49 protein-coding genes and 1 pseudogene (1 of these 50 running past the window's edge) are annotated in these 57671 nt (G+C 39.9%); 18 read left to right on the top strand and 32 right to left on the bottom strand.

The window, feature by feature from the left end; genetic code table 11:
* The 5 genes from arsA to J2T20_RS18065 form a co-directional block, all read left to right on the top strand.
* Nucleotides 1–552, top strand: the 3' end of a protein-coding gene (arsA, locus tag J2T20_RS18085; protein WP_307590744.1) for an arsenical pump-driving ATPase. It extends 1224 nt beyond the left edge of the window; 552 of the gene's 1776 nt are visible here — the last part of the coding sequence; its start codon lies off the left edge, out of view; its stop codon occupies nucleotides 550–552.
* A 14-nt stretch (nucleotides 553–566) separates the two neighbouring features.
* Complete coding sequence (locus J2T20_RS18080; RefSeq protein ID WP_307590742.1) at nucleotides 567–848, top strand: HesB/IscA family protein; 282 nt, start codon at nucleotides 567–569, stop codon at nucleotides 846–848.
* A 20-nt stretch (nucleotides 849–868) separates the two neighbouring features.
* On the top strand, nucleotides 869–1300 hold the full coding sequence (locus J2T20_RS18075; protein ID WP_307590740.1) for a protein-tyrosine phosphatase family protein: 432 nt from the start codon (nucleotides 869–871) through the stop codon (nucleotides 1298–1300).
* Between the two features lie 429 nt (nucleotides 1301–1729).
* Nucleotides 1730–2878: an RNA-guided endonuclease InsQ/TnpB family protein gene (locus J2T20_RS18070; RefSeq protein ID WP_307590738.1), complete on the top strand. Its 1149-nt coding sequence runs from the start codon at nucleotides 1730–1732 to the stop codon at nucleotides 2876–2878.
* 219 nt (nucleotides 2879–3097) lie between these two features.
* Complete coding sequence (locus J2T20_RS18065) at nucleotides 3098–3469, top strand: hypothetical protein (protein ID WP_307590737.1); 372 nt, start codon at nucleotides 3098–3100, stop codon at nucleotides 3467–3469.
* 481 nt (nucleotides 3470–3950) lie between these two features.
* On the opposite strand, the gene J2T20_RS18060 is transcribed toward J2T20_RS18065, so the two are convergent.
* On the bottom strand, nucleotides 3951–5621 hold the full coding sequence (locus tag J2T20_RS18060; protein ID WP_307590735.1) for an FAD-dependent oxidoreductase: 1671 nt from the start codon (nucleotides 5619–5621) through the stop codon (nucleotides 3951–3953).
* Between the two features lie 480 nt (nucleotides 5622–6101).
* On the opposite strand from J2T20_RS18060, the gene J2T20_RS18055 reads away from it, so the two are divergent.
* The gene (locus tag J2T20_RS18055; protein ID WP_307590733.1) at nucleotides 6102–7139 is read left to right on the top strand and encodes a hypothetical protein; all 1038 of its coding nucleotides are present in this window, start codon (nucleotides 6102–6104) and stop codon (nucleotides 7137–7139) included.
* Nucleotides 7140–7531: 392 nt separating this feature from the next.
* Here the strand turns inward: J2T20_RS18055 and J2T20_RS18050 are convergent, their stop codons facing one another.
* Nucleotides 7532–7924, bottom strand: coding sequence for a hypothetical protein (locus J2T20_RS18050; RefSeq protein WP_307590731.1), 393 nt, complete (start codon nucleotides 7922–7924; stop codon nucleotides 7532–7534).
* Nucleotides 7925–8026: 102 nt separating this feature from the next.
* Here J2T20_RS18050 and J2T20_RS18045 point away from each other — a divergent pair, with 102 nt between their 5' ends.
* The 7 genes from J2T20_RS18045 (at nucleotide 8027) to J2T20_RS18015 (ending at nucleotide 16736) form a co-directional block, all read left to right on the top strand.
* Complete coding sequence (locus J2T20_RS18045; protein ID WP_307590729.1) at nucleotides 8027–9247, top strand: IS256 family transposase; 1221 nt, start codon at nucleotides 8027–8029, stop codon at nucleotides 9245–9247.
* Nucleotides 9248–9583: 336 nt separating this feature from the next.
* A complete protein-coding gene (locus tag J2T20_RS18040) occupies nucleotides 9584–11227 on the top strand; it encodes a hypothetical protein (protein WP_307590727.1) in 1644 nt (547 codons plus the stop codon).
* Entirely contained in the window at nucleotides 11193–11669 is a 477-nt protein-coding gene (locus J2T20_RS18035) for a hypothetical protein (protein ID WP_307590726.1), read from the top strand. The genes J2T20_RS18040 and J2T20_RS18035 overlap by 35 nt, the downstream gene beginning before the upstream one ends.
* Before the next feature lie 83 nt (nucleotides 11670–11752).
* Entirely contained in the window at nucleotides 11753–12928 is a 1176-nt protein-coding gene (locus tag J2T20_RS18030; protein ID WP_307590724.1) for an SIR2 family protein, read from the top strand.
* On the top strand, nucleotides 12912–14726 hold the full coding sequence (locus J2T20_RS18025; protein ID WP_307590722.1) for an ATP-binding protein: 1815 nt from the start codon (nucleotides 12912–12914) through the stop codon (nucleotides 14724–14726). The genes J2T20_RS18030 and J2T20_RS18025 overlap by 17 nt, the downstream gene beginning before the upstream one ends.
* Before the next feature lie 432 nt (nucleotides 14727–15158).
* Nucleotides 15159–15929 carry a hypothetical protein gene (locus tag J2T20_RS18020; protein ID WP_307590720.1) on the top strand — a complete coding sequence of 257 codons (771 nt, stop codon included), beginning with the start codon at nucleotides 15159–15161 and terminating at the stop codon, nucleotides 15927–15929.
* Between the two features lie 6 nt (nucleotides 15930–15935).
* A complete protein-coding gene (locus J2T20_RS18015; RefSeq protein ID WP_307590718.1) occupies nucleotides 15936–16736 on the top strand; it encodes a DUF5677 domain-containing protein in 801 nt (266 codons plus the stop codon).
* A gap of 285 nt (nucleotides 16737–17021) precedes the next feature.
* Here the strand turns inward: J2T20_RS18015 and J2T20_RS25820 are convergent, their stop codons facing one another.
* From J2T20_RS25820 to J2T20_RS18005, 3 genes are all read right to left on the bottom strand, one after another.
* Nucleotides 17022–17279 carry an AMP-binding protein gene (locus tag J2T20_RS25820; RefSeq protein ID WP_373457826.1) on the bottom strand — a complete coding sequence of 86 codons (258 nt, stop codon included), beginning with the start codon at nucleotides 17277–17279 and terminating at the stop codon, nucleotides 17022–17024.
* Nucleotides 17218–17427, bottom strand: a complete 210-nt coding sequence (locus tag J2T20_RS18010) for a hypothetical protein (RefSeq protein WP_307590717.1) — start codon at nucleotides 17425–17427, stop codon at nucleotides 17218–17220. Before J2T20_RS18010 ends, J2T20_RS25820 begins: the two co-directional genes overlap by 62 nt.
* A gap of 505 nt (nucleotides 17428–17932) precedes the next feature.
* Nucleotides 17933–18109: a hypothetical protein gene (locus tag J2T20_RS18005; RefSeq protein WP_307590785.1), complete on the bottom strand. Its 177-nt coding sequence runs from the start codon at nucleotides 18107–18109 to the stop codon at nucleotides 17933–17935.
* A gap of 391 nt (nucleotides 18110–18500) precedes the next feature.
* Between J2T20_RS18005 and J2T20_RS18000 the strand changes: the two genes are divergently transcribed.
* Nucleotides 18501–18710, top strand: a complete 210-nt coding sequence (locus J2T20_RS18000; RefSeq protein ID WP_307590716.1) for a hypothetical protein — start codon at nucleotides 18501–18503, stop codon at nucleotides 18708–18710.
* 156 nt (nucleotides 18711–18866) lie between these two features.
* Here J2T20_RS18000 and J2T20_RS17995 read toward each other — a convergent pair whose 3' ends face one another.
* From J2T20_RS17995 to J2T20_RS17920, 17 genes and pseudogenes are all read right to left on the bottom strand, one after another.
* Nucleotides 18867–19196 carry an S-layer homology domain-containing protein gene (locus J2T20_RS17995; protein ID WP_307590714.1) on the bottom strand — a complete coding sequence of 110 codons (330 nt, stop codon included), beginning with the start codon at nucleotides 19194–19196 and terminating at the stop codon, nucleotides 18867–18869.
* Nucleotides 19197–19514: 318 nt separating this feature from the next.
* Nucleotides 19515–20591: an LCP family protein gene (locus J2T20_RS17990; RefSeq protein ID WP_307590711.1), complete on the bottom strand. Its 1077-nt coding sequence runs from the start codon at nucleotides 20589–20591 to the stop codon at nucleotides 19515–19517.
* 713 nt (nucleotides 20592–21304) lie between these two features.
* Complete coding sequence (locus tag J2T20_RS17985) at nucleotides 21305–21832, bottom strand: hypothetical protein (RefSeq protein WP_307590709.1); 528 nt, start codon at nucleotides 21830–21832, stop codon at nucleotides 21305–21307.
* A 388-nt stretch (nucleotides 21833–22220) separates the two neighbouring features.
* A complete protein-coding gene (locus J2T20_RS17980; RefSeq protein ID WP_307590708.1) occupies nucleotides 22221–22478 on the bottom strand; it encodes a hypothetical protein in 258 nt (85 codons plus the stop codon).
* A gap of 59 nt (nucleotides 22479–22537) precedes the next feature.
* Complete coding sequence (locus tag J2T20_RS17975) at nucleotides 22538–22921, bottom strand: hypothetical protein (protein WP_307590706.1); 384 nt, start codon at nucleotides 22919–22921, stop codon at nucleotides 22538–22540.
* Nucleotides 22922–23712: 791 nt separating this feature from the next.
* Complete coding sequence (locus J2T20_RS17970) at nucleotides 23713–24870, bottom strand: RES family NAD+ phosphorylase (RefSeq protein ID WP_307590704.1); 1158 nt, start codon at nucleotides 24868–24870, stop codon at nucleotides 23713–23715.
* 776 nt (nucleotides 24871–25646) lie between these two features.
* Nucleotides 25647–25745 (bottom strand): annotated as a pseudogene (locus J2T20_RS25815) (hypothetical protein); the annotation flags it as partial.
* A gap of 206 nt (nucleotides 25746–25951) precedes the next feature.
* Entirely contained in the window at nucleotides 25952–27211 is a 1260-nt protein-coding gene (locus J2T20_RS17965) for an MFS transporter (protein WP_307590702.1), read from the bottom strand.
* 29 nt (nucleotides 27212–27240) lie between these two features.
* Complete coding sequence (locus tag J2T20_RS17960; protein ID WP_307590700.1) at nucleotides 27241–28422, bottom strand: MFS transporter; 1182 nt, start codon at nucleotides 28420–28422, stop codon at nucleotides 27241–27243.
* 4 nt (nucleotides 28423–28426) lie between these two features.
* Entirely contained in the window at nucleotides 28427–29191 is a 765-nt protein-coding gene (locus J2T20_RS17955) for a thioesterase II family protein (RefSeq protein WP_307590697.1), read from the bottom strand.
* Nucleotides 29178–30050, bottom strand: a complete 873-nt coding sequence (locus J2T20_RS17950; protein WP_307590695.1) for a carbon-nitrogen hydrolase family protein — start codon at nucleotides 30048–30050, stop codon at nucleotides 29178–29180. The genes J2T20_RS17955 and J2T20_RS17950 overlap by 14 nt, the downstream gene beginning before the upstream one ends.
* Nucleotides 30051–30172: 122 nt before the next feature.
* Nucleotides 30173–35209: a non-ribosomal peptide synthetase gene (locus J2T20_RS17945; RefSeq protein ID WP_307590693.1), complete on the bottom strand. Its 5037-nt coding sequence runs from the start codon at nucleotides 35207–35209 to the stop codon at nucleotides 30173–30175.
* A gap of 25 nt (nucleotides 35210–35234) precedes the next feature.
* Entirely contained in the window at nucleotides 35235–38306 is a 3072-nt protein-coding gene (locus J2T20_RS17940) for an amino acid adenylation domain-containing protein (protein ID WP_307590691.1), read from the bottom strand.
* A 4-nt stretch (nucleotides 38307–38310) separates the two neighbouring features.
* Nucleotides 38311–39558 carry an ATP-grasp domain-containing protein gene (locus tag J2T20_RS17935; RefSeq protein WP_307590689.1) on the bottom strand — a complete coding sequence of 416 codons (1248 nt, stop codon included), beginning with the start codon at nucleotides 39556–39558 and terminating at the stop codon, nucleotides 38311–38313.
* A 12-nt stretch (nucleotides 39559–39570) separates the two neighbouring features.
* Nucleotides 39571–42318, bottom strand: coding sequence for a non-ribosomal peptide synthetase (locus J2T20_RS17930; RefSeq protein WP_307590687.1), 2748 nt, complete (start codon nucleotides 42316–42318; stop codon nucleotides 39571–39573).
* Between the two features lie 16 nt (nucleotides 42319–42334).
* Nucleotides 42335–43162 carry an SDR family oxidoreductase gene (locus tag J2T20_RS17925; protein WP_307590684.1) on the bottom strand — a complete coding sequence of 276 codons (828 nt, stop codon included), beginning with the start codon at nucleotides 43160–43162 and terminating at the stop codon, nucleotides 42335–42337.
* Nucleotides 43155–43901, bottom strand: coding sequence for a thioesterase II family protein (locus J2T20_RS17920; protein ID WP_307590683.1), 747 nt, complete (start codon nucleotides 43899–43901; stop codon nucleotides 43155–43157). Before J2T20_RS17920 ends, J2T20_RS17925 begins: the two co-directional genes overlap by 8 nt.
* Before the next feature lie 282 nt (nucleotides 43902–44183).
* Here J2T20_RS17920 and J2T20_RS17915 point away from each other — a divergent pair, with 282 nt between their 5' ends.
* From J2T20_RS17915 to J2T20_RS17905, 3 genes are all read left to right on the top strand, one after another.
* Nucleotides 44184–44834, top strand: coding sequence for a 4'-phosphopantetheinyl transferase family protein (locus tag J2T20_RS17915; RefSeq protein WP_307590681.1), 651 nt, complete (start codon nucleotides 44184–44186; stop codon nucleotides 44832–44834).
* Between the two features lie 153 nt (nucleotides 44835–44987).
* On the top strand, nucleotides 44988–45605 hold the full coding sequence (locus J2T20_RS17910) for a TetR family transcriptional regulator (RefSeq protein ID WP_307590678.1): 618 nt from the start codon (nucleotides 44988–44990) through the stop codon (nucleotides 45603–45605).
* 37 nt (nucleotides 45606–45642) lie between these two features.
* Complete coding sequence (locus J2T20_RS17905; RefSeq protein WP_307590676.1) at nucleotides 45643–46911, top strand: MFS transporter; 1269 nt, start codon at nucleotides 45643–45645, stop codon at nucleotides 46909–46911.
* A gap of 14 nt (nucleotides 46912–46925) precedes the next feature.
* On the opposite strand, the gene J2T20_RS17900 is transcribed toward J2T20_RS17905, so the two are convergent.
* From J2T20_RS17900 to J2T20_RS17890, 3 genes are all read right to left on the bottom strand, one after another.
* Nucleotides 46926–47420 carry a DMT family transporter gene (locus J2T20_RS17900; RefSeq protein WP_307590674.1) on the bottom strand — a complete coding sequence of 165 codons (495 nt, stop codon included), beginning with the start codon at nucleotides 47418–47420 and terminating at the stop codon, nucleotides 46926–46928.
* A gap of 32 nt (nucleotides 47421–47452) precedes the next feature.
* Entirely contained in the window at nucleotides 47453–47878 is a 426-nt protein-coding gene (locus tag J2T20_RS17895) for a DMT family transporter (RefSeq protein ID WP_307590672.1), read from the bottom strand.
* A gap of 188 nt (nucleotides 47879–48066) precedes the next feature.
* Nucleotides 48067–49188 carry a phosphodiester glycosidase family protein gene (locus J2T20_RS17890; protein WP_307590670.1) on the bottom strand — a complete coding sequence of 374 codons (1122 nt, stop codon included), beginning with the start codon at nucleotides 49186–49188 and terminating at the stop codon, nucleotides 48067–48069.
* A 408-nt stretch (nucleotides 49189–49596) separates the two neighbouring features.
* On the opposite strand from J2T20_RS17890, the gene J2T20_RS17885 reads away from it, so the two are divergent.
* Entirely contained in the window at nucleotides 49597–50472 is an 876-nt protein-coding gene (locus J2T20_RS17885) for a glycosyltransferase family 2 protein (RefSeq protein ID WP_307590668.1), read from the top strand.
* On the opposite strand, the gene J2T20_RS17880 is transcribed toward J2T20_RS17885, so the two are convergent.
* The 7 genes from J2T20_RS17880 to J2T20_RS17850 form a co-directional block, all read right to left on the bottom strand.
* Nucleotides 50456–51844: a sensor histidine kinase gene (locus tag J2T20_RS17880; protein WP_307590666.1), complete on the bottom strand. Its 1389-nt coding sequence runs from the start codon at nucleotides 51842–51844 to the stop codon at nucleotides 50456–50458. The two genes, J2T20_RS17885 and J2T20_RS17880, sit on opposite strands and share 17 nt — an antisense overlap.
* A complete protein-coding gene (locus tag J2T20_RS17875) occupies nucleotides 51844–52554 on the bottom strand; it encodes a response regulator transcription factor (protein WP_307590665.1) in 711 nt (236 codons plus the stop codon). Before J2T20_RS17875 ends, J2T20_RS17880 begins: the two co-directional genes overlap by 1 nt.
* A gap of 143 nt (nucleotides 52555–52697) precedes the next feature.
* Nucleotides 52698–53789: an RNA-guided endonuclease InsQ/TnpB family protein gene (locus J2T20_RS17870; protein WP_307590663.1), complete on the bottom strand. Its 1092-nt coding sequence runs from the start codon at nucleotides 53787–53789 to the stop codon at nucleotides 52698–52700.
* Nucleotides 53790–54191 (bottom strand): IS200/IS605 family transposase, encoded by a 402-nt coding sequence (gene tnpA, locus J2T20_RS17865; RefSeq protein WP_307590661.1) that lies wholly within the window; start codon nucleotides 54189–54191, stop codon nucleotides 53790–53792.
* A gap of 280 nt (nucleotides 54192–54471) precedes the next feature.
* On the bottom strand, nucleotides 54472–55494 hold the full coding sequence (locus J2T20_RS17860; RefSeq protein ID WP_307590659.1) for a Gfo/Idh/MocA family protein: 1023 nt from the start codon (nucleotides 55492–55494) through the stop codon (nucleotides 54472–54474).
* A 33-nt stretch (nucleotides 55495–55527) separates the two neighbouring features.
* On the bottom strand, nucleotides 55528–56613 hold the full coding sequence (locus J2T20_RS17855) for a Gfo/Idh/MocA family protein (protein WP_307590657.1): 1086 nt from the start codon (nucleotides 56611–56613) through the stop codon (nucleotides 55528–55530).
* Between the two features lies 1 nt (nucleotide 56614).
* Complete coding sequence (locus tag J2T20_RS17850) at nucleotides 56615–57391, bottom strand: sugar phosphate isomerase/epimerase family protein (protein ID WP_307590655.1); 777 nt, start codon at nucleotides 57389–57391, stop codon at nucleotides 56615–56617.
* Nucleotides 57392–57671: the final 280 nt, after the last annotated feature.

Here is a 57671-nt window from a genome sequence, read left to right as displayed (position 1 = left end):
CTCGATGATGAAGGTCTGGCCTTTTTAGAAGAGGATTTAAGATCACCATGCACCGAGGAAATTGCCGTTTTTCGTGCATTTGCCGATTTGGTAGAGCGATCTGAAGATGAGATTGTCGTTATTGATACGGCACCGACTGGACATACCTTGCTATTGCTGGATGCAACTCAGGAATATCATAAAGAAATCGCTCGTTCCTCCGGCATCGTTCCAGAATCTGTACAGCATTTATTGCCTAGACTACGGGATCAGAAAGAGACGAGCGTCGTCATTGTCACGTTAGCGGAGGCCACTCCAGTTTATGAAGCATCGCGTCTGGAAAAGGATCTGAAGCGTGCAGGGATTCCTACGAAATGGTGGGCGATCAATCAGAGTTTTGCTGCGGCAGGAACAACTGATCCTGTGCTTAGCGGGCGAGCTCATGCCGAACTAGAATGGATTCAAAAGGTACTTTACAAAGCTGAGGGGCATGCCATAATTATTCCTTGGGAGCCGGATGAAGTGACGGGATATGAACAACTCAAAGGGCTTTCGGCAAGTATTTCGAAATAGAAAGAGTGAGATCAATGATCATTACGGATGAAGCAAAGATATTCATTGAGAACATGATGAAGGAAGCGGGAGTCTCCACCTTGCGGTTTGGTTATAGTGATGCAGGCTGCTGCGGACCCAGTTACCAGTTATCGCTTGAGAAACCGCAAGCAGATGATACCGTTACCTTGATCAATGAGGTTGAGGTCGCAGTTGATTCCAGAGTGGCTGATCAGATCAGCGGACTTACACTGGATTTTGTGCAAGACGAACAAGGTGCTGGACTAACTATAAGTGGCGGAAGTAACTGCTGCTAGAGACATAGGGGAGAACTATAATGGCAAATTATCATGAACTGATTCCAGGTAAAGTATACATCGGCGGGGAGAATGCACTATTTGAAGCCCTTCAGGAGCAGGAGATATCCGATGTGTTTGACTTAAGAGATACCGGTACTGAGGCAGAAGGCTTTCCTGCTAAGGTAACCCGTCATCATTTCCCGATTGTGGAAGATGAGAGCGGCCAGGAAGGTTCAGTTCAAGCAGCCATCCAGGCGGTTACAGCAGCGGTAAATAGCGGGAAGTCAGTGTATTTCCATTGCGCTGGCGGCCGTAACCGTACAGGCACCGTTGCCACCGGTGTATTGCTGGAGCTTGGATTGGCATCCACGGTGGAAGAAGCGGAAACCTTGGCGAAAGAAAAGCGTCCAGATATCAACATCAAGCAAGAAATGCGTGATGTGTTGAAGGGCTTTTATCCGTCGAAATAAATAAATCCATAAATACAAAGGGGCTATTTCCAGTTGGAGATAGTCTTTTTTTATTAGATTGTTGCAAATTGCAACAGTTGTATGATGCATTTTATTTGTGGAGGGATGATGATTCAAGATCATGGAGAATGAGAAGATTTTCTTTAGAGCTGTAATGGATGGCAAAATTGGCTATGGTTTGTATAAAGGGATTAAAGGTTTATAATATTTCTTCTAAAAGATGAGGTGATATCCATGGAAACAGTTGATTTACTAAGAAATTTAATGAACTTTATCCAGAAGTCCCCTTCCTCAAAATGCGCAGCATCTAGGTAGGGGATGAATGGCTTTTTTTGTTCCAGAACGGAAAAGTAAAAGAAAGTAATGGAAAAAGTATATATGATTTTGATATACTTAGATTACAAACATACGTTCTGGAGGTGACAATACATGTTGCTTAATTATAAATACGAGATTTTTCTAACTATTGAACAACAAGAAATGTTGAATTTATGGCTTGCATGGTGTCGTCAAACCTACAACAGTGCGTTGTTAGATAAAAGTAACCCGTATAAAGCAACAAAGAAAAGTCTTTCCCGTCAAGAACTGCAAAAAATGCAGGTTGAAGATAAAAAGAAGTATGCATTTCTAAAGGAGATGCCTTCTCAACCTCTTCAAGAAGTTTTTTTTCGTCTTGAAAAAGCATTGGAAAAGTTCTTCAAAAAAGAAGCAAAATATCCGAAAATCAAGAGTTCGAAGGATTATTGTTCGCTTACTTTTACTCAATTTGGCATGGCTAAACAATACGATAAAAAATATAACAAGACGCGCACCGTTAGACGCGCTGCGTCTTTAGGTTGTAAAGGTTTGCTCCAAATCTCTGGTTTGGGGCTCATTTCAGTAAACTGGCATCGCAAACTCGATGGAAAAGTGAAGCAATGTATCATTAAACGCCAAGGAACACGTTGGTATGTTATTTTTTCTGTGGAGAAACGGAACGTTTCGAATACTGAATTGGATGTAAGCAAAACAACAGGTATTGATGTTGGAATCAAGAAATTCGCGGTTCTCTCGAACGGCGAAGAAATCGAAAATCCAAAATTTTTACGTAAATCCGAAAAGAAACTGAAACGTCAACAACGTCGCCTCTCGAGACGAAAAAAAGGCTCCAAAAACTGGAAGAAACAACTGGTGAAGGTACAAAAGATTCATACGAAGGTGGCAAACCAACGAAAAGATTTCCTTCACAAACAAAGTTTCAACCTTGCTCGAACCTATTCCGTTATTTGCGTGGAAGACCTTAAAATCAAGAACATGATAAAAAACCGGCATCTCGCAAAATCCATCGCAGATGCCGGTTGGGGAATGTTCCGTAGTTTCCTCAATTATAAATGTGAAAAGAACGGTGGTTTACTGGTTAAAGTTAAACCTCATTTCACCTCTCAAAAATGCTCTAACTGCGGCAATATGGTCAAAAAATCACTATCCGTTCGTACTCACATCTGTTCCAAGTGCAGAACTATTCTTGACCGTGACCATAATGCAGCAATTAATATTGAAAAAGAAGGGCTAAAACAAGTAACTCCTTTAGCCTCCTAATTTGTTTGATTATACGTAGGGCGAGGTCCCGTCCGAATTTACGCCTGGGGAGTTATGTAAGACCTTTAGGAATACTAAAGGCAATAACGTGGAACCAGGCAGCCCACACTTCTAAACCATAGGTTTACGTGGCGGGAGGTTCACTGAGAGCTTTAGATAAAAATATAGGCGCTTTGGAAAAAACACAACTAACGCACTTACAAAACCATGGTTGTACATATGAATACTGTAATTGGTAACGAAGCACTCGTTCTTGATTCCGCGAAACGTTACTCGCACATTAACTTTTATGGTCTAAATCCTGGACTAATTAAAACAAATATTCGCAGCAATACGCTTGGTAAAGACAGCATAAAATTTCGAATTATTGAGTCTCTAGTTGGTCTTTTATCACAAAGTCCAGAGACATATGCTGAGCGTGTCGTACCACTACTTTTCACTCCTAAGATTGAAGGCCACAACGGTGCCATGTTTAACCGAAAGGCTCTTGCAATTCATCCATCAACTACGATGACTAATGATTACGTTGGTGCTTTTATAAAAGCTTCCGAAGAACTTGTTAATCGTGTTAAAACTAATCGACTAAAGTAACAATCTTGCTTGGCCTAATACATCCGAAGGCTTAGCGTATTGTTGGCGGTACCCCATTATGGAAATGTTATCCATCCTATGAGCTATTTTTACACGTATGTCGGCTGTACCCGGATATCGTCCTGATATTCCGTTTCTTAACCATACAAGTGCACTTGATTCTGCTGGCAGCCCTCTGCATGATGCTGGTGTCAGCACAGTAATTCCAGGATTATATTATGTCGGTCTGTCTAATCAGCGCTCCTTTGCGTCTGCGACTATTCGTGGGGTAGGTTCAGATGCTAATTATGTCATCAAAAAAATTACTCGGTTTTTGAGATGATGAAGGAAATCTCTTTAGTTAATAATGTAGTTATGGAGACACACGATCCACCCACCAATAATACAGAAGAGGTGTCCCAAGAGCCCCAAATATGGCTGTTGAGATACCTCTGTGCGGCGCTAGTGGATATCCATGGTTTGCTTTTGTAAGTAGGTTGTCCTATTTCTTGCTGATTGAGTTCAAGTAACGGAGGTATACCTGATAATTCTTGTTACCTCCGGATAAATTATAGACTCTATCAAAACCCAAATTGATGAGAATGTTCTGAGCTGCATTCCCGGTTGTTCCTTTGTTGCAATAGGTTATTGTAGGTTTCTTAGGATCAAGAATAGAGGCCTTTTCTCGCAGATCACTCAACGAAATATGTTGTGCTCCTTGGACATGACTGGTTTCATATTGCTTTCTGGAACGTGTGTCTATGATTTGATAATCGGCTTCCTTGCCAACAAGCTCTGCCGGGGACAGCAGATACCGATTGCGGCTGATTGCATTATCAAGTGCCATCCCTGTGTACATGACTGGGTCTTTTGTGGTTGAGAAGGGAGGGGCATAAGCAAGGTCCAGATGAAAGAGATCCTTGACGTTTGCTTTGAAATGTAGAGCTGTAGCTAGCACGTCCAGCCGTTTATCAACCCCTTCTTTACCGATGATCTGAGCGCCTAATAAGCGACCACTATCACGGTCCGCTATTGCTTTAATCAACAGTTCACTTCCGTTTAAATATTCTGGTTTGGCCGGTTTGAGGTTATAGAGTACTTCTATGTCCAGGCCTTCTTCCCGTGCAGCCTTTTCCGTCAGACCCGTAGTTGCAACTGCCAATTCAAAAACACGGAAAATTCCTGTCCCCAGAACGCCTTGAAATTCCAGATCTCCTCCTGTGATAACATCCCCGGCAATCCGTCCAGTTTTGTTAGCTGTAGAACCCAAGGGATGGTAGAAGGGCTTCCCAGTAATAGATAGATAGCTTTCAGCCGCATCACCGACAGCGTAGATATTCTCATGACTGGTTCTCATTTGCTTATCCACCTTAATTGCACCGGTTGAACCCAACTGTAAGCCTGCCTCTTGAGCCAGTTTCACATTAGGTCGGACTCCAGTTGCTAGTATAACAATGTCGGTATTGAAGCGTTGTCCACTTTTCGTTTCGACGGCATGGATATGGTGAGTTGCATCTTGATGAATTCGTATGACTTCTTCATTCGTATGCACATCCACGCCTTTTTGCTGCAGATGTTCCTGAACACGAAAAGAAATATCGGAATCGAACGATGACATTACATGTCTACCGCGCTGCAAAATAACCGACTTAATGCCTTTTTGCGTAAATTGCTCAGCGATTTCCAATCCTATATATCCTCCGCCAATAATGATGGCTTGCTGAGGATTGGATTCTTGAATAAAGGCGTCTAATTTTCGAGTATCTTCCATAGTTCTTACAGGGAAAATATTCGTCATTTGCGCATCGACATATTCCGGGATAATCACATTGGCGCCTGTGGCCAGTACAAGCTTATCAAACGATTCTTCGTACTCGACTCCGCTGTTCAAATCGATGACGCGAATCATTTGGTTAACCGGATCAATAGAAGTAACCTCGTGGTTGATGTTCATCTTGACGTTGTACCGAGTCTCAAACCATTTTTTATCCCTTGGTGTCAATTGTGATATCTCGGTCACTTCATCACCCAAGAAATATGGAATTCCACAAATAGAGTAAGAGATGTCGGGTCCTTTTTCATATACAATAATTTCGGCTAATTCATCATTCCGTCGGGCTTTAGCTGCAGCTGAAGTCCCAGAAGCAACGGAACCCACAATAATAATCTTCATTTCAGATCCTCCTTGATTAATCGATATATAGTCATATTAGCATTTACTTATGTAAAAATAAACAAGAGATCCGTGATATTCAAAATGTCGGAGAAAATAGATGTCATACGTTCAATTAAATTATCAATTTTAACTGATGTTTTAACCAACAATCCACTCATCTGAGCAGCTCTTTCCCTTGAATAATTGGAGAATTATAATACTACTCACAAATAACATAGAATTCTATATTCACTTGAACAAGAAACACTTAGTTATAATGAAATCGTTAAATCCTTAGAGAGGAGATATCGTGTCCACTCAGATAAAAAGGTTTTTACGTGCATTTGCTGCAAACAACCGGTCAGTATGGTTTTACGAAAAGATAAATTCCATTTCAAACACATAGGTGAAGGTTGTCCGAGCTCAGAGAACTATAGTCATTATACCAAGCAAATTAAAGGGGAAGAGAACGAACAATCACATAGACTAGGAAAAACAATGATTAGAGCATATTTGGAAGGACAGCTCAAAATACACGGAATTAATGTGCAGGAAGGGTATAGTTATCGGAAAACAATAAAAATTGTACCGGATATATTACTTTACTTTCCTAACGGGGACATTTGGGTTGTAGATTACATAACAGGAAAAAAGCAAACTGAGGCATACAATAATTTCATTAAACGAAGAAAAGAAATTTATATGCAAGAAGGATTTAAATCATTCTTTTTTATTGATAAATCTTGGCTTTCTTCAGAGCACCCAACATTTAAGGGTATCTCTCTATATCCTGCAGAGAATCAAATGTTTATGCAAGGAGAGCAAGATCAATTATGGGAAGTGTTTCTAGCAAATATTATTTCTCAAGTAGGAGAAGAGTTTATTTTAAAATATCTATTCCATCTAAAAAAAGATTCTAAACAAAATTATAGTTTTTCTGTAGAAAGTATACTCTATGTCGACCCTTTGGCTGGACAAGCATTAATTCAAAGACTGGTGAGGTTGAATGAACAGTGGGGGTTACAGATTTACAGGGAGGAAATCTCGTTAGAACAAGCTTCTTCGCTTTCTTTATCAAAACAACAATTAAAGTGGGATGGAATATTCGAAGTAGAAGAACGAACAAAAATGGAAGCGGAGATTACAACTGCATTTGGGAAATACAAGTCAGAAGAAGCTTTAGCTGAAGAGATAAAAATGAAAGAGGAATTAAACAAAAAGCTCATAGAGTCCGAGAAACATATAGCCCATAAGCAATCAAATTATCATGTCGGATCAACACACCATGTTCACTCTCAAATCATCTTAGATAACACAAGTATCAATGAGCTTGTTCTCAAACTAAGGGAAGAATGTATAACTGTTTCTGAGGCTAATGAGCTTTATGATTATTATAAAAAAAACAAGCAGTTCAAAAACAAATCTGAGCTTGAAGAAATAAGAGTTTTAGCTAGAACAATGTTAGGTCCTATATCAAGTCCCAAACTATGGGAAACGAGACTTAGAGAAATCATAATTAATCTCGGACTTTTATAATAATAAAGCACTTAATTGTGATTTTTACACAAATTAAGGAGAGCGTACAATGATAAAAAAAATCATATTAAAAAATATAATGTATTACGTAATTAAAATCCAAGGTAGTTATTCAAATTGAATACTTCTGATTGTTAAGTTGGATTAGAACGGTAACGGCATTTATAAAATATCAAGTTGAACGTCTTTCTTCCTACCATGAATAACAACCTTATTAACGGTAAGAAGGAAGACGATACGTTCCGTTTGGATGTAATTTATAACAATGTAGGTAACTTTGTATCATTTATGTATGCAAGTTTGTGTCATGAAAGATTACTCTTTACCACAATCTACCGTAATCAGGGATGAGCCGTTTTTTATCTGTCGCACTACATATTACAATCCGTTATTTATAATTGCGGAACATTCCAAACAATATATTTTTTAGAATACATATTGCTTTCTACTGTGATTGTTTTTTTATTATATTCAAATACATATCCTGAACCCACTTGTTCTTTAAACTCCCATTCACCATTTTTTTTCATGAAATTAATGATTGGAGTACTTCCATCTTTGAATTTAGAAATATATTTACTTCCTATGGATATCCCTGATATTTCAACTAATTCATTGTCACTAAAGTTCAATTTCAAAATAGATGATGTTATGTTTACAGGATTTCCTTCTTGAAAGGCAGTTTTTATCATTGTATTGAAAAAGAAAAATGACGTCAGAATTAATAGGAAAAGTAAAAGTAGAATTGTTTTCATACTCCTTTTTTTTAGTATAATATTTTTCATTGTTTGATTACCTCTTTTCATTAATATTTGAGTCTGTAAAATATATTGTGTAAACTCTCAAACCCATTAAAATGGAAGTGAGAGAAAGGTTGGGGAGAACACATGGGACTTTGGACAAAACAGCAGTTGCGAGAATTTATTAAAGAGAATAATTTAGTCTCTGCACAAGACGCTCAGAATGCCTTAAAGGAACTGTTTGCCGAAACGATTCAGGAGATGCTGGAAGCCGAAATGGATACTCATTTGGGCTATGGCAAGCATGAGGTGAAGGCGAAACTTACACCAAACAGTCGCAACGGAAAGAGCCGCAAAACGGTAGTCAGTGAGTACGGCGAACAGGAGATTGCCATCCCTAGGGATCGGCTGGGTGAGTTTGAGCCTCTGGTCATCAAGAAGCACCAATCCAATGTAACGGGCATCGAAGAGCAGATCATAGCCCTGTATGCCAAAGGCGTCAGTACAAGAGAAATTCAGGATCATCTAGGGCAGATGTATGGCATTGAAGTCTCTCCTACGCTTATTTCCAATGTCACGAATAAGATTGTGCCTCTCATTAAAGAATGGCAGAACCGGCCGCTGCAAGGGGTCTATGCGGTCGTCTATTTGGATGCGATCCACTTCAAAGTCAAGCAGGACGGGGCCATTATCAACAAGGCTGCCTACATGGTCATTGGCATTGATCTGGACGGAAACAAAGACGTGCTGGGCATGTGGATTGGTGAGAATGAGTCCTCCAAGTTCTGGCTGAGTGTGCTGAATGAACTTAAGAATCGCGGGGTTCAGGACATTCTCATTATCTGCGTGGATAACCTATCTGGATTTTCCCAAGCGATTGCAGCCTGCTATCCCCAAACTGAAATCCAGAAGTGTATTATTCACCAAATCCGCAGCTCCACACGGTACGTCTCGTACAAGGACATTAAGAAAGTGACTGCTGACTTAAAGCCTATTTACAAGGCAGCTACCGAGGAAGGCGCCTTACTTGAACTCGACCGTTTCGAGGAAGTTTGGGGAGCGAAGTATCCACTTATTATTCGTTCTTGGCGAACAAATTGGGACGAGCTCGCTACCTTTTTCAAGTACCCGCCTGAGATCCGTAAACTCATCTACACCACAAATATGATCGAGAGTTACCACCGCCAGCTTCGTAAAGTGACAAAGGGAAAAAGTATTTTCCCCACGGATGAGGCCTTGCTTAAAATGCTGTATCTCGCCACCGTGGATGTCACTCGCAAATGGACAGGCCGTGTCCAAAACTGGGGACAAATGCTGCTCCAGCTATCGGTCTTTTTCCCCGATCGGGTCGGGCAACACTTACGTTAGATTCGCGACTTCCCCCTCGGGGGAATCTGTGCTTAAAAGAGTTTACACAAAATTATTGACAGACCCAAACCTTGGGTAAATCAAATTTCTTTAGCTGTTCTTTGTGCCACCGACAGAAACTTAGCACCAACATCAATTAATAACATGCTAGCTTCTCTTAATGCTAGATTTAATGATATTTTTAATGAGTTCAATTTAAAAAGTTTTGATCAGTTACAATATCATCATATACACAGTTATTTGTCTGGTGATTTCCTTCCTAACCATTCTTCCCGTCAAAGGCAAATGTTTATAGCTCACTACAAATCCTTTAACTTTAATGTCTCTAAGTGGGTTATGAATAGAATTCCCATAGAAAAAAAAGATATATACCGTCAGTTCTATTTAACAGAATTCCCTTTTGATAATCGAGATTATTCAGTAAGAAACGAAGCCAACACTATGGCTCAAAAAAAACGAAAAGATGAAACCTCTGCTGTCACTCCATTGTTACCTTCAATTAGATCTCAATGTCATTTTAGATGGAATCAAATTAGGAGACTGCGAGAATTAACAAATAATATAATAGAGAAAACGAAAAATGAAAAAATACCTCTGCCTTTTTCTTTTGATTATGAGGAGTCTGATTATTTGAATGAAAAACTCTATTTTGAACTAAATAAAAACCTCGCCGGCGAGTATTATTTAGTATTCATTAAATCAGAAAACTTATCCGATGGATCACCAGGGGAAGGGCTTTGGTTTTTTGATTTATTAAGAAAAAGACTGTTGGGGGCGTGGTCACATGGAGCCTCTGAACTAAGGAAACATGAAGGGAGTAAGTTCTTGGAGGAATGGGGTCATGATATTAAAGAGAATATCCATCCTTTTCAATCCAGAAATAAAGGAGTTTTAACTCAAGGGTTTACAATTACAAGAACCCAAAATGATTTAGATTCATCAGATTCACGACTTCTTATTAATATTGAGCCTATATACATTGCATGTATGTTTGCTACATTTGCTATTGATATTCAATCTTTTTCTGGTGCACGAATGAATGAAATACTTCAAATAAGCTATGATAAACAGTGTTGTGTGATTACTGAAGATAAGAGCCTTAAACCATCAAAGAAAAACTATATATTTAGATTAATTCCAAAAGGAAGAGATGTTGAAGAAAATTACTACATGCCTGAGAGTATATATATGGCGATGGCATCTATAATTAAGGAATTAAAAGTTCATTATGCTGAAGATAGTCTACCTACTGTCAAGTACAGTGTTAATTCACGTGCCCATATAATGGAGGATGAACGTAAATATATTTTTCAATATGAAAGACAGCATATTAATCATTTTACTCTAAACTCTGTAATTCGTTTTCTGACACACGGTTTAATAATACAAACGGAGGAAGGAAAACAAGTCATTCTCAAAACCCATTTGTTAAGACATGCGTTTGCAACTCATATGGCCCAGACTGAGAAACTTCCACTAGACTTAATTAAGCAATTACTTCATCAAAAAGATATAAACGTAACTTCATATTATTCGGCCCCTACACAATCACAAATAACTAATACAATCGACATCCTTCAAGAAAATTGGGTATCTTATATCGATATTCAGCAGGGACTAATCAGAAGTCCTTCAGAAATACTTGACACTTATAACGATTACAAGGAAAAAGTAGGTACAGTGTCTAAAGTTATTGGAGGAGTTTGTACTATTGATTCAGTTTGTCCAACAAAAATGGCTTGTATGGGATGTGTTGCTAAAGCACCACAACCTGAATTTAAAAAGGAAATTGAAGATTACTACCAATGGGCTTATGAAAGCGAAATTCGCTTTAACAAACAGGGTTTAGAAATAGAAGCAAAAAAAATGAAAATAGCTATGAAAAGAGCAAAGATTGAATTAAAGGAGATTGAAGGAATCGAACAATATAAAAAGGATGAGGCTTATGCACCAAAAGTACAATTCAAGAAGGAAAGTTGAGAAGCCATGGCTTACTGAGACTTATAAAAATAAGTCTCAGCGCACATTTGAATTAGGAAAAAAAGCTATAGATCAGTTAATTAAAGAAAACATTAATATATCCTATAGAAAAATTGCTGAGAAATCAAAGCTTTTTGACAATAATAATAATGGAATTCACCCAAATTCAATACGTACCAATCAGGAGTTATATAATTACTACAATAAGTTTGTTGTGAAAAAAAGTATAACAAAAAGACGTAATTTCACCTCGCTTGATTTCACTGAAATAAATAAAAATTACAAAGATATAAAATTGAATAGAGATAAAAATGCTCTTAGGCAAAAATACATGAAATACGAAAAGAGACACCTTATTGAATTATTGATTAACGCTGAAGAATATATTGCTGAAAATAATAAGAAATGGATTGTCTCACAGTTTGAAAATTTTGTTGAATAAATGAAATAATATAAAAATAAAAGGAAATATTAGGAGGAATGTCGAACAATAAATAAAAGAAACTATAAAAAAGGTGAATATAAATGACAACCATTCTTCCCACTATCAAACCTTCTTTATATCATTTAAGAAACGGTATCGATATAAATGAAGGAAATGATTTTAAAAATCAAAAAAAAGACATTTCTAATGTATTGAAACAAGTTTGTAGTAAATCAGATAATTTACACTTTTTGCTAGGATCTGGATGCTCATTACCAGCCATTCCATTGATGGGGAACACATTTATGGCTTTGAAAAGGAGTCAGCCTGACTTAAATGATATACTCGGAAAATACAAAGAGGAAAACAAAGATATTGAAGGATTTTTAAATCATTTAAATCATGGTTTAAACTTTCTTGAACCTGATAGCTACCAATATAATAAAATTGAAGAGGCTTTCAATATTACTAAAAAATTTATATTGAAAACTATAAACTTGAACTATAACGTAAAACAAGATGATCAATTGTTAAAGGGCGATGCTGATACTCTTGCAACTTTAGAATTATATCTGAGATTTTATAGAAGTGTTTTTAGTTATCGTGATTTTAATAAACAAGTTTCTCCTATAAATATATTTACTACAAATTATGATTTATTTTCTGAAGTGGCACTTGAAAAGATAGGTATACATTACACAAATGGGTTTAAAGGATTTGTCTCAAGAAGATTTGAACCATCAGTGTTCCGGCTTAGACTCGTTGATGAAGAAAATAGATACAAGGAAAAATGGAGTGCTGTTAGACGATTTGTAAAATTATATAAAATTCACGGGTCTATTGACTGGAAATATGATGAACATGATCAAACTATAAAACAAAGCAAAAATGTTAATACGGACTTTTCTCAAGAGATACTGATATATCCAACAGTACATAAACACCTTGAATCCCAACAGAGTCCTTATTCTGAACTATTCAGGGAATTTACTAATAATATGCAAAAAAGGAATTCTACACTTATAGTAATTGGGTATGGATTCCCTGATGAGCATATTAATCAATTGATTTCTCAATCTCTACAACAGGATGATTTTAATTTAATTGTATTCGGTAATAAATTTGAACAAAATGCTCAATTATTCATTAATAAACATAAGGAAACGAGCAATTTGCATTTTATTGGCGGAAATTTTGATTCAGAAAATGATGGGCACTACTTTAATAATATAATCCAGTTGCTAGAGGATGGGATCAACAGTGCAGACTCAGAATAGCATTGGAGTTATTAGTAAAGTATTTACAAATAAAATAGTAATAGAGGTATCTGATACTAATAAAATTAATTATAATTATCTAGGAGATTTATATATTTGCGAGGGAATTAACTCATTTGTTACTATATATAAATCCTTATATCAGAAATTCATCTATCAAATAATTAATTTAGCGGAGATAGAAAAACCTTTTGATAGCTTAGAAGATGAATCAAAATTTCATAACAAGGCATACTTTGAGGCTATACCAATAGGAGAAATTAAGGAAAATAGCTTTAGATTCGGTTTGTCAAAGTTTCCGATGATTGGCAATGAGGTATATTTAACCAACACCCTAGACATGAACTTGATATTTAAAGTGGAAGATAACGTTCCTTCGTTATCATTAGGTTTATTGGCTAGTCACGAATTTTTTTCACCTAAATTCTCAATAGATAAATTACTGACAAATCACATGTGTATCTTAGGCAATACTGGATCTGGAAAATCCACTACAGTCCGAAAATTATTAAATGAGATCATTTATTCAACCGCTGAATTTCAGTTAAATATCAACTCTGCAAATTTTATTATTTTTGATGTTCATGATGAATATGATAATCTTCCAAACGATTTTACGACTATAGCTGATGTGCTTAGGGAAATATCTATCCCCCTCGACACACTGTCTCCGGAGGACTGGATCAATCTAGTACAGCCAGCAAATGCAGTGCAACTTCCTGTTTTGATGAACGGATTGCGTTTAGCTAATTTAATCGAAAACAACGAATCATCAATTTGCAACTGGATTAAGGCTTACTGCGCGTTAGAACTCTATAATAATGTTCAGACAGAGGTTGTAGGGAAGAGAACAAAGATAATTTCTTTATTACAAGATATAAATGATCATGATATCAAATCCATACTTAAACAATATAATTCTCAATATGGTAATTTTATTGGTGCTAATGAACAAGTGTTTATCGAAACTATTAAAAAATATGTTAGTACTCAGTCAAATAATGATTATGAAAATTGTAAAGAATTGATTTATTCGCTTATAGAAAATTCAAATAGTAGAGTTACTCACTTGCGAAACTTAGAGCTTGGCATGGAGCTTACCTTTTTATTTGAAGAGAGCAAAGGTAATACCCAAGCCCGTTCGTACTGTTTAACTTTGATGACACGTATTAGCAACTTGATCGCTTCTTATTCTAAATCACTATTTGATAATAACGAAACAAAAATAAACAAGTTTTATGAAGTATGCAATTTTGAAAAAGGGTTTACCTTATTTAAAGTGTCAAGTCTAGATGATAAAGACCTACTGTTCTTTACGAGCTATGTATTAAAAATAATATACAACAAACAAAAAGAACAACGACAAAGTAGGGTTGGAGCTAATTCACTATACCATTTTATATTTGATGAGGCGCATAAATATATTACCGAAGGTGAGAGTGATGTATTAAAATCCATAAAAGCCTTCGAACAAATAGCAAAAGAAGGTAGGAAATTCGGTGTTTTCATGATTTTGGCCAGTCAAAGACCAGGTGAGCTATCGAAAACTGTATTGTCTCAATGTAACAATTTTATTTTGCATAGAATTAGAAGTAACGTTGACTTGGATCAAATGAGGCGAAGCATACCTTACATAAGTGACTCACAATTACAACGTATTTCATATCTAACCACGGGCTCAGCATTATTGGTTGGTGAAGCTTTCACTGTACCAATGGAATTAATAATCAAAGGAGAAGAATATGGAAATCCTTCGAACACGTTGCTACCGTCTAATGTTTGGAGCAAAGTAAATTAGCCCAAATTAGAGATTGTTTAATCGTTTTATGTCTAAAATCTATAGAAATTATTACTTTTATTAACAATTTGAGTAGAGTATAAGATGGTTATAAAATTCATTAAATGCACCCATTTAACTGTCGTAGAATCTCGACATTTAAATGAGTGCATCTTTTTTTTGCGATAGTATAATAGTATAGTGGTAACATAATGGTAGGAATTACAAATCTGAACAGTGGAACTTAGTTAAGCTTAGATAAAGGTTATTAATGACAAAAAGTCATTAGAGGGGAATTGAAATGAGTCAAATTAATTATAAGGATTTCATTGAAAAACATAAGGAAACATTTTGCTTCAATAAAATTTAATCCAGAAGAATAGAGGGCAATACTGCAGAGCATATACACACTTATAAATATTACATGTAGATAAGGATGAGGATGAAGTGAACTTGAAATTTTTAGTAAATGGATTTAATAAACTAGGAAATTATCTATTAGGTAAATGGTATAGGATTATGATATTAATTATTGTTATTATAATTTTACTTCCTATAACCACTAATTATCTAATGTTCTTGAAAGTTCCGTATTTCCCAACAGAAAATAATAATAATTGGATTGGTTTTTTTGGAAGTTTTTTCGGTAGTATTATTGGTGGTTTATTAACCTTGATAGGGATTTATTTGACTATAAAAAGGGATAATTATGAAAAAATAATATCTGGATTTGGAATTAAAGTTAGGAAAATAGATGAAGTACAAAATCTATTAGATTCGTTTAAAGAGGAACTCTGTGAAATAGAGGAGCCGAATGATCATGTGGATTTTGTAACACGGTATCAGGAGGTACTACCTAAAGTCGTTATAAGGGGACTTCGTGATATAAAAATATTAGCATCCGAAGTCAACGCTGAATTATATAATGAAATTACTTGTCTCCACGACGAACTAGTTAATATATTTTTTCAATATACTGAAAAAGTTAATCACGAGGTTTTCCATGATGATTCGTTTGCTACTGACATTGTGAAAAGTGAACAAAATTTCAAAGAGATTTATGCGAAAGAACATCCTCATTTCTGGTTTGACGCTCTTGACATTATTTTGAATTATCAAAATAATATTGTTGGTATACGCGATAATCTAGAAGAAGAGTATTGGGAAGCATATGTTCTTTTAGGAAATATACGCAAAAAGAAAAAGATAATTACAAGGGAGTAGAGAATTATGGGCTTTGAATTAGAAGGTTTTTTGGGTAATGAAGCAGATTTACTTATGAAAGAGACATTAAAAAAATATGACGCTTGGTTTATTCTCGCCTATAATATTAATCGTCTCATTAATAAACATAAAGAAACCCTAAGTATAACAACAGATCAAGCTAAAGAAATCATTCTTATGAGCCTATATATAAAAATTTCCAATCATTATCAATCTGTTATTTTACTCCTGAAAAAGGGACTCTCTGTAGAATCGGATATATTAATTCGTTCTATGTTAGAAACCCTTTTACCCTTAAAACTTATTGTAACTGATGAAACATTTTTCAAGGAATTTATAAGGAATGATAAAGCAAGTACATATCGACTTTATAACGTCATCTTAAAAGAAGAAAATAAACATCTATTTAATTTCATTTCTTTTGAGGATGAGAAAAAAAGAGACGAGCTAATGGCAGAAATCTCACCATATTATAAAGATGGTAAAATTCGAACATTATCAGCAGAAGAGCTTGCTAAGCGAGCAGATATGAACTTGGATTATCAATTAACCTATCGTTATCTCAGTGGATATGTTCATTCGTCCTTAGAAACATTGGAAAAAGCATATTTAATAATAGAAGATAGTGAATTACAAGCATTTAATCTTGGTCATAATACACAATCTTTCGATAGAATATTATTTTCAGTTATGTATTATATACTTTGCTCCTTCGATTTCATGGAACAACATTTTAACACAGGATTACGGCCACGGATGGAACGATATATAGAAACATTGCTGAAGCTTCGTTCAGAACTTAAATGATAATAAGTTAACATATCTTGTATATAAGACAGGACTTGTAAACGCCCAACTACTACTTTTCATAGACATCTGCACAAAATCCGTATTTTGATCAGAAGTCTGTAAGTGAATAACAAACCTCTTCAATCGTTTGGCGGCCATGTCCAATGACATAAAGTTACCTACATAAATGACACAAAGTTACCTACATTGTTTTAATGACCTTATTTGCAACTTTCATTGTTACCGGTTCTATGGCCCCGATTGGAATCACCTTCAGTAAACTTCACTGTTCGGGGTAATGAGTTATCTAAAAGCGGACGTATCGCATAAAATGCATTTGTTTTTCCCGATCCGTTTTCTCGTGTTCCAATAACCACGTGCTACTCCACACCCGGCAATACATAACTCTCCTGTCGCTCCCATGGGCATCTGTCGATTTCGGCGATCCAAAATATAGACTCTGGTATTGGTAATGGGTCTTTCCAGGGTGGTAAAGTAATTAATGTGACCTTGTGTCGCCTGCAAAGCTTTTTTGAATAGGCATCCCCGACATCTTTTCATATGCTATCGAGCAAAAATTGATTAGTGGCGTTGTTGATGGCTCTTTTATATGCCGAACCGTCATCATGGCCAAAAATATGGTGACAAAACGTTGCTTCTCCGGCCGCTTTGTTGTTCCATGCTTCACGATTTGCAATATCCAGAGCATTTATTATGGCTCCCCCCTATTTAGAATCTGGCGTGGGATTTCCTAGGGGTTAACTTAAACACATTATCATGTGAGTAGTGGAAATCGTACTCACCCATTGAATTCTTACGAATGACTTTGATGATCCTCAAATCGCTGTCATCTTTGTCTACATCACCAAAAAATGAATATCCAGTATTATCGAGCATCCCCTTCCCTGAGTGCTAAGGAAATGACCTTGTTTGTTGGCGTTCCCGTCAGAGCATGTCTGTCAATAATCGATAAAGTCGCTACATCAGCATTCCTTAAAGTCTCTTGAGCAAGTAACCAATGGATGTGTTTATTAAATGGTATCGCTAGCAACCAGAGATCCGATCCAATATTTTTCATGTCTGCTGTCGGAAAACATGCATATTTTTCCTTCGTCAAAACACTATGGAACTCGTTAACAATCATTATGTTGTAATGAACTTATAAGAATCAAGGTGGCGTACATTGATTAGTCACTCCTTTAGTGGAATTTCGATTACCAAAAATACTTCCCGCTACTTGTTGTAATCAGCGTTTTGGAAATACTACTGTGACCCCTTAGATAACTTTCAGGCTCGAATTCTTCTTTGTAGTAAAGCTCTGCTAAAAGGTAAGCATCTGCAGCATCCGTCTTTACTTTACGAAGGTTCGACTTCCTAAGCCGATTTGAGATCAGCGGATTAATGACAATGTAAAGATAGTGATTTTCCTCGAGAAACTAACAACGGGGCTTTGGTAATGCCCAGTAGCTTCTAAAATAAGAATGGGACGTTGTCTGGACGAATGCTCTAGGTCCTGAACAACTTGAAGCAGTTTCTTCAGTCCTTCTTGAGTATGCTCGAATTTGCCGGCATTCCCTAAGGTTCTTCTTGTCGCTCCATAGCATCGCTTGTTATACGGGATCTTTGTCCCAACCAGGCTACCTTAATTCTCTATGCAAATGAAAAAAGGATCAACCAGAAAGAACTGGTTGATCTCATAATACGAACGGGCAGTTTAACGCAACAAATTCTTCCTGCATTCGTTTAAGTATTTAGAACGGCCTGGGAAGGAAGGGAAGAATCATGAATTTAAAACGAATGGTTGTAGGAATTGCAGTCCTAATTATACTTATCTGCTCTCTCGCATTAACGCCTTTTGGCAAAAACCTAAGAATTGATACTGCTGAAAAGTTAATATCAACTCGACTTCAAGATGAAACTTGGATTCTAGTGGGAAAAGATAAAAGGGATGAATTAATAGAAGAGTTTGAAGAGAAGTACAGCATACCTTGAGCTAACGAGGAACGTTAGTTCAATAACAGCGGCAGTCTAAGACTTTATTTATCAAGTCTTGTTCTGCCGCTGCTTCTTTTAATGAATCAGTCTAAAACTAATATACTGTATTTTCACCGAACAATGAGGCTGTTTGAAACTTATAACCCGTGCTACCTAGGGCATTATTAATAGTTCCAAACTCGAGGGATGCGAATTATTCAAACTATCCATCCATGCTTGATCAAACTGTGCACTTCCTGTACCATCCGGTTTGCTGAAGGTTTTGAGCATCATCGTCACAAACTGATCAGCCTTCACTACTTCATTTGGACGGAAGGTCCCGTCAGGAAATCCGTTAATAATTCCCATTTTACTCGCCTGCAGTATCACCGACTCTGCCCAATGACCTTTAACGTCGGAAAAAGCGGCACCATCGGCGTGAACGGGTTTGCTTGCCATACCAAAACATGCAACCATCGTTCCAAGAACCATAGATGTAGCCAAATTTCGTTCCCTTTGATCATTACTCTTACAATTAACTCCAAATGGGTTTATCCGAAGGAAGCTTGAACAGGAAACTCAAAAAAGGCTGCTTTTCAGCAGTTTAATATGGGGATCTCTATAAATTTATTAGCTTATAGAACTCACCGTTCATTGCCAGCAATTCGCCATAGGTTATCGGCCTCGTCGATCCGGTCTTTCTAAATCACAGCAATCCGGTCGGCATTTTCCCAGTTGTCTGGTATAGTTAACCTTGCTACCCCGCCGCTGCCGCAATTTTGCCTCTATTGTGTATACTCAGCAAGACAGTTTATCCTTTCATCAATTATTCTGAAGGGTATTATCACCAAGTTCACTTGCTGTCGTGTCCGGAGCAAGCCATAATTCGATCAATTCATGAGTATTTTGTACATCTTCTTCATCCAGAATATAGTACCATTGGTCTGTCCGCTTATCGGTTCCCTGCAGCATATGGCTGATGATTTGCGGAGTGCCGCTTTCAAAGATGACCCTCTTAGCCAGAGCCAGCATAAAATCGGCTTTCATATTGGTTTTGAAATTGTCTCCGGCAAGCCCCATAATTTCTTTAATATTGGCAATATTACTAATATTTTTCATTCGTTCTAAAGCTGCCTTAAGGAATATTCTCTGTCTCTCTGTACGTTTGAAATCTGAATCCTCCCGATATCTCACGTACATTAAGGCTTCCTTTCCTAAATAGATCGGTTTGTTCGGTTCAACACGAAGCTTCTCATGAGCCGGATTCTTGTTTTCAATAAGTTTTGTAATCGGCAACTCCACTCCTCCGAGTGCATCCACGACTTCTACCAATCCGTTAAAATTGATAGTTGCATAATAATTTATGGGTGCATCCAGCAAATTCTCAACCGTATCCACACTCATTTGCGCTCCTCCGTACGAATGCGATGCATTAATTTTCGTATTTCTTCTTGCTCCCTTGACGTTCTCTGCCCCAATAATTTTAGTGTAGGAATCCCGCGGAATCGAAACAAACAGGACTTTATTATCTTTTGGCCGGATTACAGTATAAATAATTGAATCGGACAGCCCATTCTCATTTTCCCGCTGATCTGTACCAAGTAGCAATAAAGAGAATGGCGGACTTTTGTCCAGCTTTGTTGAAGCCTCAGTAACCTCATCGTTGTCATCATTGAGCCGAACATACGAATTTTTAAGGGACCTTTCAACTGTCGGAGCAACAACGTGGTCAAAACCGAACATCATTATTTCCTTACGAAACACAAAGGAGGAAATAATTGCAACGATAATAAAGGCTAGAATAAAGAGCCATATCTTATTTCTTTTACTCTGATTTTTCGACTTTTTGTCTCCTGTTCTTTGTAATGCTGATGATTGAGCCACTTTGTTTTTTTTCATTTTTCTTAACGAACCTTTCCCTTTAAAATAATAAAATACATAGAATGAAGTGAATTGCAAAATTTATAACATAAGGTTAATCTTACCATACGTTTACTCTATTCCACAAATTTAATTCTCTTTTTTCTTTACAAGATATCTATGACTTAGTTATTAAAAAACTAACAAAAACACTCTATTATTGAGCGAATGAGAATAACCTATAGATAGCGAGACAGTTCCATCATTATTTTTCGCTCCCTCCTAGTTACTTCTTCGACTTACTCTAAGATAACTACGAGTATTTCCTTAGTTTCCTGATAATCACGCAGTAAAGTGATGCCAGTTCCAAAAGCCTTCTGTACAAGCTCTTTGCGTTTAAATTCTGGGCTCTTATTTATTACATTTTGCTAATTAATGTATTTATTATGTGGTTCAACTTTTGAAATAACCTATATCCATCATTATGTGGGTTAATTGGTGTCAAAAAACCACAATGTAGGCACTTTTGTGCAATATTTCGTGACAAAAAAAAGCCCTCATAAAAAAAGAAAAGCCCGATAACTGGGCTTTTCTAAACATCAATCATACGCGTGTCACTGAGTGCTCCTACAACAACATTGCTATCATTTATGAACCCGATAATATCGTTGTTATAGGCAGGATTAATCAATTGACTTTCCTCTCCGGTATTACGGTCAATTCCCCAAATAGACGTCTCGTTAATCTCGATACTACATCTCTAATTTCAATACATACATGCTCGATTCGAGGTTATAAATACCGAGTATATCAGGGGTAATATTAAATGAATTCATGTTGTCCACGATATCATTCCGTCCACCAGATGCCAAGAGAACACCCCAATTTGCATGAGACTTTCCATCGGCAGTAATATTAACATCACTCATATCGGCGGGTAAAACGGTAACACTTGCGCTGGGATAACAGACAAAAACACTATATTCCCATGGATTACCTCCGTCATCATTCATGCTTTCGGTTCGAACTTCGTAGACATTTGTTACTTCAAGTTTGAGTCCGCCATAACTAAAAGTTTTAGTTTCTCCGATTTGTGTCGGACTTGGGATCTGTGAAGGTGTTTGAGGTAAGGTTGAAGTTGGTGTTGAACTCGAATCAGTGCTGGGGTTCATAGTTTCAGTAGGCACATTGTTGTTATTGCATCCGACTAGCAACATCAACAACATAGTGATTGTCATGAGTATTACCGTAGCACGTAGCATTTGATTTGAGTTGTTCATTAAAGATTTCTCCTTCCCCAAATGTTTCTGGACTTAGTACACCCACGCAGATAGCCACGTGGGTGTACTCCCGATGACAATATCTTATGAGACCGTGTTTGTCCAGTATCCATACGTGTAGGAGCTCGCGTTAGGATTGTTTTCCGGCTGATAGAATTTTGCAGAACCGAGATTTATGTAGGTAACTTTGTGTCATTGGACAGGCCAATAATAATAAATGTCTAACGACAGCAACATAATAACATCTGCGACAGCAACTTAGTAACTTCTATTTATGATACCATGTTGCAGTCTCAAATCGAACTTTGCAGACTATCTAGATACAGATATATGTTACCAAGTTGCTATCGGAATTACGGCATATCTTTTTTAATAGCATAGATTTATTTTAGAAACGAATTCCATCTTTCTGATGAAAATAGTCCTTCATCCATTCTAAATCAGTTGTTCCCTGGAGCAACCAATCATCTGTGTGTAGTTCTTCCCATGAAATTGCTCCAAGCATATAATTTATGATTGAATGTAGATTTTGATGAACTGCATAAAGCTTGCGAAACAAATCATTTGGCATAAAGTTCAATTGAAAAAATCCTATCACTCCTATTGTTTTAATTTTGATTTTCGGATTTTTTTCATATCTTGCCATTATCCTATGATTCCCATCAATTACAATTCGGTCTTGAGTAGGAGTATAGTCAACAACAATTACAGGTAAGTTGTTATTGTAGGCATATGGTAAATGACTTCTTTTAATATCGTTTTTCTAGTAAAAGGTAATAATTCTTCTGCAGTAAGTTCATATATTTCTCTATTCCCCTGCTGAAATAAATAATTAATGGTCGCTTGACTTCTATTTATATCCCAAACTATGCTATATCCACCTTTGCAGTATGTAAAGTCAATCCTTTTTTCAAATAATTCATGTCCAAGGCTCAAGTAAGCTTGGTTATTATCAGCGGTATCTATTTTATTTTTATAATATGAAATTATGCGATCAAGTTCATCAAACTCGTTCACAATTTCCCTGCCCTCAAAGACTGACTTATCAAGAATAACATCAAATAAATATTCTAATTCATGCGAATTCAAATACCTCACTCCTTGATTTTTCAATAAAAATCACAAAAACATTTTAGTGTAAAAATAAATAAAATAGCCCATCTAATTTTAGAGAGCTTCTCGGTTTAATATACGTGAATCGAGAACCACATATCCTTCGCGTTTTCAAGTTAATGTGATACTCTTCTAAAGATTAGTTTCTTCAATGAATGAGCAATTCCAACCTCGTCAATGCTTCCATAAGCATGTATCCCTCTTAACTATCCAGAAGAACGAGATCAGGACTTCTGATCCACTGATATAATTACCTGCACCATGAAAGCAACCATGGTCACATGAAACAAAAAACGGTAAAAGCATCCCCTTTGTTGATAATACTATTCGCTGTGGCTATAAGTTCTTGTCTTGAGCGAAGGATAAAAAAACTTACAAAAAAAATAAGCCCACCTAGAAATAAGCGGGCTTTCCACTCTAGTATAACGTGGCAGTTTGCTGAAATACAAACAAAAATGAAAGAATTCAATGGAAAGAATTCAAAAATATCATAACCTCTGCGGTGTGAATCGTCAAGTCTACAGTACTTTAAAATTTCGAAGATTAACAACAATTAAAATAGAGTTTGCTCGTTACAGTATGGTTAAAATTTATAAGTTTTCTTTTCCAAATTCTTATTTATAGATGAAGGTATTTTCTTTAGCTCAAAAGCAGGATTATTTGTCATTTTTCGGCTAAAAGCTTCCTATAATGTTCTTCTTTGTTTTGTTCAATAGTTTTCATAATACCCTCAATACTCATTTTCTTTAGATAACTTCACTTAACTATCAACATTCCTCGTAATCATCTTGTTTAAACAAAATGCCTTTATTGATAGTTTTTAAATCATAACCAACTTTTTCGCAACTGTATACTTCAGACTCCTCGATACAGTATTCACCAAGTGAAGGATCAAATAATACTAAATTTTCACTTCCCGTAACTGAACTTTTAAATAAAATCCCATCAAATTTCAATTTTCTAAAAACTTCAGCAAATAATTGAGTAATCTGATACCGATTTCTATCTTCCGGAACAATAGGCATCGCAAATTTCTTGGCAATATCATTTAAAGCGACGAAAATTTCAAGCATATCATCAGTACAAAAAAGTCTCAGATCAATATCACACAAATCAGCAACAATAACATCTCTTGTCAAAGCGAATTTGCCAACGGATATTAAATGTCCTGGATGTGGCCGAACCTCACTTATAGCAGTATTAATATCCAATGACAAATAAAGATATGAAACACCTTGCCGATTTAATCGACCTGAACTTGACAATGGTGGAGGTGGAGCTGAAATAGCCTCATTAGTAAAGGGTTTATAAAAATATTGCATACCGGAATAATCAAAGTTTGTTTTATTATAATAAGTTTTGTCAAGACCTATTCTAGCTCTGTAATAATGTGTTCCTTTAATGATATTTCTTTTTATAAATTCTTCGTTACTTTTTAGTAAGGAAAGCACATCTTTTTCAATTAAAAAATAATTTTCTGATTGCATCCTTTTCTCAAATTTATTTATTATAGTTGATTGATGGTCTTGTAGATTTGTTGAAAACATCCAACGAACTTCATCCAAATATCCATAAAATATCGAAACACCCTTTTCGGGATCTGAATTATGTTCATTAGGTAGAACCGAAAAAAGTTCATCACTATCCCATTCATTTTGAAACCTATGATTAAGGATAGGATTTTCATCGCAAAAAATTTGCTCGACACTATCATAGCCCCCAAAATGGGGGTTATAATGATACTCTGCATAATGATATCTGATTACTGCTTTAAATAAGTTTTGAAATGAATCATTCTCAACATTTATTACTTCCCTACCAGTTGATTTACATATAAAACATTGTTGACCTGATGAAGCATTTTCTTCTGCATATTTTATAAGAAATTTATCTTTCAAACAATGACTACAAACATAATAATTCATATTTTCCCTCCACATGATAAGTAAAGCTAATTTCATCACTATATTATCCTCTGTTGGAAAGGTTTGTCTATGTAGAAGGCTACTAAAACGAAAATGAAAGAAGAGTGTATGGTGTTGAATTTGATTTTGACACTGGGTGAATATTCTATGAGGTCTGTAGAACAACTACTGACAGCTACTGAGATACTACTCCGGCGCCAGCGCCTCCGGAGACGCTTGATAGAAGTCACCTCGTTCGCACTTTCATAGATCAGTGTGCAGATAAAAAACAAAAACAAGTCCTTAATATCATAAGAATCGTATTTTACATCTTTATATCATATGACACATCATATAAGAAGTTATATATAATCAAGGAAATACTAAAAAATAATTATATTAAAGGAAATACGGGTTTTGTGAATATGTCTTTAAAGTCTTAATTGTTAAGTACTGAATACCCAGCTCATCTGCGGTAAAACGTGTATTAACGTAAGTTGATCGGTCCATTTGTTTAGCATTCATTCCGTTCTCTTCGACTGTTAGGTACGTGTTATTCTCCAGATGATACCGCGTCGCAAATAAATGCCTCAGAGGATCCAAAGCCAAAGTAGTTTTCCCAAAGGCTACAGCGTATTTATCAAACAGCTTTCAACGGATCTTTGAGTTAATCGCTCGCTCTTAAATTTACAATATGTGGTAAGTTTGATGACAAATATCTTTCCATTTTATCTGGTATATAATTTCGATTCTTCAACTTTGCAGGGTAGCTTCCACATTCTTTTTGTACATCCTTCTCATCTTTCTTTGTTAAACCACCAAAAAAAGATAAACAGGTCCCCTGCTCCAACTTGTATAATACGTAGCGTTGATTCTGCTGTGTTAACTTGTCCGAATGCGGCTTTCCAATCTTAAATAAGTATCTTAAAAATAGTAGACATATGCTCATAAAATGAACATATGTCTACTAGGTTCCGTCTCCTCACGCTGGTATCCAAAATTGATGACATTCGAAAAATTCCGATTTAAGCATAAAGTCTCAGACTACCCCTGCTTTATTATTGTGTCAAGCTGATATTAATACTATGTAAGTTGAATTCATCTAGGTGGAAACATTCCGCATAACATTTTTTGGTCTGATATAAAGTGCATGATAAGCCATAACGGCCGCAAAGGCGACAATAATACCTTGAAGAAGATAGAGAGAACGGAAGGAAAGTATTTCAATCAGATGTGCCATCCCCAGATAGATCCCTAGAGAAAGAATGGAGAAAAAAGTATTAAAGGTTGAATGGACTCGTCCTTGGTAAGAAAGTTCGGTCACTTCCTGAGCTCGTGTCATATAAAGTATCCCGACCTGGAAGAATGCACCTATTAAGAAATAGAAGAACATCGCTATTCCTAGACTCTCACTAAAACCAAAGAGGAAAATGGATAGGGCTGTACCTATCATCCCGAGTACCATCACAAAATTATTACCTCTAGCTCGGGTTATTGATGGCAGGAGTAAATTGCCCACCACAGCTCCGAGTGCGAAGCAGGCATCAATATAACCAAAGCCAACCGCGCCTACTTTCAGTGTCTCTTTGGTAAACGGACCAAGCAATACATTAATCGTATACAGTGACATACGTATAAAGAAAATCATGGCGTAAAAGATCATAATATTGTGGCGACTACGGATATAAGATAAGCCAAGTCTGATTTCAGACATGAAGCGTCTATATCCTACCTTTGACACTTGGGGCATCTCTGTCGGACGAACGATCCCTTTGCGAATAAGCACGATACAAAGAGCTGAGATTATAAAACTAACCGCATTAATGATCATAACAACCACAGCAGAAGAAAGGCTAACAATCACTCCCCCTATCCCTGCACCTAACATAGCTCCAGTTTGCATTGCGATGGCGTTGGTGGAATTTGCATACAGGAGCATCTTTGGCGGAAGGACTTCTCGAATTAGCGACATAGCAGCCGGCGTGTATATCTCATCTCCCAGAGCTATAAGGAAAGTGGCCGTATACAAATGCCATGGCTCCAACAGCCCCTCCCACCAGAGAAAAGGAATAACAACAAGAACGGCTGCCCGGAACAGATCCATCAAGACCGCCAACCACTTCCGGTCAAACCGATCAACAAATACCCCAATAACCGGTGAAAGTACAACTCCCGGCAGTGAGGTAAATATCAGAACATACGCTACTGAAGCATTGTTTCCGGTCAACTGCATAGCAAGCCAACTGGTGGCAATGAACTGCATACCTGTTCCCAGCAAAGAAACGGTATGCCCAATGAAATAGAGCACATAAGGTCGAAACCGAAAAATTTCCCATCTGCCTGAATATGATTTCTCACTCACAAGTAGTCCACCTCGTCTTCTCCTGTTCATTAAACTAAATTTGAGAATTTATCATTCGATGTTGACACATACAGTTTGTTTACTAATTTGGTATGTACAAATAGACCTAACATACTGAAAATGATTAACCCCATAATGGTGATGGTATTGGTAATGTTAACCAATATAGATCCGATAGATATAGCCAGCCCAATAAGTGCTTCTGAAACAGCAAATATCCGACCTTGGATTTCATTGCCGGAATTCTCCTGCACTTTTATCTTAGCAAGCACTTCACCGTATTCCAGAGCTATAAACAAACCAATAGCTGCAATAAATGCGACTATGAAGCTTGGTGAATACATGAATACGCAAAGAGAAGTGAGACTGAGAATAACAAAATAAATCAAACCTTTATCACTGTTGAAACCCCATTTGTTGACCAAATGTGTCCCAAGAAAACCGCCCAAGCCAATTGTGACGGTAAGGATGAAGTTACCGATTTGGCCTTCGCCAATAAACTCACTTACAATTGGGAAGTAACTATATACTACTCCACACAACAAGGACATTATCATCATTGTAAGAACAGCATTTAGTACAAATTGGTTATTTCTTATCTCTTTAATTCCCAACTTAAAGGAACTGAAAATTTTATTATTATCTTGCTTTAAACTTACTTCAGACCTGATCTTCATCCTACTGATGAAGATCGCTGAACTAAAATAGGTTAATGCATTAAATGCTACTGCTGATTTTACCGATCCTAAAGCCAAGAAACCTGCACCGATGAGTGCCCCTGCAATCACGCATAATGTCGTCGCTTTGGCAAAAAGTGTATTAACCGTTTTAATGTCGTCTCCTAACGAAGACATTATTGCCAGTCTAGCCGGATTGAAAAATACTCCACTACCATATGAAAGCAATAACAATAGTAAAAAAAATGAAGGGTATTCTCCTTTAGGCAGCAATGTGACGCTTAAGAATATTAATCCTCTTAAAATGTCTGTCCAAAACATGATTTTCAATCGACTAAATCGATCAATGAGTACACCTAAAAAAGGTTGTATAACCATAGGGATACTTCTCACTATGATGACTCCGGAAGTGACCCAATAATCGTGATAATAGGTAGATAAGATAAGAAGAGCGGGTAATACGCAGTAGTCTCCCATGAATGACAATGCTTGCCCGTAAAGTAATAACTTCGAGTTCTTCTGGAGATTGTTCATGATGTTAATGCTCACCCCCTGCTTTTATTAGTAATTGCAAAATGATATTGATTAGTTTTGTATGTTCATTGGCGAAGTAAAAGTGCCCCCCAGACAATTGAACAATACGGAATTCTTTAGCAGTTAATTTCGCCCATTCCGAAGTAGATTCTATATCAGTTGTCGGGTCATGCATTCCAATAACCGACACAATGGGAACCTGAAGCTTTACAATACTTTTCATATGAAATTTTGAAACAGCTTGAAGGTCATTTTCCACTGCTGGAAGGATAACTTCTATTATAGTGGGGTCTGATAATAGTCGATCATCAAACCCGCCTAATTTTTTGAGATGAGCAATTACATTTTCATCACTCGCTGAATCGCCTTTTATGTATGGTTCACTACTTTTGGGTGGATGATGGGCGGAGGCCACAAATAAATCGACAAATGAGAGTTCCGTCTCATGCCTCGCCAACATATTATAAGCAATTAAAGCCCCCATGCTATGTCCAAACAATATCGTTGGTTTGTCATCCAATCCCACAAGGATCTCGGTAATAATATCAGCATACTCTTCAATACTCTCTATCATCTCTTCCTTAAACCGATCTTGTCTGCCAGGATATTGAATGGCTATACACTCTATATTGCTTGAACTTAAAGCCATACATAGATCCCGATAATAGCTGGCTGAACCGCCGGCATGAGGCAGAAAAATCACTCGACCATATGTCTTATCCAATACATGAAACTTGCGCATCCATTTTTCGCGTTCACTCGAGCTCATTTGAACCCATCCTGATCATAACTATTTTTTCGGGAGTATGACGGATGTCCAAAGAATCGGCGAGCATTCGTTCTGCCGTTCGGGCTTCCCGCAACATGTTAGGGTCTAAATCAACAATAATGATTTCCGATTCAGCTTCGGATGCCTCTTCTATCAGTTGTCCAAATGGGTTCCAAACCGCACTGCCGCCGCATGCATCCCATACCCCTGTTTTTCCTGCATGGTTTGCCATAACTGCATATATCGTATTATCGAGCGCTCTTGCCGGAAACCACACTCTGGACTCCAAGTAACCCATACCTTTACTGAAGAGGGAGCTTACCATATACACATGGCATCCCGCTTGGGCCATTGCCCGGGAATGCTCCGGGAATCCTGCATCATAACAAATGCCAAGTCCAATATTCCAATCTTTTATATTCAGGATATTCAGCTCGTCATCACTCTGAAAAATCCCCTTTTCACTATGGAATAGGTGCGTCTTGTGATAAGTGAGAAGTTCCACCCCAGATGCGCCGATAACAACAGAAGAAATGTATAGTCTGCCTTCCGACCGGGTTGGAGTACCAATGATTGCACATATCTTATTCAGCTTACAGATATTACGTAAAGGTTCCAGACGGGGATCGTTATGGGTTAGTGTATAACGCTCCGGGTCTGTAATAATGACCTCCGGCACATAGCCTGTCAGAAATTTTTCCGGGAATACAATTATATCAGCACCCTTTAGCGCTGCTTCCCGGATCATGGTGGCTGCATATTCAAGATTCTTTGGGATGTCTCCAGAACGTGAGACAGCCTGTGCTACAGCTACACGCAATGAACTATTGGGATAACTTTCTTTATCAATGTTTAACACTACACATCCTCCTCGTAAATGGGTAGATTCCAAGATAAACCGCCGCGGCTCCCCATCTAACGGTTTGCTGCTTGACGCCCGTCTGACAGGCGGATGAGGAAGCTGCGGCATTCTATCTGAAATCAGCGTGTTTGAGTGGTTTGATAACTGATGTCCGTTTCGGATATTAAATATTCCGCAAGTTCAGACTGAATCGTTCGGAAGAAATAGTGTCCTCCCCTATCAAACACTTTGAGTTTTAAATTTGGCACCCAATGGGACCAAGTTGACCATTCTCCCATATAGGTTTGAGTCGCGGGATCATCCTTGGTAACAACGACAACGGATGGTGTCTGCAAGGAAATATCGCCTATTTTATTCCACAGGGAGAGCAGGTATTGATTCGATTCAATGGAATCATGCTTAAATACTCTCGCCAAATGACGCTCATATTCCTCCCCAAGCGTCGATAATTCGTTGGTTCCGGTCCATTCGGCATGAAATTTGGCAATATCGGCAAAAACCAATTGTTTCGCATTCTCTATTGTCTCAAGGATCTCGTTGGGATGAGCGATGATTTTTGCGGCCAAGAATAATCTTTTGGGAGGACGGGAACGCCCTTCCAGCTGCCGTGTTACCTCAAATGCAAGCGCAGTGCCGACGCAATGCCCCCATAGGACGAACTCTTCTTCGCCTATATTTACTTCGATTTCATCTGCGATCTTCTTCGCAAGACTTGCGAAATCCATCAGATTACTTGAGTTGGAATTTGGATCATGCCCCGGCAATTCCACTGCATAAACTGAGACATCGGAATCGGTTGTTTCAAACGCCTTGGGTATTGGAATGAAGTTCAGCGCATTTCCGCCTGCATAGGGAAAAAATATAATGTTGAGTGCGGAAGTCGTTGATTTACTAAGACACTGGAGAAGGTTTGTATCTTCGACAGGCTTTGCGCTATTGATAATTTCAAGAACCAGCTCATAAAGGACGGATTTTTGCATAATCGTCTTCAATGATAATGGTTTCTCCAAAAGCAAAGACACTTTCATAGCAGAGAGCGAATTCCCTCCGATGTGAAAAAAATCATCTTTCATATTCAGATCGCTTTTCGGTATGCCTAAGACACTGGACCAAATATCTTTTACCGAGTTTGCAGCCTCCAGAAATTCGCCTTGCATCATTGAATCATTGAATTCTGCTTGATCGAATTCACTTCCGCTGGTGTTTGGAACTAAATTCTCGCACGGATAGATGGTAAACCGATCCAAGTACTCTCCCCCGGACATATCATTGTGCCGTTCATCCGTATGATAAACAATAGACTCAAGAATCCGAACAAAAATTCTTCCGAATATACCCATGTCGTCTTCATCAAACTCTGCAGTATGATAATGTAAACTTAGATGAATCTCGTCTGTGTAAAAATGTCTGGAGTATTCGATACGAAGCGGAAATTCCGTAATGGCGGCAGCTCTCACATCAATCAAATCAAAACCTGGGAGATCGCGAATGTCTTTCAAGGAGTAGAAGTGAGTGAAGTTAAAGACTGTCTCAAACAAGATCCCCATATTCCCTACATCCGCTTTCACCTTTGCCATCGGATACCGCCTGAATGGCAAGACTTCTGCCTCCACTTCATAAACAGAACGAGTGAGTTCGCGCCAAGTATCTTGATCATTTAAGACGACTCGGAAAGGCATCGTATTCAAAAAGACCCCAAGTGCATCCTCTGCTCCCAAACGTTCAGGGCGGCCGCCGATTTCATAACCCATAAACACATCAGGATCCCGTGTTAATAAGGACAGAAACTTCACATGGGACGCAAGCAGAATATCCTTGACAGGAATCTTCAATTCATTTGCCAGATCAACGATTTTTTCAGACAGCCCTTCGGGAAGCTCGACGTCATAGAAGATGACTTCATTCCCTTGGTTTTGCTCGGGCGGTCTGGATCGCGGAATCACGCCGTTCGTCGCATTTTCGAGCATCTCACTCCAAAACTCACGCTGCTCCAGAGACTTGATCGCCTGCTGCTCCAAATAAATAAAGTTACGGTTGTGATCATTACTGCTAACCTTTACATTTCTCTCATTAGTACCATTCAACAGGTTGAAATACGTCTGGAACAGGTAAGTATGGACTTTATTCATACTCCAACCATCCAATGCTGAATTATGCTGACTGATGTTATACCGATACGAGTCGTCACGCAAGATGTGGATGTGCAGTTGCACCAACCCGGGAGATTCCCACTTGAACGGACGATGCTGTTCCTTCCAGAACCAATCTTCATACCATTCATCTTGCTCCTCTTGTGTTTTCAATCCTCGTAAATCATGAACGTTTAATGGCAGTTGGTCAAGCTCCTTGTGAACCAGTTGCATGTACTGGGAGAAGTCGCGCAGGTTATAGCTGGTTCGGAAAATGGGTTGCTCCTTGACAAGCCTTCTTACTGCCTCTCCGAATAGGTCAACATTAATTTCACCTTTGATCAAGTATGAAACGATGTCATGATAGTTATTTTCCCCTTGCATAATAATACTCTGATAAACAAGACCGGCTTGCAATAAAGACATCGGGTAGGCGTCTTCGATTCCGTCCGGGATTTTGCTTCTGTCCTCTTCGGAAAGCAGTTCAAAGTTTGTGATGTCATATAGGATGTCTTTGTCATTTTCCGTTTCACTAGTATTATTCAACAAATCCCTTATGAAAGGATGTTTAAATAATTGTTGGAAGGTGACGTTCAGACCTTGCTCGTTTGCTAAGGCCAACACTGTAACAAAGTTAATGGAATTGCCACCCAAAGCGAAGAAGTTATCTGTAACTCCGACTTCATCAATTCCAAGCACCCTTTCCCAGATTTCAGCCATCAGCTTTTCCTCTTTAGAGAAAGGTGGAATTTTGCTGTGGTTTTCCCTTTGATTGCGTAGTGCTAATAGTGCACCTTTATCCACCTTCCCATTTGGCGTAAGAGGCATCGATTCTACTACGATCACCTTATCTGGAATCATGTACTTCGGAACCAGACGTGAAAGATCGGAGACAATGGTTTTTTCCGATATCGTTTTATCGGCTAAAACAACGAATGCATATATATGTAACATTTCGTCAGACTCAGCATGACTTAGAACGATGGCATCGTTGATGTAAATCTGGTTCGTGAGGGCATGTTCAATTTCGCCTGGTTCAATCCGAAAACCACGTACTTTTACCTGTCTGTCATTTCGCCCTAGGTACTCGATCGTTCTATCATGCCGCAACCTTGCTAAGTCGCCGGTCATATAAACGACATCCTCTCCTAGAGAAGGCATGGGCAAAAACCTTTCTTCAGTCCGGGCCGCATCATTAATATACCCTTGCGACACGCCAACACCGGCGATACATAATTCTCCAACCATGCCCACAGGGCGTTCATTATGGGAGGAATCAACAATATACAATCGGATATTATCGATCGGTTTGCCGATGGGAACCGGGTTATCAACGGTTTGGGCAATATGGCAGCTCACATCAACGGTAGCTTCTGTGGGTCCGTATAGGTTAATTAACTCTACATGATCGAGCAAAGCGTAAAACTTTTGCACATGATGCGGACTCAACGCTTCACCGCTGCAAAATACACGCCGCAAGGATTTGAGCTTAGAGATGCTGCCAATACTCTCCACATAGTCAAGAAATGCATTCAGCATCGAGGGTACGAAATGCATGGTGGTAACCGAATTGCTCTCGATCGCTTCAAGTATTGTCTCTGGATTTGCTTCCTGATTCGGGGGTAGCAGTGTTACTTTACATCCTGCAATAAGCCACCAGAAGAGCTCCCATACTGATACGTCAAACGTTGAAGGAGTTTTATGAAGAATGACATCGTCTTGTTGTAGCGGAAAACATCTTTGCATCCACTCGATACGGTTTACGACACTTCTGTGGTTTACACATACACCCTTAGGCAACCCTGTCGATCCGGAAGTGAAAATCACATAGGCAAGAGATTCAGGGGTTACCACCGGTTGATAATTGGAAACGTCAAGCGTGTCAATCGACTCCAACGCATAGCTTCTGACCTGATTCGAAAACCGGTTAGTATCCCGTTCTGAACAAAGTAGGATTCTAGCGCCGCTCTGTCTTAGAATTGTGCTGTTCCTCTCATCTGGAGCCTTAGGATCCAACGGAAGATAAGCCTTTCCTGCACGCATAATTCCCAAAACTCCGGCTAGAAATTCTACTGAGCGGTCAACAAGTATGCCGATTACAGCATCCTCAGAATCGCTTATTTTGGAAATAAAATCTGCTACTTGTTTCGACATGCAGTCCAGTTCTGAAAATGTCACATTACGATCTCGGCCGATGATGGCATTCTCCACTGCCTGCGCATCAAAAGTCCTGTCGAATAAATCTACCAATGAAACGGTGTCAGAAAAAGGTTGACTGGTGGAATTCAATGCCAAGCTGATGTCACGATCATAATGGGAACGTAAATCAATCTGAAGCAGGCTTAACTTCGGTGAATCTGCACACTTTTCGAGAAGTAAGTGAATTTTATTTGCGAGATCTTGGATAGACTCATCAAGATAACGTGACGTATCTCCTGTAACGGTCAGAATAAAACCGTTTTCCCGGTCTTCGATAAAATCAAAGGCAAGAATGAAATTTCTATTGGGATTCGCCTCTTGATCCACTCCCAAATGCATGATATTGATATCAATATGTTGTTTGGGTACCAGCAAATCAACAGGGTAGTTCTTGTGCTCCTGCACACGCTTAACGCAATCCCGAGTACGGTTAAATAAGGATAGGAACGTGCAGTCTTCATTCATTTGTATACGCAAGGGCACTTGCAAGCTTTGTTTCGGCCGTAAGTCGGAATAATTCACCATTAAATCTTGAGCCACCCCATTGTACGCGATATACAATAAAGCCAGCACAGAAGAGGCAAAAACTTCGCTTAATCCTGTGTTTTCTGTGGCGTAGACGGCTGTGATTTTCTCGCGTAAATCGAATGGTAACTTGATGGACGCACTAAAATAGTTCGGATCGGCGTTGGTTTCACCATAGCGATAGAAATCTGTCTGATACACAGATGGTATCGCATGATCCATTTCCTTTGCCCAAAATTCCGCTGATTCAGGCATGGATGCCGCCAATATTTTTTTCTGACCAAGCGTTTTTTTCGGTTTCATGATCATTCTCCTACCTTGGATTGTACTATATCATTTGAACGCATGTCGTAACCACGTCGGACATATTCCGCGTACTAAGCGTTTCCTGCTGCGTTAATAAATTCAGCATCACTGAGAAGATATCACAGATATTTGACATGGTTTCGTATTCAAATAAATCAGCCAAATACTCCCAATCCAACTCCAGATGGGTTGTACAGTCATAAATTTGCAGGTTCAAGGAAAACATTCCCTCATCCGGTGTGATGGGCTTAAGACTTACCGGCATACCGAATAGTTCCGTATTCATGTCCTTTACGGTATGGTAGGCGATCAACGTATCAATTACCGCACTGCGTGATCCAGGGTTGATTCGATCATAGATTTCTTCAAAAGGAACGTTCTGACATTTTTGTGATTCCCGCAAGTTACCAATAAAAGCATTCATGTAATCCGTTATGGATTCGTCTTTCTTCACTTCAGAGAGTACCCATAACGTATTCGTCAGCATTGCAACAATCGGTTCACTTGTCAGTATTGAATAATCACGGCTCGGAGTTGCAAACATCACTTCTGAACTGGCCGTAACTGCGTGAAGGGTGCAGGCATAAGCGAGAAGTAGGCTTTCGAATAGAGTCATATTATTCTTTTGAGACCAAGCTCGCAAAGCAGATGTTCTCTCTTCGTTGATTTGGAATCTGAATGTATTACTTCTTTGGGATATACCGGAATCATCCTGCTTATCGATCGGTAGCTCATTCATCCCGCGGTAATGCTGAAGATACTCTTGCCAATAGGCAATGCTTTCAGAACGATTCTTCAGAAATTCCGTATTCGATTCTTCAACGACTGTCGCGAAGTTATCGTTAAGCTTCGCCAATTGATGACCGCCATACAGGAGGTTCAAATCATGAACAATTACAGATAAGGAAGCTCCATCAACGGTAATATGATGAAAATCCATGAATAACCAAGCACAATCGACATCATTAATAATCACGAATCGGAAGGGTAACCCTTCCGATAAATTGAATGGTCGAATCAGTTCCTTTAGATTCGGTCGTCCTTCTAAGAGGGGGATTGTATAAATCGGTTCATCGACGATCTTTTGAAATATCTCACTACCTGTCATAGTAAATTGAACCCTCAATGCATCATGTCGTAATACGATCTTATGCAAAGTATCCGTCAATCGAGGGATTGAAATATCATGACTCAGTTGGATCAGGAGCGGCACATTATAACGTACAGAGTCGGGATTCAATTGATAATCAACAAAAAAGGGCTTCTGCTGATTCAATATTGGCAGCTTCTTCTCTACGCTTCTTACCTTATGGGTGCCAGACTGATTCGTCGGCACACTACCCAGAACCGTCATCATCTCTAAAATAGTAGGATTAGCCAGAATATCTATAGCATTAATCTTGGTTCCAAATTCGTTATTGATGTCACGTGCTAGATAAACCGCCATCAGAGAATCAATGCCTAAATCAAAGAACGAAGTGGTGATATCCGTAATATTGAAACCTATTTGCTTGCTTATAAGTTCCGTTAACAATGCTTCATCGGACAATTTGTGGCGATCCATGGAAGACCTATGGTTCACCTCTTCATTCATCGTTAGTTTACACTCAAAGGAGGAAGTGATTTTTCCGTAATCAATCTTTCCGTTTTTATTGAGAGGCATGGAATTGGTTACCATTATATGCGTAAGGATCACATGCGAAGGGCCGATCTGACTAAACTTTTGACGGATTTCATCCTGGCTGATCTCTCGATTCTCGCGAACTTTTACGTAAGAGCAGATTTCCTTGCCACCGACTTTGTTCGTGACGACGCAAACTGCGGCCGACACGATCTCATCTATCGTTTCGAGCAAGGACTCAATGGAAACTAGTTCGATACGGTAACCCCGTATTTTGACTTGTCTGTCTTTCCGCCCCCAATAATGAAGGTTCCCGGTAGCATCTTCACTAACCGAATCTCCCGATTTATACAATTTCCCATCGCCAAAGGGATTGTCGATGAATACTTCTTCATTCAGTTCCGGGCGATTGACATACCCTATCGTTACCCCCTTGCCTCCTATATACAGCTCACCGATCTCCCCTTGTTTAACCGGACTGTAATTCACATCAAGAATATAGGCAACCACATTTTTTATCGGCTTTCCGATGGGAATAGGCTCTCGATTTTCTCGATACGTAATTGGATAGACGGTTGAAAACGTTGTGCATTCTGTCGGACCATAGCCATTCCAAATACAGATATCCCGGCAAACATCCAGAACCTTATTTACAGAAGACGGATTCACGACGTCACCACCTACGATGAGCTCGCATATCCCATCGAACATTCGGGGATTTTGTTCCGCAGCAATGTGAAACAGTGGGGCTGTCAGCCACATGGTTGTTACACCGTATTCTTGTACGGTTTGCTGGATATATTCAAAATCAGTCAATCCATGCTTGCTTGGTATGATTAGTCCGCCGCCATTCAGTAAAGCACCCCAAACTTCAAAAGTGGAGGCATCGAAAGTAAGAGCTCCTGTCTGAAGAATGCGGGTATTTGAGTTCAGCCTTACATAATCGGAACCAACAGTAAGATTTAATATATTGTCATGTGATACGCCAACACCTTTGGGCTTGCCTGTCGTGCCGGAGGTAAACATGATGTAGGCTAGAGAATCTCCCACAACTCTTTGGCCATCCTCGATATCGCATTTGTCCATACTGATATCCTTGAGATCCATTGTCGGTACAAATGACAGAGTGTGATCCTGGTCTGTCAAAACCAGTTCAACCTGAACATCATTAACCAAGTGTGCGATACGTGACAAAGGATCATCAATCGCCAAAGGTACATAAGTGGCCCCAATCTTCACAATGGCGATCATTGCAGTGACCAACTCCAGGCTTCTCTCACACAAAATCCCCACTCTACTGTTCTCGGCGATTCCACAGTGCAACAAAGCACCACATAGCGTGCTTACTTTCATCCGAAGCTCATTGTAAGTGGTGACTTTGCCATCACAAATGACAGCAGTATGATCAGGGTATGTCTCTGCAATGTAATCAAAACGACTGCCTAAAGTTATTTCAATAGGTTCATCTTGCATCCATTTAGCCTCCTCGCTGAACGCTTAGATTAGGAACCAGCGTCGATTTAATATCTTGTGTATTTTTTGAAAAGGATTCAAAATCGGGTGCAGTTCCGTACACGATCCCCAGGTTGCTTTGGGTGCCGAGCCTGTAGTTAATGATTTGCCCCACATCTTTCGTGATCTCAAGATGCAAAACCCCATCCATTCTTTCCACTTCTTCCATCCCGTTCATACCGACAAATGATGATGGTTCAACTATGGGTGCATCAAGAAATACCTGGTAAACAACCGATGTGATCGGCTTCACGATGATGATCGCTTCTTCACCTAATGAAACCTGTAAAGCGGCCCTCACTAAATCCACACCCATGGCACGTTTTAGAATTTCGGGAACATAACCACCTACTCGGCCGTTGATTTCAATAATTTTGGGCCCGCTGGACGTGAGTTTTATTTCAGTATGTGTTACGCCATCTGTAACGCCGATGGCTTGAATGGCTTTTGACTCCAGATCTAAGATCTGTTCGGCCAATTTTGAAGAAAATGGGTGGGGTACAAACATGCCAGTCTCTGCAAAATGTTCAGTTAAAGGCAATTTGGCCGTCACGCACACCTGTTGTGATTTTCCATTCGAATGAATGGATTCTACAGACACATAATCTCCGTAAAATTGGTCATGTAAGGCCTCATCCCCCGCCAAAAATTCTTCCAACACATACTCACAATCAGAAGGACCTAACGATAACTCATGTCGCAATTGTTCGATGTAGGAAACTTTTACCGTCCACCTACTGCCGGCACCAATTCTGGGCTTGAGTATAGCAGGAAATCCAACCAGCTCTGCAGCGCCCTCGACATCATGCCGGTCGACAATTGCATGGCGCACGGCACTTATGTTGGAGGCAGCAAGCCGTTCTCTCTGCAAATACTTATCTGTCAAACAAGCTAATATCTCAGCCGAATGTCCGTTCAGCCCCAATATCGTGCAATACTTTGTAACTTCAGGTAGTTTATACTCGCTGAATGTTACGATTCCTGAGACTTGTTCTTCACGCAACAGCGTTGCTACTTCGAGGTCCGTCAGCGATGATATATCGAATACTCCCACGTGTTTTTTTAATAGCTCCAACTGAGTCTGATCTTTCTTGTTACAGTCAGCATAGAGAAAAACAAGTTGGCAAAGCCCCAAAGAAGCCGCTTTGATAGTCAAAGGGGAGGCTGAACCCTCACCATGCATGATCGCTACTTTTGGCAGATTACAAGTCATTTTCGAACATCCCTATCGTACTGGTTTTTTTGAAAGAAATTCTTTTAATGCGTTAGGAGAAGAGTGAATATATAGATCGCGTAAAGTTAACGAGCTATCCATTTCCCTTTTAAGTGCAGACAGTAGTTCCACAGCCAAAAGTGAATTGCCACCGGACTCAAAGAAGTTATCACCTGCTGCAATGCTATGTCCTAATACTTTGTTCCAGATAGACAAATATGAATCTTGACTGTTATTATCTTTCGAGTCAACGTCCTGATCCTCCGAGTGATTAAGCTTCAACATCAATGTTGCATTGTCGACTTTTCCGTTGATGGTCATCGGAATCTCATTTACTCGAACAATTCTAGCCGGAATCATATATTCCGGGATTTTGGATTTTAGATCGCTCCGAACTGTATCAGCATCAACGTGCTCCAAGCTTTCGATAAATGCAACTATTTGTTTTTGAGAGGATTCCACATCATCACCATCGTGCAAGACAATGGCCACATTTCTTACAAATGGAATTTTTTGAATGACGGAGCGTATTTCATCCAGTTCAATTCGGAAGCCCCTAATTTTAACTTGAGTGTCGATTCGTCCCAAGTAGTCAATGCTACCATCCGGTCTCTTACGTCCCAAGTCACCGCTTCGGTACCATCTTTGGTCATCCTTAGGATCGATAACAAAAAACTTCTTGTTCAACTCTTCCCGATTGTGATATCCGTTTGATAGGCCGGCTCCACCTACCCATATCTCGCCTTCCATTCCGTACAAACATGGAATCCCATTTGTGTCTCGTATCGAAATTTTCCAGCCAGGCAGTGTCACACCTACAGATTTCGATAAAAATTCTGGATCCCTATGTAAAATGTTGCGATACGTCACATGAACGGTGGTTTCGGTAATTCCGTACATATTCACAAGCCTGCAATAACTCACCGGATAACGTTCAAGCCACTCCGATAGCTTGTAAGGATCTAGGGCTTCTCCTCCAAATATTACTAATCGAATTGAAGTCAAATTCGTATTCCTTTGCTCGATATCCACTTTAAGCAAGGTATAAAATGCTGATGGGGTTTGATTCAAAACAGTAACTTTCTTCTCAACCAATAGATCATAGAAATCATACGGTGACCGTGCGACTTGTCTCGAAACCACTACCAGGTGACCTCCGGTCAACAAACACCCCCACATCTCCCAGACAGAAAAATCGAATGATGCGGAGTGAAACATCGTCCAAACATCAATGTGGGACAGCTTAAACTCCTGACTGGTAGCTTCGATCAGTGATACAACATTCTTGGATGGCACCATAACGCCTTTGGGTTGCCCTGAAGTTCCGGATGTGTAAATTATGTAGGTAGTGTCAGGGGCCGTTGTTGGCAGGACTACGGTATCAAACACATCACTTTCGCCTTCAATCAGATCACTCGGAGAAATCCAATGAATTGCATGTTTGGCAGGTAGATCTGGCAAACCTGTTATGATATGCGTGGCTTGTGAATCCTCTATAACAAAAGAGATCCGTTCAAGTGGATAATTCGGGTCAACAGGAATATATGTTCCGCCTGCCTTAACAATCGCAACCATTATAACAACAAGTTCAACAGTCTGGTCTAAGGAAACAATGATTTTATCTCCCAGATTCATTCCGTATGAAATCAGTTTTTTTGCGATCACATCACTTTTGCGGTTCAACTCCGCATACGTGATACTCCCATCGATACCCGATATAGCTATTTGATCAGGGAAGCTTATCGCCACGGAATGAAACCTTTCAAGTAATTCAAGATCAGTATGATTTATACAATTGCTTTCGGTTTCCAACAGTGACATACATTCATTTTCTAAAAAATTATTATTTCCATCTTTATTTTCTAAATTAAAGCAGAACAAATCTACAAATTGCCTTAACACTGTGGGATGAACAAATCTTTCACTAGCAGACATGCTAATTGAGTGTAGTGCACCGTTATATTTTGTAACAATAACCGTGACAGGAAAAAGCGGGGACAAGCAAGGTGAATACTGACAGTTCATGTCGGGCAAATCAGTAATCATAATTCCGGCATCAAAAGCATTTAACTCTCTATCATCACGAAAGATATCTTCTTTTATTTTGAGGTGTTTGTTATCATCAAACGTACCCGTTCTGATTTGTTTGGTTTCCATATCATTCTCTTCGATGAGAATCTTGGTGTTTATTGCTCCGTACTTCTCTAACGTCATCAATAGGGCACTGGAAATCCTATCAAGACTAGCCGATGAGAACTCTTTTAAATCAAGATCCGTTAGATTCACACGGTAAGATCGTGAAAAAACCGTCGAGTTGTTCCAATTTGGCACCCCCCATTTCGGAGGAATAAAGGAACCACACTTTTGTAATGCTTCATCTAAAGACAATATGTACGGACTATCACTTGTTATAGACTTGTAGACATTGAAAATTTCTTGAACCGTCACTAACTCACGATTGGAAACAATTATTAAATCGGCTTCTAGGTCATTCGCCACGGCAAGAACAATTCGGATTTTTCCAGTGTAGCCGATGGGGCGTGATGATTCCCGTTTAACAAAATCTTCATGATTCACGCGGGAGAATGAGTACTCGATCCACGGAGACATTGTATTGTGTAAGTTTTCACTTTCACATATCTTTTGTAGGCTAGCTATGGTCTGACTAATCAAAGAAGAATCAGTCAAATGACGGATAAACACTTGTGATACCGCTGCCTTATCCAACTCTAATGCTGGGATCATTTCTATTTCACCCATTTTTCATTCCCCCGTTCTATTTCGCAGAATATCCCGCATCTACTGCTATCGTTGTTCCAGTGACTCTCTGTGTCGCATCACTTGCCAGCCAAACTACAGCCTCCGCTACATCATACGGAGAGACGACTGTGTTCATGGCTACAGATTCGAGATCGATTGATTCTTGGTCTCCCAATCGAATGCCTAAAGAATCTGCTACAACTTTAGTCATATGACCATCAAGCCGTTCATCATCATAAACCGGACCTGGACAAACAGCGTTTACACGGATATTTTGCGGGGCATAGTCCAACGCTGCTGATTTCGTTAGACCCACAAGACCATGTTTTGAAGCAACGTATCCAGCAAAAGATCTATAACCTAGGAGTCCTGCAGTGGAAGCGATATTGATAATACTTCCATATTGTTGTTCAATCATAATTGGTGCCACAGCCTTAATTAATCGCCATGGACCAGAGAGATTTACATTCAGAAGGATCTCCCATTCCTCAGTCGTATACAGATGCGTAGCTTTACCAGCAGGAGCTCCGATGCCAGCATTGTTGACGAGAGCGTCAATTCTTCCAAACCTATTGATTGCAGCCTCAACAAGTGCATTTACATCATTCATCTTACATACATCAGCAAGCTGCACTATTACACTCGAACCAAATTCTTTACATTTTTCAGCAGTCGTCTGAAGCTCCTCCAGCGATGATAATTTGTAGGGTACAGATTCTTTGGAGTTTCCAATGTCCGTAATGATGAGATCGGCACCCTCTTCTGCCGCACGTAACGCGCAAGCCCTTCCGATTCCACGCCCGGCACCGGTAATTAATACCACCTTATCTGTTAATCTACACATATTGAAAAGCACCATCCTTATGTATGTTAGCGAGAGTATTTTTGATGATTTCCTTGGCTTGTTCAGCTGTGCTGGTTATATACATATGCTCTCCAGTAACCTGAAACAGTTCGAAATCACCGGATGTGCACTCCTTCCAAAGGGCAACATCATCTTTCACTACAAATGAATCGTCCGCAGCAAACATACCCGTAATGGGTGTGTTAATACTACATCCTGATTCGTTGATGTAAGTCTCGTCCATTTCAAAATCTGCCCGAAGTGTTGGTAGCAATAGTTCTCTTAACTCCGGAATTGCAAAAGCATGATGTACAAACCCCGTAAGCTTTTCAACTGCCTCTAAAAACTGATCATCCGAGTATGACGACAGCGAATAATCTCTTGTGTTTTTTGGCGATGATGCTGCACTGACAAATAAGCGGATCAATTTTACATTTCCGCGACTCTCTAATCGCCTAGCAACTTCGAAAGCCAAGGTAGCACCCAGAAAACAGTGCCCAAAAAGTGCGATCAGACTATTGCCACCTTCTTCTTCTATCATCTTGGCAAAATCATCCGCTGCAACATGGATATTTCTATAAGGCTCCTCAGCAATTAGCCTCTCTCTGCCTGGCAATTGAATAGGTAAAACTTCTATCGAGCTATCAAAAAATTCATTCCAACCACTATAGAAACTAGCTCCTGCTCCTGCAAATGGAAAACATATTAGCTTTATAGGCGATTTGTGATCATACGACATATTTAACTTCCTTTCACTAAAATTGGGAACATTTTCTTATTATATCTTAACATTTATTAAAATGTATAAATATCCCGATTTATTCACAATATTGTAATTATTCGTAATCAACTAATTTCGTATCGGACGATGCGGAAGTTGATTCATAAACGAAATGTTCGACATGAGAATTTTTTACAAATCGCGCTGTTCATAAGCTGAATATTATGTTAAATATATTTACATAAATATAGTTTTAATCAATGAGAGGTTTGTGATAATTTGTTAGAGACTTTTATTCTAATGATTGATAGAGATTTATATAAAGATGAATTTTACGATCTCCAAAAAAGCATTTCTACTAAAACACTTGATAGAATTAAAAAGTTTCATTTTAGAGCGGATGCTCAAAGAACCTTGTTGGGTGATATTTTAATAAGATATATACTATGTAAACGAAAATGCAAAAATAATGAGGAACTAATTTTTTCTTATAATCCATATGGAAAACCACAACTGGCCAATTCCCCTGATATTCACTTTAATATATCTCACTCCGGAAAATATGTAGTAGCCTCTGTTGATACTATGCCCGTAGGGGTAGACGTTGAAATCATTAAGCCGATAGATTTAAAAGTAGCCGATTCATTCTTTTCAAAACTTGAAAAAGAATATATTTTAAATTCAGAATATGGTGAAAGACTTTCTAAGTTTTATCGTATTTGGACAATGAAAGAAAGCTATATTAAACGTGAAGGAAAAGGCTTATCTATCCCATTAGATTCCTTTTGCGTTATTTCTTTAGAAGGTGATAATGAAACTGTATTTTATGAAGGCTTTCAAAATGAAGAAGCGGTTTGTACCATTTGCTCTTCACAAAATAGTGAGCCCAAAAAGATTGTTTTAAATTTAGATTCTTTAATAAATAATTTTGAAAAAACAGTATATTTCTAAGCTGTAGGCGATGGAGTCGGCGTTGAACCCTTGTGCGTAAATTTCGAATTATTATATTTTGGTATTTTATTATTGCAAAATGAACCACGTGTCATTATTATTTATATAATGACACGCGGTTCATTTTTAATTGAATTAGGAGGTACAACTAGAATGTCGCCTAAAATATCCGATGATCAAAAAGAACAACGAAGAAGAAAAATCCTCGAGGCTGCCAAGCTGGTATTTATCGACAAAGGTTATGAGCCAGCAACCCTTAAGGATATTGTGGAAGAAGCAGGCATGAGCCGAGGATGGATCTATCTGTATTTTCAAACGAAGGAGGAAATATTTGAAGCCCTGCTCGATCTTCAGGACTCTGAATACGAGCGGTATATTGACGCTCTTTTATCTGAGAAGTTACTTATTTGGGATGTAATTTCAACCACGTTCTCCCAGCAGAAAAAGGAGCTTCTGTCACCTGAGAGCGGAAGTCTTACGCCGGCCTTTTATGAGTATTTTCTAACCGGATGGCGGGATGAACAACGAAGAAGCTTGTTAATGAAGCGTTATGAGAACGGAATTGCCCGTTTCGCGAGGCTTTTGCAGCTCGGTGTGGATCAACAGGAATTTGCACCTATACTGCCCATTGAGGATATCGCTAGAATTATCGCGTCGTTCCAGGAAGGAATAATGACTCATACCCTCGCAGTGGGGCCGGAGCAATCCCATACAGAAATTCAACTTGCATCGATGGTTAACTATTTAAATCAACTGCTATACCCCAAGTAAGGCATGCAATGTGGAACCCCATTAGGAGGGAATTAAGATGAGTGCGCTCTTTCGCAATCCTACGTTTACCAAACTGTTCATAGCCGCCTTTGCCTCTCAGTTTGGCAGTGTTGTTGGAAATATGGCCTTTGCCTATTATTTGGTGGATCGATACAGCACCCGCCCGGCTTTGGCTACCACAGCGGAGTTGATGTATTCATTGCCTACGTTTGCGGTATTCTGGATCGTTGGAGTTGTCGCTGATCTGCTTGACCGGAAGTTAATTGCCGCATACAGCGACTGGATTCGGGCTGGATTGACCGTGGTGCTCCTTCTCTTCGTGCATTACGATGCCGTATTCGCTTGCTTCGTTGTTCTATTCCTGCGTAGTGCGATATCAAAGTTTTTTGGACCTGCGGAAATGGGCTTGCTCCAAGGAAGCATCGGGCAAGAACAGTATGTTCAGGCGACAGGGTTAAATCAAATGATTATGGGGCTGTTTATGATTTTTGGATTGAGCTTGGGAGCGTTGTCGTATCACTTTGTAGGTGTTGAAGGGGCTATTATTATCGACGGGTTGAGCTTTATCTTTTCCGGAATCCTTATCTTATGTTGCCGCTTCCCGGAAGAGGTTCGTATGCCTAACGGTAAAAAAACCTTACGCGATGTAAGGTTTCCGCTTATTATCAAAGACTTTCGTCAAGGAATTTCATATATTGTGAAGCACAAGCTGCTTCGTGTTCTGATATCGGGTTTTCTTTTTTTCGGGATCGTCAATGGGGTGTTCGCGGTGCTTCCTATCTTCACAATGAAATACAAGCTTAGCCCGGACAATTATATGGTGTTCTCTTCATTCATTACCCTTTCCCTTGGAATCGGCATATTAATCGGCAGTTTTGCAGCCCCTTCTCTGATTCGGAGGTTAACAAGAACTAAAATGCTGATCACAGGTTTGTTTATTTCAAGTGTTCTGGTAGTTGTGCTTGGTTCGACAAATCAAATAGGGCTGTACCTATCTGTCACTTTCCTTATGGGAATCAACCTTGCACCCGTAAATATCGCATTAGGTAGTTGGATGCCCGAACTGGTTACTCCGCAAAATATGGGGAGAGTCAATGCACTGACTGAACCCATCATGATGTTCGGCCACTCGCTGGCACTAGGAATTGTCACTTTCACCTTTCCGACTTTCATCTCCATTACCTGGCTACACTATATGCTAGGGTTGTGCACTTTTGCCGTTTTCTTTTATTATTGTATGGTTCTGCCCCCGTTAGCTAACAAACTTTCTACTCAGGAGGTACTGCAGGGTGATCAGATTTCATGAGTTGAGCATAAAGGTCAATCCTGATGAAGTAGCTGCTTCACCTGAATGGTTTTAGATTTCTTTTGCTCCTGACGTACACCTCCTAATTTAAAAACAATGATGCCGCCGACGATAACCAGCACACCGATCAACTTATTGAGCGTAAAAGGAACCTTATCTAGTCCTAGCCACCCAAGGGAATCAAACAACAAAGCGAATCCGAGCTGAGAGGTCAACATAATAGAAACAGCAAACGTAGGGCCTAGCAGCTTAATTCCTTGAACCAGTGATATAACCACTCCGACACCAATCAGACCGCTGAAATAATACCAAGGTTGCATATTGTGCAGAACAAACATTTGTTTCCCCTGAAAAATCAGACCGATTGTTAATGAAGCCGCAAACCCCATACCCAATACTAAAGTGGTGGTTGCCCAAGATCCCGCACGTTCATTTACCTTACTATTAAAAATATTCTGCAAACCGACCAAAGTCCCTCCGGCAAGCGCCAATATAAGTCCTAAAATCATAAAGTATATACCTCCGTAAATTTCATTTTTCATCAAAACTTCAGGATCACTACTCCGGCCATCATCATTACTATCCCGATGAACTGCGGCAGACGCATCTTTTGCTTCACAACGCCAAACCATCCGCTGCTATCTACCAGAAAGGTTAAACACAGTTGAGCAATCAGCACAGCAGATATAGTAAGAGTTACCCCGATTTGTTGGATGGCTGTGACATTACTGAAAATAATAACGGATGCAAATGCACCCCCGATTAAATATAACGGCTTTACTCGCTTCAGCCCTTGCCAATTCTTATCCCGGACGAACATCAGTATAAGGAAAGCTGCTGCAAAACCAGTGAACTGAGTAAGTGCCGCTGCTTGCCATGTGCCGATATCCTCACTAATCCGAGAATTGGCTACACCTTGTAAAGTAATAAATCCCCCGGCTAAAAAAGCAAATAGTATACCTTTCATTCCATCTCTCTCCTCTAACTCATCTCTGTATATCTTTGTCTTTAATTAAAGGATACATCCAGAGGTTTGTGAAGGACATATGTCCTCAATGAACGGATCCGTTTATCAATATAAAAAAAGTCCCGCTTCCAGCCCTCTTACAGGCTAAAAACGGGATGATTTAATCGCAGGACATCTACAAAGTTTATTTAGGGAGTTCGTTTTTTTCCGGCATCAATCTTATAAGGATCTAGACCTTCCCAGATGTTAGCAATATCCGCCTGCTCAGGATGTTCAAACACAAGGAAGGCTGTTGGTAAATATCGCTCACCGTATTCTGATGAAGGTTTATTTACTATCTTATTGTCTTTAACGAGCACAGTAGATGAACCTCCATCCAGATTAGCTGCGATCACTGCCCCATGCTCCAAGAGAATTTGCTGAACATCATAGAGGTTCGCACCAATGCTGTATCCCGGTTGTCTACCGTCTATCACTACGAATATAATTGCTCCGTCTGCACGCTGGCCCATAGCAGTCCGAGGAGCAATTCCCCAACCTTCTGCGGCATTTTTAATCAGACCCTTGCCGTTTACTATAAGGCGCGGCTGAAACGTGACTGCCTCTTGAACATCCAGCTTGCTGAGTTCTTCAAGAGAGTATTTTCCGGCAATCATCTTCCCCTTAGTATCCAGACCCACAATCTGAGTAGAATCTTTACCGCCCAAACCTTCGTAATATAATTTCCCTTGTGAAATAACGACACCTATCGGTTTGAATCCGTTGCCTTTCCAGTTAGGGTCGGCAAACCCGCCGCCATTAACCCCGGCAATCGCACCCGTTCGCGTAACCATGTGGGATACTTTCTCACCGGAGCCGACTTTATTCGGTATACCCAAGCGAATTTTGGTGGGATCATTCACGATCATGACGAATCCCGTATAGCCGCTGCCTGAAACGTTCTCAATCTCGACAAGGGGATTCACTATATCTTCTTGGGGTTTAACAGTGTTTATGGTATGGGTATCTTCTTCCACACCCATCTGTTCAAATCGGGAACTATACTCCGACACCCGATTTTTCAATTCATCTTCGCCGATAATATATTTCGCCAAATAACGGTGCTGAGTTGTAATCAAGGTATCTGCAACCAAGAAACGGAAATTACGGGCCGATGGAGCCAGGTAAAACCAGCCTCCCGCTGCAAGGATCAGTATCATAAAAGTTAGGAATACTTTGGATAGGGTACGGAAAAAGCTTTTTTTCTTTCGTTTCTTACTTTTTCTCTTCTTGTTAACCGTGGAACGCTGAGGTAATGATGACGGGTTCACTTCTATTAATTCCTCCTTGAATCGTACCTGTCTTCTACCATTTATCATAAACGAAAATTCCGAATTAAAAGTTCCAGTTTATTCAATTCTACTTGAACTATCGAACGTTAAATCCATTCCAAAATACCCTTCCACAGGGGATCGTTATTTTCAAACATATCCGGCACCTCGGAGATCTGAAGCGCGCATACGTTTTGGAATGGCCAAGGGGTTTCAACCATTCCTTATAGAACCTCTAACAGTCATTGTAATTCAATGTACATCCCTCCCTATGCTGCCATTAAATTAAGCAGCAGGAAAAAGGGATTGGACAGTTTGTTCTATTTCATTCAGATAGACAGGTATTCAGATCGTATTGGACTTACTCTACATACAATAATTCAGAGATTAAGAAGGGTGGTGTAAGTATTGGCTAAGATATCAGTTCTCATGCCGGTATATAATGTAGCTAACTATATAGAAGAATCAATCTGCAGTATTCTGACGCAAACCTATTGGGATTTCGAATTGTTAATCATTGATGATGGATCAACAGACGGAACTTTAGATATCATCAGAAAGTTTAACGACAGAAGAATTAAATTAATTATTCATTCTATCAACTTAGGAATCATTGAATCCTTAAATCAAGGGATAGATTTAGCTACCGGCGAGTATATTGCCCGAATGGACGGAGATGATATCGCATTGCCCCAGCGCTTTGAGCGCCAAGTAGCGTTCATGGATGCTCATCAACACTGCGGAGTGTGCGGCTCTCAGGTTCGTTACTTGGGAAGAAACGAGATTACCAACAAACCCTTAAATCACGAAGAAATCAAATGCTGGCAGTTATTCCACTGTACACTAGTCCATCCATCCGTAATGATTCGAAGATCCGTTCTAATAAACCACGGAATCCGGTATCTGTACTATTATTATGCGGAGGATTATGAAATATGGAATCGCTTAGCAGAAGTTACGCAAATTATTAACCTGCCTGAAGTATTACTCGTATACAGACTACATCCCCAACAAGTCTCTAACGTCCATGAACTTGTTCAAGAGCAGCACGCTGAGATTATCCGTAAGAATCAGTTGCGCCAGCTCGATATTGAACCCTCCATTGAGGATTATCAGACACATTTGGATTTTTGCCACTTTAGAATTCGAGTTCATGAACCAGACCCATATTATAAAGCATTAGCCTGGGCTCATAAGATACTAGAGGGCAATCTAAAGAAACATAAATACGACCATCAGACTTTAAATTCGGTATTATCCCAATGCTTCAGTTTATCTGAATAAAATGGACCTCGAAGCGGGTACCGATTCCAACTTTACTTGTAATTACAATTTTACCGCCATGGAGATCCACCAGCTTCTTAACGATAGATAGTCCAAGTCCACTCCCGCCGTATTGCCTGGAACGAGATTTCTCCACCCGGTAAAACCGATCAAAGATATAAGGGATTTCTGCTTCTGTTATACCCATGCCCGTGTCCTCTACTATAAAAGCTACGGAGCCTGCTGCATATTCAAGAGAAACATTGATTTGACCCTGATCTGTATAGCGAATAGCATTCTCCAAAAGATTCATCACAATCTGTTCCATGCGTTTCTCATCCCCGTGAACCTTCACGGCAACTCCAATATACTGCACATCCAGCTTAAGTTCTTTCTCCCGGGCCTTCAATTCAACCTTATGAACCGCCCGGTCTACCATTTGTGATAGATCAACCCTATCAAAGGTTAGAGATATATTGCCTTCTTCCATCTTAGCCAGCTCAAAAAGGTCGTCCACCAAATGTTGAATTCGGTGCGCTTCCTGATAAATAATATTTAAATAAAGGTGTTTCTCCTCTTCGGTCTCATATAGACCATCCATGACTACCTTGGCATAACCTTCCAGATAAGTAATGGGTGTTCGAAGCTCATGAGATATATTAGCTAGAAACTCCTGACGAGTACCGCGGTATCGCTGAAGATCCACGGCCAGGTCATTTATGGCACCCGCAAGAAAACCAATCTCATCTTTACTTCGAATGGTTAGCCTGGTTTCGAGTTCACCGGCAGCGATTTGACGGGTTGCCTTCTGCATTTGTACAAGCGGACGGGACAAAGCTCTGGCGATTACCCAAGTGATGCCCATGGCCAAGATAAATGCACCGAATCCGGACAAGAATAATATATTCCGAACATCAGATAAGGAATGCTCCATACTTTCTGTGGAAGCCATTACGTAGAGAGCAGAGCGAGTGGTTTCCCCTTCCAGAATAGGTTGACCAGTTACGAAGTAACGATGTCCGCTAGGATCTTTATAGTCGAAGCTTATGCTATCCCCTAAGAATATTTCCTTTACATCAGCAGCACGAATAAAAGAACGGTCGGTTGAATCGTGCACACCTGAATGGAAATCAACAGTTCCGTTCTTAGAAATATTAAAGATACTGACATTCGAAAATTCAGCAAAGGTACGCATCATCTGCTCCGTAGTAGTATCTTGAGATTCAGCCATTACCGTAAAGTGAGAGGTAAGCTCCTCCGTCTCTGTTTGCATTTCACTGTAATAAAAATTAGTGAACATCCGGTCAATGGTAAAGCCCAGAAACAACAGTACTACCAAAAAGACAGAAATGATAACAATACCAAGCTTTCTACCGATAATATTATTTCTCATTATCTATCACCAGGAATCTGAAATTTATAGCCGAGACCCCAGACCGTCTGAATCGGGTTATACGGGAGCCCTGCATTGTGAAGCTTCTCACGGATATTCTTGATGTGTGAATCTATGACACGGGTCTCACCTCCGTAATCATTCCCCCATAACCTTTCCACAAGCTCTTCTCTGTTGAACGCACGTTGCCTGCTCTGAGCCAGTGTAGATAGAAGATCAAATTCCTTAAGCGTAAACTCGATGCTTGTATCTTGAATGTGAACCTCGCGGGACTCCGGATAGATCTTCAGACCGGGGAATTCTATAACAACACGCTCTTGTTGTTTGGTTTGCAATCCTCCGGTGGAGCGCCGAAGTAAAGAATAGATTCGGGCCAATAACTCTTCCGGTTCAAAAGGTTTGGTTAAATAATCATCCGCACCCATTCCAAGCCCGTGAACTTTGTCCTTTGTCTCTGAGCGGGCGGTTAGCATCAGAACCGGAATGGTGGAATCGGTCTCCCTAATCACCTTGCAGACTTGCCACCCATCCATATCCGGCATCATCACATCCAGCAAAATCAGATCCAATTTATGCTCTCGCCACATCGCCAAGGCTTCATGTCCCGTTGACGCTTCCTTGGTTTCAAAGCCCTCTTTACTTAAATAGATCCGCAGCAGATTGCGCATGTTCCATTCATCATCTACGATCAGAACTTGAAGTTTCGACAACCCAATCACCTTCTTCGTTATCTTCTTATTTATAGATCCTGTGACAACTCCCCACGCCTAAAGGCAGGGGCTTCTCAAATCATCGGGGATCGTAACCTTTCCCCTCCCTGATGGCTCTGTCCGAGCCACATATGTTTGTTTGGTTACGATGCTAAAGCACGTTGCAAAATGTTTATCGCTGCGTTCACGTCACGATCTGCCGTATATCCGCAATGATCGCAACTATGTACCCGTACAGACAGTGCTTTCTTTACAATTTCACCGCAATTGGAGCAAAGCTGTGATGTGTTTCGTGGATCAACTTGAACAACAACACGACCAGCACTTTCAGCCTTGTACGTGGTGAATTGAACGAGTTGATTCCAGCCAGCATCAGCGATGCTTTTCGCAAGATGATGATTCTTAATCATGTTTTGCACATTGAGTTTTTCAAAAGCAATCAGTCCATATTGGTTGACCAGTTCTCTAGATACGTTGTGGGCGTGGTCTTTGCGCTGATTAGCGACTTTCTCATGTAGCCTTGCCAAAATGCGAACAGCTTTCTTCCTTCGAGTAGAGCCTTTCTTTTTGCGCGATACCTCACGTTGGAGTCGCTTTAATCGTTTTTCACTCTTGCGAAGGTGTCTAGGAGATTCAATTGTTTCGCCATCTGATGTAACGGCAAGGTGCATCAAGCCAAGATCAACGCCAACTTGTTTCGATGAAGACGAAAGGTGCTGCCGTTCTACTTCGCAGGAAAAACAAGCGTAGTATTTTCCGTTATTGACCGTGATCGTGCAGGTTTTGATCTTCCCTTGTGGTTGGCGATGGAGTTTGATTTTTACATCACCAATTTTAGAAAGGCGAACCTTGCTACCTATGATCGTATGTCCACCTTGCGGATATGTGAAAGAATCATATCGCTGCTCTGGTTTGAATCGTGGAATTCCAGCTACCTCGCCACTTTTTACACGGCGAAAGAATGCTTGATACGCTTTATCCAAGCGTTTTGCGACATCTTGAAGGACTTGGGAGTGAACCTGTTTCAATGCAGGGATATGTTGTTTACGCTCGTTGAATGAATTTGCTTGATCGTAATAGTTCAGGCTGTTGCCTTCATTTTTGTACGCAAGTATCCGTTCTTCAAGCAAACGATTGTATAGCAACCGACACCGTTCAAGCGTAAAGTGAATGGCTTGCTTTTGCTGTTTGGTTGGATACAGCCGATATTTGTAAGCAACAAGCAACTCATTCACCTACTTTTCTTTTTGATCTTCGATATATTTTTTCACTATATCCAGTGACACGCTTCCGACTGTGGCAACAAAGTAAGAATTTGTCCAAAGAGAAGGAAGTCGTGATGTTAGTTGTTTAAATTCCTGCCTCAATATGCGCGATGTGTAGCCTTTTAAGTGCTTCACAATACGATGGATGCCAAACTGTGGATCGCATTGGATCAGCAAATGAACGTGATCTGGCATGATTTCCATTTCAACAATCTCAGCTTGAAGTTCATCGGCTTTGGCTCGGAATAGTTCTTTTAAGCGCAAATCAATTGGCGGTTGTAGAACTTTGCGTCGATACTTGGGGCAAAACACGACATGATATTTACAATCGAAAGTGATATTGTGGTTACTTTCTACTTCTCGTTGTGACATAGGTTCACCTCAAAAAGATTGTACCACAAAACAATAGATATCTGAAACGTATCTATTGTTGGGTGCTTGGGGCGACAAAAGCCACCCCACATCCAAAGCGCCTTACATCCCCATAGTTAAAGCAAGGGGTTTTTCGGCACTAAATTATAATAACAGTTTGAGGCAGCATACCGGAAGTTTTGGGGTTGACTTTTTTTAGTTTCGCACATGGTTGAAAAAAATAGACTGTCCATAAGTAGATTTCTTCTACGAATGAGACAGTCTATTAAGTTGTGTTCTTTTAGATTAGGGGTGTATGTCTGGCACTCGAAGAGGTATAGATATCCGAAACCAGCTGTAACGTCTTCATTCCTTCTGAACCATTTAGCCAAAAATCACGATTATCCCCAATGTGCTCGTAAAAGTCCTTTATTAACAGGCTGTGACTGGCTCCCCAATAGGACTTGCCTACTCCGTAATCTGCAGGAGGTTGACTCCATAAGGTTTCTTTTCCCTCTTTATAGAGATATAAGCAATCCCTGCGCTGAATTAATGTCCCTTGTTCAAAGACCAGCTCCAGCTCCACAGGGGAATTTACGAGATATGCATTGGTAGCATAGAAGAGAGCTCTAACGTTATTTTTGAAAAACAGGGTCGCATGCGACGTATCCTCCACCTCAATAATGCCATTCAGTGCATCTGTAGTGATACTTCCTTTAACTGAGGTGATCTCTCCGCCAAACCATTGAAGTAAATCCAGTGTATGGATCGTCTGATTAATCAGTACGCCGCCGCCTTCCGTATCCCAGCGACCTCTCCATTTGCTATTCCTGTAATAAGACTCATCGCGGTGCCAGGTAACTATGCCTTTCATGCAGATTAACTGACCTAATTCACCAGAGTCCAAGGCCTCCTTGATACGAATCGAAGGCTCATTATAGCGGTTCTGGAACACGATGCCAAGCTGACCTGTACTGCTATCAGCAGCTTCCACCATTCGCTTCGCAGATGGGAGATCTGAAGCGATCGGCTTCTCGGTTAACACATGCTTTCCTGCTTGTAAACACTCAATGGCCATCTCAGCATGTAAGTGATGGGGAGTGCACAAGTGCACCACATCTATATCAGATCGATCCAGCAGCTCTCGGTAATCAACCGTCGTAGAACATCCGTATTCCTGCGCTGCCTGTTCTGCTTTTGCTGCATCCACATCTACTACAACCCGAAGTTGAACTCCCTTCATGGCCGAGATAGCTTTGACATGCAAAGGGGAAATCGCTCCGCATCCTATTATAGCCGCCCCAAGTTCATTCGTCTTTTTCACCGTCTGCTCTTCTTTCTGCGCTCTACCCGCGCGTTACTTCAAAATGGGTGAAAGATGGATTGCTTTAGCTTGTGCCTGAAGGCATAGCTCCGCCGCTTTAAATACATGGGCCTGCGTCATGGCAAATTCCGTTCGATTCAAACCGTCCAGAATCAGCTCCCCGAAAAAAGGGTATCCGATCTTGCTAGCTACATGCTCATAATGTTCCCCTTGACTATCTGCCCAAAACACATGATCTGGCGTGCTCGAACGTCCGATATCAGTATATTTACGCAGCTCAATATATCCTTCGGTCCCCATGATCATCGTTCGACCATCACCCCAGGTGCTTAGGCCGTCGGGTGTAAACCAGTCTACACGGAAATATTGTGTAGCTCCGTTATCCCCCACAAGCGTGGCATCTCCGAAATCCTCCAATTCTGGGTAGGCGCAGTTGTTATAGTTGGCTACTTTGCTGTGAAGGACTGTTGCATCGGTACATCCACAGTAGTATAGAAATTGTTCGATTTGATGACTCCCTATATCACACAGAATACCGCCATATTTCTCTCTTTGGAAGAACCACTCTGGACGGTTAGCAGCATTTAAGCGATGCGGGCCCAATCCGATCACTTGCAAGGGACGGCCTATGGCACCCTGTCGAATAAGTTGACCTGCGTATATTGCACTTTCCACATGCAGTCTTTCACTGAAATAGACCATATACTTCTGCTTCGTGCGTGCTGACTGCACCCTTGCCGCTTCTAATTGTTCAAGTGTGGTAAAGGGGGTTTTGTCTGTGAAGTAATCTTTACCGTGTCCCATCACCTTAAGCCCTAACGGGCCCCGTTCTGAAGGAATGGCAGCGGCAGCTACCATGCGAACCTCAGGATCTTCCAGAATTTCTTCTGCCGAGCGGGCGGCTCTCACTCCCGGATACCTATCCATAAATGATTTAACCTTTACCGAATCCGGGTCGTACACCCATTTTAACTCAGCGCCAGCTTCTATCAGACCGTTGCACATCCCATAGATATGTCCGTGATCTAGAGCAATGGCTGCGAATATGAATTCTCCGGGCTTAACTACAGGTTTGGCTTCATAAGTAGGCGCGTACAGCATTCCATCATTGCGACTCATCTTAAACCCCCTCGATCGTATGTAAAAGATAGTCCAAGCTAATAGCAACGCTCTCAAACGGATCACGCCGGCAAACATCCTGCTCCACCACATACCATTCAACACCAGTCTCACGACAGGCCTTAATAATACCCGGGTAGTTCATATTCCCTTCACCCACCTCAGCAAAAACAGGCTTTCGATCGATTATGGCCATATCCTTAAGATGGACCACCTGCATTCTGCCGTTCACCTTGTGAATCCATTCCACCGGATCCGCACCCGCTGCCTGTAACCAATATAAATCTAGCTCGAAGCTAACATAATCAGGATCTGTCTCTGCCAAAAGAATATCCATTCCTGTTCTACCGCCCTCCAGGCGTTCAAACTCAAAGTCATGATTATGGTAAATAAACTGCAAGCCGTAATTCTCTTTCAATAGCTTGGCGATTGCTGAAATCTCACTTACAAAAGTTCGGTAACCTTCCAGACTCGTGCGGTACATATCAGGCAACCCGCCTAGCCCGATATATTTGCAGTCCCACAGCTGATGTTCCTTAGTTAGCGCATCTAAATCATCCACCAAACGAGTCCAGGGCACATGTGTAGCGCAAATCTCTAATCCATTTTCATCGGCGATTTGTTTAACTACCAATGGGTCAATCGGCCCGATGCCAGACACCTGCACAGCGGTATAACCAATGGATCTCAACTTTTGAAAAGTAGTCCTTAACTCTTCTGCGGTCTGTGTATACTCTCTAAAGGTGTACATTTGCGCACCAATCATCGAAGGCTTCATCAGTATTCATCTCCATAGTCTATATAAAATGAACTTAAGATATTAACTTAAGGCTCAGGCGTCTCTACCGTGAAGATTTGGACTTCCGGCCGCTGTTGTATCCAGATTTCTTTGATTTAACCCGCTTTTAGCGGTTGAAATCCGGATACAAAGGCGGTCGCTATCGCTCCTACAGTTCCAAATTTCCCTCCCTCTGTATTAATCATTTTTCTTTCAAATACTCGCTCATTCGCAGGATATCTCCCTGTTAATCAGCTGAGGAAGAGGGGGAGGCCTGTTA

The sequence above is a fragment of the Paenibacillus wynnii genome, assembly GCF_030812855.1.
Taxonomy (GTDB): domain Bacteria; phylum Bacillota; class Bacilli; order Paenibacillales; family Paenibacillaceae; genus Paenibacillus_AQ; species Paenibacillus_AQ wynnii_A.
This window is presented reverse-complemented; position numbering and strand designations above follow the sequence as displayed.

Bases quoted from the DNA above. Each gene is read 5' to 3' on its own strand.
- J2T20_RS18080 (WP_307590742.1), top strand. From the start codon at position 567: ATGATCATTACGGATGAAGCAAAGATATTCATTGAGAACATGATGAAG.
- J2T20_RS18075 (WP_307590740.1), top strand. From the start codon at position 869: ATGGCAAATTATCATGAACTGATTCCAGGTAAAGTATACATCGGCGGG.
- J2T20_RS18070 (WP_307590738.1), top strand. From the start codon at position 1,730: ATGTTGCTTAATTATAAATACGAGATTTTTCTAACTATTGAACAACAA.
- J2T20_RS18065 (WP_307590737.1), top strand. From the start codon at position 3,098: ATGAATACTGTAATTGGTAACGAAGCACTCGTTCTTGATTCCGCGAAA.
- J2T20_RS18060 (WP_307590735.1), bottom strand. From the start codon at position 5,621: ATGAAGATTATTATTGTGGGTTCCGTTGCTTCTGGGACTTCAGCTGCA.
- J2T20_RS18055 (WP_307590733.1), top strand. From the start codon at position 6,102: ATGATTAGAGCATATTTGGAAGGACAGCTCAAAATACACGGAATTAAT.
- J2T20_RS18050 (WP_307590731.1), bottom strand. From the start codon at position 7,924: ATGAAAAATATTATACTAAAAAAAAGGAGTATGAAAACAATTCTACTT.
- J2T20_RS18045 (WP_307590729.1), top strand. From the start codon at position 8,027: ATGGGACTTTGGACAAAACAGCAGTTGCGAGAATTTATTAAAGAGAAT.
- J2T20_RS18040 (WP_307590727.1), top strand. From the start codon at position 9,584: ATGAATAGAATTCCCATAGAAAAAAAAGATATATACCGTCAGTTCTAT.
- J2T20_RS18035 (WP_307590726.1), top strand. From the start codon at position 11,193: ATGCACCAAAAGTACAATTCAAGAAGGAAAGTTGAGAAGCCATGGCTT.
- J2T20_RS18030 (WP_307590724.1), top strand. From the start codon at position 11,753: ATGACAACCATTCTTCCCACTATCAAACCTTCTTTATATCATTTAAGA.
- J2T20_RS18015 (WP_307590718.1), top strand. From the start codon at position 15,936: ATGGGCTTTGAATTAGAAGGTTTTTTGGGTAATGAAGCAGATTTACTT.
- J2T20_RS25820 (WP_373457826.1), bottom strand. From the start codon at position 17,279: ATGAAAAGATGTCGGGGATGCCTATTCAAAAAAGCTTTGCAGGCGACA.
- J2T20_RS18010 (WP_307590717.1), bottom strand. From the start codon at position 17,427: ATGCTCTGGATATTGCAAATCGTGAAGCATGGAACAACAAAGCGGCCG.
- J2T20_RS18000 (WP_307590716.1), top strand. From the start codon at position 18,501: ATGAATTTAAAACGAATGGTTGTAGGAATTGCAGTCCTAATTATACTT.
- J2T20_RS17990 (WP_307590711.1), bottom strand. From the start codon at position 20,591: ATGAAAAAAAACAAAGTGGCTCAATCATCAGCATTACAAAGAACAGGA.
- J2T20_RS17985 (WP_307590709.1), bottom strand. From the start codon at position 21,832: ATGAACAACTCAAATCAAATGCTACGTGCTACGGTAATACTCATGACA.
- J2T20_RS17980 (WP_307590708.1), bottom strand. From the start codon at position 22,478: ATGGCAAGATATGAAAAAAATCCGAAAATCAAAATTAAAACAATAGGA.
- J2T20_RS17970 (WP_307590704.1), bottom strand. From the start codon at position 24,870: ATGAATTATTATGTTTGTAGTCATTGTTTGAAAGATAAATTTCTTATA.
- J2T20_RS17960 (WP_307590700.1), bottom strand. From the start codon at position 28,422: ATGAACAATCTCCAGAAGAACTCGAAGTTATTACTTTACGGGCAAGCA.
- J2T20_RS17955 (WP_307590697.1), bottom strand. From the start codon at position 29,191: ATGAGCTCGAGTGAACGCGAAAAATGGATGCGCAAGTTTCATGTATTG.
- J2T20_RS17945 (WP_307590693.1), bottom strand. From the start codon at position 35,209: ATGAAACCGAAAAAAACGCTTGGTCAGAAAAAAATATTGGCGGCATCC.
- J2T20_RS17940 (WP_307590691.1), bottom strand. From the start codon at position 38,306: ATGCAAGATGAACCTATTGAAATAACTTTAGGCAGTCGTTTTGATTAC.
- J2T20_RS17935 (WP_307590689.1), bottom strand. From the start codon at position 39,558: ATGACTTGTAATCTGCCAAAAGTAGCGATCATGCATGGTGAGGGTTCA.
- J2T20_RS17930 (WP_307590687.1), bottom strand. From the start codon at position 42,318: ATGGGTGAAATAGAAATGATCCCAGCATTAGAGTTGGATAAGGCAGCG.
- J2T20_RS17925 (WP_307590684.1), bottom strand. From the start codon at position 43,162: ATGTGTAGATTAACAGATAAGGTGGTATTAATTACCGGTGCCGGGCGT.
- J2T20_RS17920 (WP_307590683.1), bottom strand. From the start codon at position 43,901: ATGTCGTATGATCACAAATCGCCTATAAAGCTAATATGTTTTCCATTT.
- J2T20_RS17915 (WP_307590681.1), top strand. From the start codon at position 44,184: ATGATTGATAGAGATTTATATAAAGATGAATTTTACGATCTCCAAAAA.
- J2T20_RS17910 (WP_307590678.1), top strand. From the start codon at position 44,988: ATGTCGCCTAAAATATCCGATGATCAAAAAGAACAACGAAGAAGAAAA.
- J2T20_RS17905 (WP_307590676.1), top strand. From the start codon at position 45,643: ATGAGTGCGCTCTTTCGCAATCCTACGTTTACCAAACTGTTCATAGCC.
- J2T20_RS17900 (WP_307590674.1), bottom strand. From the start codon at position 47,420: ATGATTTTAGGACTTATATTGGCGCTTGCCGGAGGGACTTTGGTCGGT.
- J2T20_RS17895 (WP_307590672.1), bottom strand. From the start codon at position 47,878: ATGAAAGGTATACTATTTGCTTTTTTAGCCGGGGGATTTATTACTTTA.
- J2T20_RS17880 (WP_307590666.1), bottom strand. From the start codon at position 51,844: ATGAGAAATAATATTATCGGTAGAAAGCTTGGTATTGTTATCATTTCT.
- tnpA (WP_307590661.1), bottom strand. From the start codon at position 54,191: ATGTCACAACGAGAAGTAGAAAGTAACCACAATATCACTTTCGATTGT.
- J2T20_RS17855 (WP_307590657.1), bottom strand. From the start codon at position 56,613: ATGAGTCGCAATGATGGAATGCTGTACGCGCCTACTTATGAAGCCAAA.
- J2T20_RS17850 (WP_307590655.1), bottom strand. From the start codon at position 57,391: ATGAAGCCTTCGATGATTGGTGCGCAAATGTACACCTTTAGAGAGTAT.